The 57,671-nt window shown below is 62.7% G+C and carries 49 protein-coding genes and 1 pseudogene (1 of these 50 running past the window's edge); 35 read left to right on the top strand and 15 right to left on the bottom strand.

Annotated elements, in window-relative coordinates; all coding sequences use genetic code 11:
* On the bottom strand, positions 1-862 hold the 5' portion of the coding sequence (locus tag NKJ28_RS24625; RefSeq protein WP_352637283.1) for an alpha-2-macroglobulin family protein. 4,619 nt of this gene lie to the left of the window's left edge; only the first 862 of its 5,481 coding nucleotides appear in the window; it begins with the start codon at positions 860-862; its stop codon lies off the left edge, out of view.
* A 273-nt stretch (positions 863-1,135) separates the two neighbouring features.
* On the opposite strand from NKJ28_RS24625, the gene NKJ28_RS24620 reads away from it, so the two are divergent.
* The 6 genes from NKJ28_RS24620 to NKJ28_RS24595 all read left to right on the top strand — a co-directional run bounded on the left by NKJ28_RS24620 (position 1,136) and on the right by NKJ28_RS24595 (position 15,934).
* Positions 1,136-3,061, top strand: a complete 1,926-nt coding sequence (locus NKJ28_RS24620; RefSeq protein ID WP_352637282.1) for an autotransporter assembly complex protein TamA — start codon at positions 1,136-1,138, stop codon at positions 3,059-3,061.
* A complete protein-coding gene (locus tag NKJ28_RS24615) occupies positions 3,061-9,111 on the top strand; it encodes a translocation/assembly module TamB domain-containing protein (protein WP_352637280.1) in 6,051 nt (2,016 codons plus the stop codon). Before NKJ28_RS24620 ends, NKJ28_RS24615 begins: the two co-directional genes overlap by 1 nt.
* 261 nt (positions 9,112-9,372) lie before the next feature.
* The gene (locus NKJ28_RS24610) at positions 9,373-11,025 is read left to right on the top strand and encodes an ABC transporter substrate-binding protein (protein WP_352637279.1); all 1,653 of its coding nucleotides are present in this window, start codon (positions 9,373-9,375) and stop codon (positions 11,023-11,025) included.
* 221 nt (positions 11,026-11,246) lie between these two features.
* Entirely contained in the window at positions 11,247-12,281 is a 1,035-nt protein-coding gene (locus NKJ28_RS24605) for an ABC transporter permease (RefSeq protein WP_023675847.1), read from the top strand.
* A gap of 11 nt (positions 12,282-12,292) precedes the next feature.
* Positions 12,293-13,450: an ABC transporter permease gene (locus tag NKJ28_RS24600; protein WP_023675848.1), complete on the top strand. Its 1,158-nt coding sequence runs from the start codon at positions 12,293-12,295 to the stop codon at positions 13,448-13,450.
* A 63-nt stretch (positions 13,451-13,513) separates the two neighbouring features.
* A complete protein-coding gene (locus tag NKJ28_RS24595) occupies positions 13,514-15,934 on the top strand; it encodes a dipeptide ABC transporter ATP-binding protein (protein WP_023675849.1) in 2,421 nt (806 codons plus the stop codon).
* Positions 15,935-15,948: 14 nt separating this feature from the next.
* On the opposite strand, the gene NKJ28_RS24590 is transcribed toward NKJ28_RS24595, so the two are convergent.
* From NKJ28_RS24590 to NKJ28_RS24580, 3 genes are all read right to left on the bottom strand, one after another.
* Positions 15,949-16,539, bottom strand: coding sequence for a transglycosylase SLT domain-containing protein (locus NKJ28_RS24590; RefSeq protein WP_352637278.1), 591 nt, complete (start codon positions 16,537-16,539; stop codon positions 15,949-15,951).
* A gap of 444 nt (positions 16,540-16,983) precedes the next feature.
* A complete protein-coding gene (locus tag NKJ28_RS24585; protein ID WP_352637277.1) occupies positions 16,984-18,036 on the bottom strand; it encodes a serine/threonine-protein kinase in 1,053 nt (350 codons plus the stop codon).
* Positions 18,033-18,488 (bottom strand): hypothetical protein, encoded by a 456-nt coding sequence (locus NKJ28_RS24580; protein WP_352637276.1) that lies wholly within the window; start codon positions 18,486-18,488, stop codon positions 18,033-18,035. Before NKJ28_RS24580 ends, NKJ28_RS24585 begins: the two co-directional genes overlap by 4 nt.
* A 235-nt stretch (positions 18,489-18,723) precedes the next feature.
* Here NKJ28_RS24580 and NKJ28_RS24575 point away from each other — a divergent pair, with 235 nt between their 5' ends.
* The 3 genes from NKJ28_RS24575 (at position 18,724) to NKJ28_RS24565 (ending at position 23,213) form a co-directional block, all read left to right on the top strand.
* Positions 18,724-18,864: a hypothetical protein gene (locus NKJ28_RS24575; protein ID WP_352637275.1), complete on the top strand. Its 141-nt coding sequence runs from the start codon at positions 18,724-18,726 to the stop codon at positions 18,862-18,864.
* 289 nt (positions 18,865-19,153) lie between these two features.
* Positions 19,154-20,692 carry a trimethylamine methyltransferase family protein gene (locus NKJ28_RS24570; protein ID WP_352637274.1) on the top strand — a complete coding sequence of 513 codons (1,539 nt, stop codon included), beginning with the start codon at positions 19,154-19,156 and terminating at the stop codon, positions 20,690-20,692.
* A 79-nt stretch (positions 20,693-20,771) separates the two neighbouring features.
* Complete coding sequence (locus NKJ28_RS24565; RefSeq protein ID WP_352637273.1) at positions 20,772-23,213, top strand: GcvT family protein; 2,442 nt, start codon at positions 20,772-20,774, stop codon at positions 23,211-23,213.
* 4 nt (positions 23,214-23,217) lie between these two features.
* On the opposite strand, the gene NKJ28_RS24560 is transcribed toward NKJ28_RS24565, so the two are convergent.
* Positions 23,218-23,610: a DoxX family protein gene (locus NKJ28_RS24560; protein ID WP_352637271.1), complete on the bottom strand. Its 393-nt coding sequence runs from the start codon at positions 23,608-23,610 to the stop codon at positions 23,218-23,220.
* Positions 23,611-23,765: 155 nt separating this feature from the next.
* A complete protein-coding gene (locus tag NKJ28_RS24555) occupies positions 23,766-24,542 on the bottom strand; it encodes a VOC family protein (protein WP_352456224.1) in 777 nt (258 codons plus the stop codon).
* Between the two features lie 205 nt (positions 24,543-24,747).
* Between NKJ28_RS24555 and NKJ28_RS24550 the strand changes: the two are divergent.
* A pseudogene (locus NKJ28_RS24550) lies at positions 24,748-24,872 on the top strand (gamma-glutamylcyclotransferase); the annotation flags it as partial.
* Positions 24,873-24,976: 104 nt separating this feature from the next.
* On the opposite strand, the gene NKJ28_RS24545 reads toward NKJ28_RS24550, so the two are convergent.
* Positions 24,977-25,426 (bottom strand): hypothetical protein, encoded by a 450-nt coding sequence (locus NKJ28_RS24545; protein ID WP_352637270.1) that lies wholly within the window; start codon positions 25,424-25,426, stop codon positions 24,977-24,979.
* A gap of 220 nt (positions 25,427-25,646) precedes the next feature.
* On the opposite strand from NKJ28_RS24545, the gene NKJ28_RS24540 reads away from it, so the two are divergent.
* From NKJ28_RS24540 to NKJ28_RS24520, 5 genes are all read left to right on the top strand, one after another.
* Positions 25,647-27,011, top strand: a complete 1,365-nt coding sequence (locus NKJ28_RS24540; protein ID WP_352621224.1) for an NAD(P)-dependent oxidoreductase — start codon at positions 25,647-25,649, stop codon at positions 27,009-27,011.
* Between the two features lie 2 nt (positions 27,012-27,013).
* A complete protein-coding gene (preA, locus tag NKJ28_RS24535; RefSeq protein ID WP_352578713.1) occupies positions 27,014-28,327 on the top strand; it encodes an NAD-dependent dihydropyrimidine dehydrogenase subunit PreA in 1,314 nt (437 codons plus the stop codon).
* Between the two features lie 112 nt (positions 28,328-28,439).
* Positions 28,440-28,958: an RrF2 family transcriptional regulator gene (locus tag NKJ28_RS24530; protein WP_352453193.1), complete on the top strand. Its 519-nt coding sequence runs from the start codon at positions 28,440-28,442 to the stop codon at positions 28,956-28,958.
* A 13-nt stretch (positions 28,959-28,971) separates the two neighbouring features.
* Positions 28,972-29,430, top strand: coding sequence for a carboxymuconolactone decarboxylase family protein (locus NKJ28_RS24525; RefSeq protein ID WP_352505556.1), 459 nt, complete (start codon positions 28,972-28,974; stop codon positions 29,428-29,430).
* Positions 29,431-29,489: 59 nt separating this feature from the next.
* A complete protein-coding gene (locus tag NKJ28_RS24520; protein WP_352571805.1) occupies positions 29,490-29,867 on the top strand; it encodes a DoxX family protein in 378 nt (125 codons plus the stop codon).
* Positions 29,868-29,897: 30 nt separating this feature from the next.
* Here the strand turns inward: NKJ28_RS24520 and NKJ28_RS24515 are convergent, their stop codons facing one another.
* Positions 29,898-30,620: an SDR family oxidoreductase gene (locus NKJ28_RS24515; RefSeq protein ID WP_352637269.1), complete on the bottom strand. Its 723-nt coding sequence runs from the start codon at positions 30,618-30,620 to the stop codon at positions 29,898-29,900.
* Positions 30,617-31,468 (bottom strand): SDR family NAD(P)-dependent oxidoreductase, encoded by an 852-nt coding sequence (locus NKJ28_RS24510; protein WP_352637267.1) that lies wholly within the window; start codon positions 31,466-31,468, stop codon positions 30,617-30,619. The genes NKJ28_RS24515 and NKJ28_RS24510 overlap by 4 nt, the downstream gene beginning before the upstream one ends.
* Before the next feature lie 105 nt (positions 31,469-31,573).
* On the opposite strand from NKJ28_RS24510, the gene NKJ28_RS24505 reads away from it, so the two are divergent.
* Positions 31,574-32,446: a helix-turn-helix transcriptional regulator gene (locus NKJ28_RS24505; protein ID WP_352637266.1), complete on the top strand. Its 873-nt coding sequence runs from the start codon at positions 31,574-31,576 to the stop codon at positions 32,444-32,446.
* A 226-nt stretch (positions 32,447-32,672) separates the two neighbouring features.
* Here the strand turns inward: NKJ28_RS24505 and NKJ28_RS24500 are convergent, their stop codons facing one another.
* Positions 32,673-33,314 carry a TetR family transcriptional regulator C-terminal domain-containing protein gene (locus tag NKJ28_RS24500; protein ID WP_254819042.1) on the bottom strand — a complete coding sequence of 214 codons (642 nt, stop codon included), beginning with the start codon at positions 33,312-33,314 and terminating at the stop codon, positions 32,673-32,675.
* Between the two features lie 243 nt (positions 33,315-33,557).
* Between NKJ28_RS24500 and aptA the strand changes: the two genes are divergently transcribed.
* The 5 genes from aptA to NKJ28_RS24475 all read left to right on the top strand — a co-directional run bounded on the left by aptA (position 33,558) and on the right by NKJ28_RS24475 (position 38,578).
* Positions 33,558-34,886: an omega-aminotransferase AptA gene (aptA, locus tag NKJ28_RS24495; RefSeq protein ID WP_352637265.1), complete on the top strand. Its 1,329-nt coding sequence runs from the start codon at positions 33,558-33,560 to the stop codon at positions 34,884-34,886.
* Between the two features lie 109 nt (positions 34,887-34,995).
* Positions 34,996-35,442 (top strand): endonuclease domain-containing protein, encoded by a 447-nt coding sequence (locus NKJ28_RS24490; protein WP_352637264.1) that lies wholly within the window; start codon positions 34,996-34,998, stop codon positions 35,440-35,442.
* 3 nt (positions 35,443-35,445) lie between these two features.
* On the top strand, positions 35,446-36,696 hold the full coding sequence (locus NKJ28_RS24485; RefSeq protein WP_352637263.1) for a Zn-dependent hydrolase: 1,251 nt from the start codon (positions 35,446-35,448) through the stop codon (positions 36,694-36,696).
* 59 nt (positions 36,697-36,755) lie between these two features.
* Positions 36,756-38,207: a dihydropyrimidinase gene (hydA, locus tag NKJ28_RS24480; RefSeq protein WP_352637262.1), complete on the top strand. Its 1,452-nt coding sequence runs from the start codon at positions 36,756-36,758 to the stop codon at positions 38,205-38,207.
* A gap of 29 nt (positions 38,208-38,236) precedes the next feature.
* The gene (locus NKJ28_RS24475) at positions 38,237-38,578 is read left to right on the top strand and encodes a hypothetical protein (protein ID WP_031211553.1); all 342 of its coding nucleotides are present in this window, start codon (positions 38,237-38,239) and stop codon (positions 38,576-38,578) included.
* A gap of 35 nt (positions 38,579-38,613) precedes the next feature.
* Here the strand turns inward: NKJ28_RS24475 and NKJ28_RS24470 are convergent, their stop codons facing one another.
* Positions 38,614-39,018 carry a cupin domain-containing protein gene (locus tag NKJ28_RS24470; protein WP_023675871.1) on the bottom strand — a complete coding sequence of 135 codons (405 nt, stop codon included), beginning with the start codon at positions 39,016-39,018 and terminating at the stop codon, positions 38,614-38,616.
* Between the two features lie 161 nt (positions 39,019-39,179).
* Between NKJ28_RS24470 and NKJ28_RS24465 the strand changes: the two genes are divergently transcribed.
* The 5 genes from NKJ28_RS24465 (at position 39,180) to NKJ28_RS24445 (ending at position 43,796) form a co-directional block, all read left to right on the top strand.
* Positions 39,180-39,971, top strand: coding sequence for an ABC transporter ATP-binding protein (locus tag NKJ28_RS24465; protein ID WP_352571793.1), 792 nt, complete (start codon positions 39,180-39,182; stop codon positions 39,969-39,971).
* Positions 39,972-40,182: 211 nt separating this feature from the next.
* A complete protein-coding gene (locus NKJ28_RS24460) occupies positions 40,183-41,061 on the top strand; it encodes an ABC transporter permease (protein ID WP_352637261.1) in 879 nt (292 codons plus the stop codon).
* Entirely contained in the window at positions 41,058-42,194 is a 1,137-nt protein-coding gene (locus NKJ28_RS24455; protein WP_352637260.1) for an ABC transporter permease, read from the top strand. The genes NKJ28_RS24460 and NKJ28_RS24455 overlap by 4 nt, the downstream gene beginning before the upstream one ends.
* A 40-nt stretch (positions 42,195-42,234) precedes the next feature.
* Positions 42,235-43,206 carry an ABC transporter substrate-binding protein gene (locus NKJ28_RS24450; RefSeq protein ID WP_023675876.1) on the top strand — a complete coding sequence of 324 codons (972 nt, stop codon included), beginning with the start codon at positions 42,235-42,237 and terminating at the stop codon, positions 43,204-43,206.
* Positions 43,207-43,352: 146 nt separating this feature from the next.
* The gene (locus NKJ28_RS24445; protein ID WP_352589394.1) at positions 43,353-43,796 is read left to right on the top strand and encodes a CHRD domain-containing protein; all 444 of its coding nucleotides are present in this window, start codon (positions 43,353-43,355) and stop codon (positions 43,794-43,796) included.
* 40 nt (positions 43,797-43,836) lie between these two features.
* Here the strand turns inward: NKJ28_RS24445 and NKJ28_RS24440 are convergent, their stop codons facing one another.
* From NKJ28_RS24440 to NKJ28_RS24430, 3 genes are all read right to left on the bottom strand, one after another.
* Positions 43,837-45,486, bottom strand: a complete 1,650-nt coding sequence (locus NKJ28_RS24440) for a thiamine pyrophosphate-binding protein (protein WP_352589397.1) — start codon at positions 45,484-45,486, stop codon at positions 43,837-43,839.
* A complete protein-coding gene (locus tag NKJ28_RS24435; RefSeq protein ID WP_352589400.1) occupies positions 45,483-46,658 on the bottom strand; it encodes a CaiB/BaiF CoA transferase family protein in 1,176 nt (391 codons plus the stop codon). Before NKJ28_RS24435 ends, NKJ28_RS24440 begins: the two co-directional genes overlap by 4 nt.
* A 78-nt stretch (positions 46,659-46,736) precedes the next feature.
* On the bottom strand, positions 46,737-47,672 hold the full coding sequence (locus NKJ28_RS24430) for an alpha/beta fold hydrolase (RefSeq protein WP_023675880.1): 936 nt from the start codon (positions 47,670-47,672) through the stop codon (positions 46,737-46,739).
* Positions 47,673-47,821: 149 nt separating this feature from the next.
* Between NKJ28_RS24430 and NKJ28_RS24425 the strand changes: the two genes are divergently transcribed.
* From NKJ28_RS24425 to NKJ28_RS24410, 4 genes are all read left to right on the top strand, one after another.
* Positions 47,822-48,724, top strand: a complete 903-nt coding sequence (locus NKJ28_RS24425) for an alpha/beta fold hydrolase (RefSeq protein ID WP_352589403.1) — start codon at positions 47,822-47,824, stop codon at positions 48,722-48,724.
* Positions 48,721-49,170 carry a MarR family winged helix-turn-helix transcriptional regulator gene (locus tag NKJ28_RS24420; RefSeq protein ID WP_023675882.1) on the top strand — a complete coding sequence of 150 codons (450 nt, stop codon included), beginning with the start codon at positions 48,721-48,723 and terminating at the stop codon, positions 49,168-49,170. Before NKJ28_RS24425 ends, NKJ28_RS24420 begins: the two co-directional genes overlap by 4 nt.
* A gap of 120 nt (positions 49,171-49,290) precedes the next feature.
* Entirely contained in the window at positions 49,291-50,304 is a 1,014-nt protein-coding gene (locus NKJ28_RS24415; RefSeq protein WP_352589406.1) for a ribonuclease T2 family protein, read from the top strand.
* Positions 50,305-50,377: 73 nt separating this feature from the next.
* Positions 50,378-50,992 (top strand): hypothetical protein, encoded by a 615-nt coding sequence (locus NKJ28_RS24410; RefSeq protein ID WP_156937311.1) that lies wholly within the window; start codon positions 50,378-50,380, stop codon positions 50,990-50,992.
* A 27-nt stretch (positions 50,993-51,019) separates the two neighbouring features.
* Here the strand turns inward: NKJ28_RS24410 and NKJ28_RS24405 are convergent, their stop codons facing one another.
* Entirely contained in the window at positions 51,020-52,315 is a 1,296-nt protein-coding gene (locus NKJ28_RS24405; protein WP_352571800.1) for a GGDEF domain-containing protein, read from the bottom strand.
* A 241-nt stretch (positions 52,316-52,556) separates the two neighbouring features.
* Between NKJ28_RS24405 and ettA the strand changes: the two genes are divergently transcribed.
* The 5 genes from ettA to NKJ28_RS24380 all read left to right on the top strand — a co-directional run bounded on the left by ettA (position 52,557) and on the right by NKJ28_RS24380 (position 57,533).
* Positions 52,557-54,206 carry an energy-dependent translational throttle protein EttA gene (gene ettA / locus NKJ28_RS24400; RefSeq protein WP_292659428.1) on the top strand — a complete coding sequence of 550 codons (1,650 nt, stop codon included), beginning with the start codon at positions 52,557-52,559 and terminating at the stop codon, positions 54,204-54,206.
* Positions 54,207-54,251: 45 nt separating this feature from the next.
* Positions 54,252-55,022 (top strand): trans-aconitate 2-methyltransferase, encoded by a 771-nt coding sequence (gene tam, locus NKJ28_RS24395; protein ID WP_352637259.1) that lies wholly within the window; start codon positions 54,252-54,254, stop codon positions 55,020-55,022.
* 114 nt (positions 55,023-55,136) lie between these two features.
* Positions 55,137-55,472 carry a hypothetical protein gene (locus tag NKJ28_RS24390; RefSeq protein WP_352637257.1) on the top strand — a complete coding sequence of 112 codons (336 nt, stop codon included), beginning with the start codon at positions 55,137-55,139 and terminating at the stop codon, positions 55,470-55,472.
* Between the two features lie 123 nt (positions 55,473-55,595).
* The gene (locus NKJ28_RS24385; RefSeq protein ID WP_352637302.1) at positions 55,596-56,717 is read left to right on the top strand and encodes a beta-ketoacyl-ACP synthase III; all 1,122 of its coding nucleotides are present in this window, start codon (positions 55,596-55,598) and stop codon (positions 56,715-56,717) included.
* 198 nt (positions 56,718-56,915) lie between these two features.
* Positions 56,916-57,533 (top strand): MOSC domain-containing protein, encoded by a 618-nt coding sequence (locus tag NKJ28_RS24380; protein ID WP_352637255.1) that lies wholly within the window; start codon positions 56,916-56,918, stop codon positions 57,531-57,533.
* Positions 57,534-57,671 lie beyond the last annotated feature (138 nt).

Below are 57,671 nucleotides of genomic sequence, written 5' to 3'. Positions count from 1 at the left end.
AGATGCGTGGCGCGCTGGTGTCGGCATCGACGGTATGATCGATGACGCGGAAGCCCTTGCGGGCCTTGAGATCCTGATAGGCGGCCCTGACTGCCGGCGAATTGACGAGAGCGAGGCTCGCCTCGTAGGCCTGCAGGGCCGGCCTGTAGAGATCGCGGCGATCAAGGCCGTCCCCGAGCAGCGCCAGCACGTCGGCGCGCGTCTTGGTGGTGCGCAGCAATTTGTAGGCGTTGAAGGCGGCGGAAGTGGCGTTCGCCGGTAGGGTCGACGGCTCCGAGCTGTTGGCGGTCGGATGGACGGCAAGCGTTTCGCGCGCCAGCTCGAGCCAGAGCTGGCCATCATAAGGCAACACCGAAACCGCCGCTTCGTATTTGTGCATGGCCGAGCGATGATCGCCCGTCAACGCCGACTGTTCGGCGCCGGCTCTCAGCGCCGTCAGCCCTTCTGTCGGCTTGGTGTAGGTCGGGCCAGTGAGCTTGTTGCGGTATTGCTGGGCCTGGTCGGCCATCCAGTTGGGGAAGAAGGCGAGTTCGGGTGGCGCGCCGATGTCGGGATCGCCATCGATGTTGACGATCTTGCCGGCGACGGCGCCGCCGAAGGGTTTCAACGAATTGTAATCGGATTTAAGGAAGCACCATTTGGCCTTGAGGTTGTAGGTGAAGGCGCGGCAGGCCGGGTCGCCGAGGCAGGTGGTCTTGCACTGGTCGAGGCTGACATTCTGGTCGGATCTGAGATCGAAACCGAAATAGTCGGAATTGTCCGATGTCACCACCCGCCGGGCTTCGGCCGCTTGCGCGACACCGCTCCAGGCAAAAAAGAGAAGGAAAAGAATCGATAGACCACGAGCCGCGCGCATTGCCATAAACCCCTCCAGACAAGTGCTTACGTCCAGAAATCTTCAAGCTTCAGTCGCGCTTGTCAACATCGGGACGCGGCAGGATCCGCCTGCCAACGGTTTGCTTTCCGGCCGGTGACCGGTAGTAGCTCCATAGGACAGGGGATCACGCTTTCTTGCGGCGACGCAGAAGGTGTGAGTTCCAAGCCCTGTCTATTTCAGCAATTGGATTGTGGCCCCTTTACGAGTGCTTCAGAACTTCATTCCAATTTTAGGTTTGCGAGCTAGGCTAGGAGCGTAATGCCGGCGTATGAAAGGCAGATGTCGGGAGGAACCGCGCCACGGCGCGCGCTTTCGCGCGCCCTGCTTTTCGCATTGTTGTGCTCTACGGCACTTGTTGCCGAAACCGGAAGTGCGGCAGCCTTCGAGATTTTCGGCATCAAGCTGTGGGGATCCAAAGACGAAGATGCCGATATCGTCGACCCGCTGCGCTATGCGGTGACGATCGAGGCGCCGGACGCCGACAAGGATCTCGCCGAGAAGCTCGAAAACGCCTCGGCGCTGAAGGCCGACGAGGAACACCCGGTATCCGGTTCTCTCGGCCTGCTGGCCAAGGCGCGCAGTGACCGTGAGCAACTTGTTGCCGCACTCTACACTGACGCCCGCTACGAGGGTGTCGTCACCATCACTATTCAGGGCAAGCCGCTCGACGATCTGCCGCCCGATGCCGAGTTTTCGGGTCCGCAGCCGATACCGGTGGTGATACGCATAGCAGCCGGGCCGAAATTCACGCTTGGCAACATCAGACTGGAAGGCGATGCGGCGGGGCTGGCAAGTGCCGATTTCGGCCTGATCGCCGGCGGTGACGCCAGTTCGGGCGCCGTGCTCAAGGCCGAGGCGGCGATCGTGCGGGCACTCAAGCAAGAAGGCAGGCCGCTGGCCAAGGTGACGGGCCGCGAGATCGTCGCCGAGCACGCCGGTTCGACGCTCGACGTGACGCTTGCCGTCGCGGCCGGCCCGGTCGCCGGCTATGGCGACACCACTGTCGAGGGCACGGAAAACGTCGACCGCGACTTCACTGAATATATGACCGGCCTTAAGCGCGGGCGCCAATATTCGCCCGATGAGATCGACGATGCGCGCGACCGGCTGCTCGGGCTCGAGGTCTTCAACAGCGTGACGGTGAAGGAAGCCGACGCCCTCGACGCCGAGGGCAACATCCCGATCGGTGTCCAGGTAAGCGAACGCAAGCCGCGCTATTTCGGCATTGGCGGCAGCTTCTCAAACACCGAAGGGCTGGGCCTCGAAGGCTATTGGGGGCATCGCAATCTGTTTGGCCGCGCCGAAAAGCTGCGCATCGACGGCAAGATCAGCGGCATCGGCAGCAACGACTTGACCCAGCTCAATTACAATGCCGGCGTCATGTTCGAAAAGCCGGGCGTGATCGGGCCGGCGTCGAAATTCATTGCCAGCGTCAATACCGTGCTGGAGCACCCCGACGCCTACGACCATTTCTCGGTCAAGGGCAGCACCGGCCTATCCTACGAACTCGACAAGAAGCAGACGGTTTCCGCGCAAGTCGCGCTGGATTATTCGAGGATCCACGACGCTTTCGGCAAGCACACCTATCTGATCGCCAGCATTCCACTGCAATATGTCTACGACAATCGCGACAGCAAGCTCAATCCGACCCGGGGCTTCAGGGTGCTGGCCTATGGCGAGCCGAGCTACGACATTTTGAGCGGGGCTGCGTTTGTCAAGCTGAAGGGCGAGGGGTCGGCCTACCAGTCACTCGATTCGGCCTCGAAATTCGTTTTCGCCGAACGTGTCGCCATCGGCTCTATCATCGGCGCCAGTCTTCAAGATGTTCCGGCAGATCGACGCTTCTACTCAGGCGGCGGCGGTTCGGTGCGCGGCTATGCCTATCAAGGCATCGGCCCGAAGGACAGCAATGGAGAGCCGATCGGCGGGCTTTCGTTCTTCGAGACCTCGGTCGAGATGCGCATCGCCGTCACCGACAAGATCGGCGTCGTGCCGTTCGTCGATGCCGGCACGGTGTCGACCAGGCAGGTCCCCGATTTTTCGGACATGAAGGTCGGCGCGGGTGTAGGCTTGCGCTATCTGACGGCGTTCGGGCCGCTGCGCGTCGACGCGGCGGTGCCGCTCAACCGCGGCCCCGACGATCCTCATTTCGGCATTTATGCCGGCATCGGCCAGGCATTCTGATGGCAATATTCAGGCGCATCCTCCGTATCCTTTTCTACACGCTGCTCATCGTCGTGGCAGCGGCGGTGGGGGCGCTCGTCGTGCTGACCAAAACCGAGCGCGGCCGCGAAAACCTTGCCGGCATCATCTCGACCATGGCCTCGACCGGTGATCGCAAGGTCACTGTCGTCGGCATCGACGGTATCTGGTCGGGCGCGCTGAGGCTCGATCATGTCGTTCTGGAGGATCGCGAAGGCGCCTGGATGGTGGCGCGCAACGTGGCCGTCGACTGGTCGCCGCTGGCACTCCTGTCGAAGAGCTTCAGCGCCGATCGCATTGGGGCCGAGCGTATCGAGTTGGCAAGGCTGCCGGTGGCCAATACACAGTCGAGCCAAAGCGGAGCGACGACGCTGCCGGTTTCCATCGACGTCAGGCAACTCGACCTTCCCGAAATCGCGCTCGGGCAGGCTCTGGCCGGCAGCGGTGTCGCCGAACTTGCAGCCAAGGGAGCGCTCAAGGCGGACGCCTCACCATTGGCGATCGAGACCAACCTCAACATCGTTCGCCACGACGGCAAGCAAGGCACGGTCGACGCCAAAGCCCATTTCGCGCCGGCCGACAACAAGCTCGACCTCGACCTTAAGGCATCCGAGCCGGCCGGCGGCATCATCGCCAACCTGCTCAACCTGCCGGGCGCGCCGCCGGTCAACATTGTCGTTTCCGGCACTGGACCGCTCGCCAACTGGAATGGCATCGGGACCTTCGTTGTCGACGGCCGGATCGTCACCCAGCTTACCGGTCGCCATCAGCTCACCGACAAGGGTCATTATGTCGAGGCCAACGGCGATGGCGAATTCGAGCGCTTCCTGCCCGAAACCCTGAAACCGCTGTTTGTCGGCAAGACCAGCTTCGACCTCGCCGGCACGGCGACCGCGGCCGGCGGCGTCGATGTCGAGCGCGCCAATATCGACAGCGGCGCCTTGCACGCGACCGCCGCCGGCATTGTCGATCCGAACGGCGCCAGCGACCTTTCGGTGAAGCTCGCCGCAAAGGGGCCGCCGATCGTGCTCAGCCTCGGCAGCGAGGCGCAACCGATAACCGTGGCAATCAAGGATGCCACGGCCCGCGCTTTCGGCGATGGCAAGGCGCCGATGGTGGATATCGGCGCGTCGCTGGTCTCGGTGGTGGCGGGCGGCACGCGGGTGGACGACCTGATCGGGCAAGTGCATTCCGATGGTTTCGACATCCAGAACCGTAGCGGGCCGGTCACCATCAAGCTGACGGCGGCCGGCCTGAACACCGACGTCGCGACTTTGGCGCCGCTGATAACGGGCAGGGTCAGCGCCGGTCTCGCCGGCTCCGTCAGCAAGGAACAGATTGTCGTCAACGAAGGCACGCTACGCAGCGACGCGCTCAATGCATCCGTAACAGCCACAGTGGCGCTTGCCGATCTGTCGATGACGCTCAAGATGAATGCCGACGCGGCTTCGACGGCTCTGCCGCCGCAAATCAGCTCGGTTCTCGGCGAGCGCGTGCAGTTTTCCGCAACCGCGACACGCGACCCGGACGGTGCGTTCGCCGCCAACGCATTGCAACTCACCTCCGGCACACTTAGCGCCAGCGGCACCGCCAGTGCGCAAGGCACCGATATCCGGGCCGATATCAAGGGTACGCTGGGCGACGTGTCGGTGCTGTCGCCGCTGGTCGGCGCCAAGGTCGGCGGCGCCGTCGGTTTCGGGCTTACCGCAAGCGGCGCGCGCAGCGCACCGGATTTCTCGGTTTCGGCCAACAGCGACAGCCTGACGGCGTCCGGCCATGCGGTGAAGCAGATCAAGCTGAGCGCGAGCGGCAAGGCCGATATCGCCAGTCCCGCCGCCGATGTCTCGCTGACCGGCTCGGTCGACGACCAGCCGCTCGACCTCAAGGCATCGCTGGTCACAACCGACGGCAAGCGCTCCATCAATGGACTTGCCGTCTCGTTAGCCGACAACAAGGTCTCCGGCGACCTCGGGCTCGACGACAACCTGCTGCCGCTCGGCACGTTGACCCTCGATGCCGCCGATATTGCTCCGCTGGCCGCACTCGCAGGCCAGTCGGTCGCCGGCGACGTGCGTGGCACCATCCGCTTTGCGAACGACAACGGAGCGCCGACGGTCGCGATCGATGCGACGAGCGCCGTGATTTCGCGCGGCGAACTGGCGGCGAAGACAATCGCCGTCAACGCGCTGGTCGCCAATTATCTCAAAGCACCGGCAATCGCCGGCAAGATCAAGGCCGACACGATCACCTCCGGAACCACGATGATCAGCGGCATCGATGTCGACCTGAAACGCGATGGCGACTGGACCGGCTTTAGCGGCGCCGCCACGGTCGCCGGCATTCCGGCCAGCGCGGCCGGGCGGGTCAGGGTTGCGAACGGCATCACCAGCATCGAGCTTGCCTCGGGCGAGGCAACCATCCGCGGCATCAAGGCAGCTGTCGCGCAGCCATCAGCGCTGACAATCGCCAATGGCAGGGTGAGCATAGAGAAATTGGCGCTCGGTGTCGGCGGTGGTTCGGTTGCCGTGTCGGGTACGGCTGGCCAGACGCTCGATCTCGCTGCCACCTTGTCGGCGGTGCCGGCAGCGCTTGCCAATGATTTTTCACCGGGTCTCGATGCCGTGGGCGCGCTCAGCGGCACCGCGCAGGTCACCGGATCGTCGGCTGCCCCAGATATTCGCTTCACCGCCCGGCTCAGCGGCGCCGAAACCAGCCAGACCCGGCAGGCTGGGCTCGGGCCGGTGGATCTCGACGCGGCAGGCCGTTTCTCGTCGGCCAGCGGCCTGGCCATCGAGCAGGCGACGCTTGCCGGCGAGAAAATCTCCGGCAAGGCAGCCGGCACCATCAATCCGAACGGTGCCAGCGATTTTTCGCTCGACCTGGCCTCTACCGGTCCGAGCCTGCCGTTGTCGCTCGGCAGCAAGGCGAGCCCGATCAAGCTCGAGCTGCAGGCGATATCGCTAAAGGCGGCCGGGCAGGGCACCCAGCCGAAGCTCGACATCTCCGCGACGCTGCCATCGGCCGCCACCAATCTAGCTAAGATAGAGGGCATCACGCTTGCGCTGCACTCCGATCGCTTCGACGTGAAAGCCCGGACCGGGCCGATCTCCGGCTTGGTGACCGCCGAAAAACTCGGAATCGACAATCCGACCGTCGCGCCGCTGATTGCAGGGAAAATCACTGCCAAGGTCGCCGGTAGCCTGGCCGCCGACGCTGTCATCATCGATAGCGGCACGGTGATCAGCGACGCTTTGAACAGCGGCTTCAACGGGCGGGTCTCGCTGGCCGACGGCGCCATCGATCTAAATCTCAAGGCGGATGCCGCGTCGGCGGCGCTGCCGGCGGCGGTGCATGGCGTGCTCGCCGAGCGAACGCAACTCAGTGCCGCGCTGAAGCGGGATGCCAACGGCAATGTCACCGCCAACGCGATCAGGCTGTCATCAGGCGCGCTGACCGCAGACGGGCAGGCGAGCCTTGCCGATAACAAGCTGAGCGCCGACGTCAAAGGCGCGCTAGGCGACGTCTCGCTGCTATCCAAGGACGCCAAAGGCGCCATCTCTTTCGCGCTGAATGCGCAAGGCGCCAGCACCGCGCCGGATCTGTCGCTGAGTGTCAACAGCGACAGGCTTTCGGTCGCGGCGCGCGAGATCACCGGTCTGAAGCTCACTGCCACCGGCAAGGCTGATGCCGCCAACCCGGCTGCGAATGTGCAACTCACCGGAAATGTCGGCGGCCAACCGCTGCAGGGTAGTGCCGTGCTGGCGACATCGGACGGCAAACGCGCCATCAACGGGCTTTTGCTGTCGCTCGGCAAGAACCGTATTTCCGGCGACCTGGCGCTTGACGATGCCTTCCTGCCGGCCGGCACCGTGGCGCTCGACCTGCCCGATATCGGTCCGCTTGCGGCCCTGGCACTGGAAAAGGCCGATGGCGATGTGCGCGGCACGATCGCCTTCTCCAAGGCGGGTACAGTGCCGCAAGTCGCCGTCAAGGCGACGACGGCCTCGATCTCGCGCGGCGATGTCTCGGCCAAGGCCGTGAGCATCGATGCGCTGATCGCCAACTATCTGGCGGCACCGGTGATCTCGGGCAAAATCCGTGCCGACAGCGTAACTTCCGGCGGCACGGCTATTCGGGGCGTCAACGTCGATCTCAAGCGCGACGGCGAATGGACCGGCTTTTCCGGTGGCGCCACCGTCAAGGATATTCCGCTGAGGGCGGCCGGCCGGGTCAAGGCGGTCAAGGGCACGACGACGGTCGAACTTGCCTCCGGCGAGGCGACCATCCGCGGCGTCAAGGCGGCCATCGCCCAGGCCTCGACCATCAACATCGCCAATGGAGTGACCAGCCTCGACAGGCTGGTGCTCAACCTCGGCGGCGGCACGGCGACGGTCACGGGCAAGGCTGGGCAGGCGTTCGACCTCAACGCGACGCTGGCCCGCGTCCCGATCTCGATAGCCAACAGTTTTTCGCCGGGCCTCGATGCCGCCGGTTCCATCTCGGGCACGGTGAAGGTGACGGGCGCGCCGGCCAATCCGGCCGTTGCCTTCAAGATCGACGCCGCAGGCGTTCAGACGTCGCAGACCCGTGGTGCAGGTTTCGGCGGCATGGGCGTTTCATCCTCAGGTACGTATTCGGGCAACAGACTGACCTTCGACGCCAACATGAGCGATGCCGCCGGCCTCGGCCTCAAGGGCGGCGGCACGATGACGACATCAGGCGCGCCCACCCTTGATCTCAACTTTTCCGGCAAGGTGCCGTTCGCCTTCCTCACCAGGACACTCGCCGCGCAAGGCCTGTCCCTGAGCGGCACGGCCGACGTCGATGTGCAGGTGCGCGGCCCGGCGACGTCGCCGGTGATCTCAGGCACGGTCCGCACGTCAGGCGCCCGCCTGCTCGACGCGCGCTCGGGGCTTGCGATCAACGATATCACTGCCGATGTCGCCGTCGGTGGCGGCGTGGCAAGGATCAATCGCCTGACCGGCACGCTGTCGACGCGCGGCAGCCTTTCGGCCAGCGGCACCGTCGGCATCGATCCGGCTAAGGGTTTTCCGGCCGATCTGTCGATCAAGCTCGTCGACGGCCGCTATACCGACGGCAAGGTGGTCACCGCCAATCTCGGCGGCGACCTGACCGTCAAGGGACCGCTCACCTCCGCGCCGGTGATTTCCGGTACCGTCAACCTGGCCAAGACCGTCATCACCGTACCCGAAAAGCTGCCCGGCTCGCTGGCCGAGCTCAACGTCAAGCACAAGAATGCGCCGGCCGCCGTACGTGCGCAGGACAAGGCGTTGCGCCCGGCCGCTGCAAGCAGCGGTGGCGGCGGCAGCGGCCTCAATCTCGACGTCATGGTCAATGCGCCGAGCCAGATCTTCATCCAGGGCAGGGGTGTCGACGCCGAGCTCGGCGGTTCGCTGCGGCTGACCGGCCCGGCATCGTCACCCCAGGCGGTCGGCACCTTCACCTTGCGGCGCGGGCGGTTGACGATCCTTGCCAAGCGGCTGACCTTCACGGAAGGCACCGTCGGCTTTTCCGGCTCTCTGGTGCCCTACCTCAATCTCACGGCGCAGTCGAAGACGACCAGCGCCACCGTGACCATCGTGGTGTCGGGCGAGGCGACCAACCCGAAATTCACCTTCTCCTCGGTACCCGCGTTGCCGGAGGATGAGGTGCTGGCGCAGCTGATCTTCGGCCGTTCGATGTCGAACCTGTCGCCGCTGCAGATCGCGCAGCTTGCCGAGGCTGCCGGACAACTGGCCGGCGTCGGCGGCTCGACCTCCCTGCTGCAGAACCTGCGCAGCGCGATCGGCGTCGACGACCTCGACGTGATCACCGACGAAGAGGGCGGTACCGCCGTCTCGGCGGGCAAGTATCTCAACGACCGCACCTATGTGACGATCCAGAAGGGCGACAGGCCGGGCTCGGGCAAGGCAACCGTCGATCTCGACGTCGGGCGCGGCGTCAAGCTGCGTGGCGAGGCAACCGACGCCGGCGAAGCCAAAGGCGGTGTTTTCTACGAACGGGAATATTGAAACCGGCCGTTCGCGCGGAACAGTTGGTTGTCCGAAGAACGAACGGCGCAGCGGCGAATGTCCCAGTTTAATTGCCCGTGGGGATTTCGGACGAAATCCCTGGCGCAGTAGCAAATTTGCGCCAAGACTGTCGTTATCGCGCGAACCGCCCTGCTTTCAAAGTTGCACATTCCTTGGCATGTTCCCAATCCCTGCCGTCTTTGACATCATGGCGCGGATGCGGAATGTTAAAAGGCAGAAAGCCAACAATGGGAGTTAGTCATGACGATCTACAAGAGTAACGGCGACCGCGTTCCCGATCACATCCTGGCCATGGCCGAAGATGCCAAGGCAGGCAAGATGGATCGTCGCGAATTTCTGGCTCTCGCCAGCGTCTTCGGCGCGTCGACGGCGATGGCTTATGGCATGCTTGGCCTCGCAGACCCCACGCCGGCCAAGGCGGAAGAGGTGAAGGGCAAGAAAGGCGGCATACTGAAGGTCGCGCAATGGATCAAGGATCCGAAGGATCCGCGCAAGTCCGACTGGTCGGAAATCGCCAATGCCGAGCGCCAGGCGCTCGAGCCGCTGGTCAAATACACCACCGAATACACGTTCCGCCCCTATCTGCTGGAGAGCTGGGACGTGAATGACGACGCCACCGAATACACGCTGCATGTGCGCAAAGGCGTCACCTGGAACAACGGCGATCCGTTCACCGCAGACGACGTCATCTTCAACCTCAAGCGTTGGGCCGACAAGAAGGCCGAAGGCAATTCCATGCCGGGTCGCCTCGGTTCGCTGGTCAAGGACGACAAGCTGGATGAGAGCGCGGTGACCAAGGTCGATGACCACACGATCAAGCTGACGCTCAGCAAGCCGGATATCGCCCTCATTCCCAACGTGTGCGATTATCCCGGCCTCATCGTCCACAAGACGTTCGACGAAAAAGGCGGCGACTTCAAGTCCTGCCCGATCGGCACTGGGCCGTTCGAGCTGGTCTCCTACGATGTCGGCCAGAAAGTGGTCTACAAGCGCCGCGAAGACAACAAATGGTGGGATGGTGACGTCTTCCTCGACGGCATCGAGTTCATCGACTACGGCACCGATCCGGCGGCGATGGTCAGCGCTTTCGAAGCAGGCGAAGTGCACACCAATTTCGAAACCTCGGCCGACTATGTGTCGATCCTCGACGGCATGGACTTGGCGAAGTCCGAGGTCGTCACCGCCTCGACGATCGTCTGCCGCACCAATGTGGCCAACAAGCCTTACGGCGACCAGAAGGTTCGCAACGCCCTGCAGCTCGCGGTCGACAACGCTGTCGTCCTCCAGCTCGGCTACGGCAATGCCGGCACGGTTGCCGAGAACCACCATGTCGCCCCGATCCATCCGGAATACTACGAATTGCCGAAGGTTGCTCGCGACCCGGCGAAGGCAAAGGCGCTGATGGCGGAAGCCGGCCAGGCCGATTTCGAGCACGAGCTGATCACGGTCGACGAGGACTGGCACAAGAACACAGGCGATGCGATCGCCGCGCAGATGCGCGACGCCGGCATCAAGGTCAAACGTACGGTGCTGCCGGGTTCGACCTTCTGGAACGACTGGACGAAGTATCCGCTGTCGATGACCAACTGGAACATGCGGCCGCTCGGCGTCCAGGTTCTGGCGATCGGCTATCGCACAGGTGAGGCCTGGAACGAGACGGCCTGGTCGAATCCGGAGTGGGATGCCAAGCTCAACGCTGCGCTGGCAGTTGCCGATGCCGCCAAGCGCAAGGAAATGATGAAGGATATCGAGCAGATCCTGCAGGATTCCGGCATTATCATCCAGCCTTATTGGCGCAAGCTCTACAGCCATTCGGTCAAGGCGGTGCAGAACTACAAGATGCACCCGACCTTCGAGCGCGACTACGGCAAGGTCTGGCTCGACCAGGCCTGACCGGACGATCCGGAAAGGGGCGTCTCGCCCCTTTCCCTCGCTCTTTGCATGGTCCTTGGACCGGAAGTCGGCGCAGCAAAAAGTTGCGGACTCTTCGGCCTGGGTCTGCAATAAAAAGGGTATTGCATCTGGGACTGGTCTGAAGGCTTGTTCTGCCGCTGGCGGCAGCGCACGGCTTGCAAACCGGTTCCACCCCCCAACCCGACCGGCAGGGGACCGCCATGCTTTCTTTCGTTATCAGGCGTCTCGGCACCATGGCATTGACGATGCTGTGCCTGACGATGATCGTCTTCTTCCTGGTCAATCTCGGGCCTAATCTGAAGAAGCTCGCGATCAGCCAGACCGAAATGCACACATCCGCCGAGCAGCTTGAGGCTTGGCTGGTCAACCATGGCTATCGGCAGAATTTCTTTATCCGCTACGGCCAATGGCTGGGCATCATGCCCAAGCAGCCGGTGACCGACCCGGCGACCGGCAAGCCCGCACAGCGTTTCTCCTTCTGCAACGATCCTGTCGTGCCGACATTCTCCGGCATCCTGCAAGGCGATTTCGGTTGCTCGACCAAGTTCAAGACGACGGTTGCCTCGAAACTCTTTCCGGCGCTCAGCGCCACCGGCATCCTGATGCTCTGCGTGCTGGCCGTAATGGTGCCGATCTCGCTTTTGATCGGTATTCTCGCCGGCATGCGCGAGGGTTCACGCACCGACCGCACATTGTCGGTGGCTTCGATCGCCTCGACGGCGACGCCCGAATATGTTTCGGGCGTTATCTTCACCGTGATCTTTGCCTCCTGGCTCGGCGTGCTGAACGGTTCGGCGGCCTCGGCCAGCCAGGGCATCACCTTCTATAATTTCACCTTACCGGTGATGACGCTGGCGATATACGGCATCGGCTACATCGCTCGCATGACCCGCGCCTCGATGGTGGAGGTGATGACACAGCAATATATCCGAACCGCCCGGCTGAAGGGCCTCTCCTTCGGCAGCGTGGTGATAAAGCACGCTCTGCGCAACGCGCTGATCGCGCCATTCACGGTCATCATGCTGCAGTTCCCCTGGCTGCTCACCGGCGTCGTCATCGTCGAGGTGATGTTCCGCTACCAGGGGTTCGGCTACACCCTGGTCGAGGCCGCCGGCAACAACGACATCGATCTTCTGCTCGGCTGCTCGCTGGTCTCGGTGTTTATCGTCCTGATCACACAGCTCATCTCCGATGTCGGCTACGCGTTCCTCAATCCGCGCATCAGAGTTCAATAGGAGACCGGCGGATGCAGGTCGAATATCTCAGCGCCTTCAACGTCGTACTCGGCGTGCTTACCCGCTTCTGGCCGGTCTGGATCGCTCTCGCCCTGGTGATGGGGGCGAGCTTCGGCTACAAGAAGAAGCTAGGCCTTTACGGCCAGCTTTTCGACAGCGGCGTCGGCATCGTCGGCGTCGGCATCTGCCTGTTCTGGCTGTTTACGGCGATCTTCGCGTCGACCATCTCGCCCTTCGATCCGCTTGCCCAAGTGCCGATCATGAAGGACGCGCTGCCGGGCGCAATCGAGCCGGCGTCGAAACTTGTATACTATTTCGGCGGCGACAAGCTCGCCCGCGACGTGTTCTCCCGCATGGTCTATGGCAGCCAGATCGTGCTGATCATCGCGCCGGCGGCGACCGGTTTTGCGCTGATGGTCGGCATTACGCTCGGCCTGCCGGCCGGCTATTATGGCGGCAAGATCGATACGGTGCTGTCCTTCCTCGCCAACCTTGTGCTGGCCTTCCCGGTGATCCTCCTGTTCTACCTGCTGGTGACGCCGGGCATCATGGACACGCCGATCCCCTACGCGATGGCAGGGCTGTTCTTCCTGTTTCCCATCATCTTCTTCAGTGTGCTGTTCTGGACGCGCTACAAGAACCGCCCCGACCGCCTCTATATCCTGCTTGGCCTGACGTTGGTACTTGGCGGCTGGATCTATGCAGGCCTTGTCTTCGATGCCGATCCGTTCAAGATCATCCACATCGATCCCAACCAGCTCAACATCTTCGTGGCGGTGGTGTTCGCCTCCAGCCCCGGCGTGTTCCGCATCGTGCGCGGCCTGGTCATGGATATCAAAACGCGCGACTATGTTGCGGCGGCACAAACGCGCGGTGAATCGCCCTGGTACATCATGCTGTGGGAGATATTGCCCAATGCGCGCGGGCCGCTGATCGTCGACGCCTGCCTGCGCATCGGCTACACCACGATCCTGCTCGGCACGCTCGGCTATTTCGGGCTGGGACTGGCGCCGGAAAGCCCGGACTGGGGCACGGCGATCAAGGATGCCAGCCGGCTGCTGCGCTCCTTCATCCACCCGGCGCTGCCGCCGACGATCGCATTGATGTCGTTCGTGCTCGGCCTCAACCTCCTGGCGGATTCGTTGCGCGAACAGTCTATGAAGGATTGATGCCGGGAAGATCGATGCCGGGTTCGGCCCGACATGCCTGAAGAACAAGGATTGGAGCGACCCATGAATGAGGCAGTTCGAAATCCCGCCAAGCCGACCAATGGGCCGACCAATGGGCCGATCATCGAGATCGAGAACCTGTCGATCTCCTTCTTCACCCGCAAGGGCGAAATCCCGGCGGTCATGGATTTTTCCTGCACGGTCATGCCTGGCGAGGCGATGGGTATTGTCGGCGAATCCGGCTGCGGCAAGTCGACCGTGTCGCTGGGCATCATGCGCGACCTCTCCAACATCGGAAAGATCGTCGGCGGAAAGATCAAATTCCAGGGCAAGGACATGGGAGAACTGTCCGACGAAGAACTGCGAGCTATCCGCGGCAACAAGATCGCGATGATCTACCAGGAGCCGATGGCCAGTCTTAACCCGGCGATGAAGGTCGGCCAGCAGCTGATGGAAGTGCCACTGATCCACGACAAGGTGTCGAAGGACGAAGCTTACAAACGCGCCTTGGAAATGGTGCGCGCGGTGAAGCTGCCGGATCCCGAGCGCATGATGCGTTCCTACCCGCACCAGCTTTCCGGCGGCCAGCAGCAGCGCATCGTCATTGCCATGGCGCTGCTGTCGAAGCCGGCGCTGCTTCTGCTCGACGAGCCGACGACAGCGCTCGACGTGACGGTGGAGGCCGGCATCGTCGACCTGGTCAAGGGGCTGGGCGAGAAGTTCGGCACCTCGATGATCTTCGTGTCGCACAATCTCGGCCTGATCCTGGAGACCTGCGACCGCATCACGGTGATGTATTCGGGCGAAGCGGTGGAGACCGGGAAGATCAAGGACGTCTTCGACCGGATGCGCCATCCCTACACGCAAGGCCTGTTCCGCTCGATCCCGCTGCCGGGCGCCGACAAAAATTCGCGGCCGCTGATCTCCATCCCGGGGCAGTTGCCGCTACCGCACGAGCGGCCGAAGGGCTGCAATTTCGGCCCGCGCTGCCACCATTTCGTCGAGGGCGTCTGCAACGCCGCCGAAATTCCGATGATCGCGGTCGAAGGCCATGACGGGCATTTCTCGCGCTGTGTGCGCTTCAACGAGATCGACTGGGAGGCGCTGCCACCCGGCGCCAAGAAGGTCAACGAGCGGGTGGTGCCCGGTGCGCCGGTGCTCCAGATCGAAGACCTCCGGAAGTACTACAAGGTCGGCGGCAGCGAAGTGTTCGGCTCGAGCGAGGGCCGTGTCGTCAAGGCCAATGAGACGATCTCGTTCATGGCGCGCGAATCCGAGACCGTCGCTATCGTCGGCGAATCCGGCTGCGGAAAATCGACCCTGGCCAAGGTGCTGCTCGGCCTCGAAACGGCAAGCTCCGGCCGCGTCAAGCTCGGCAACAAGGAGATCCAGTCGACCGGGATCGAGAAGCGCAGCGTCGACACGGTGTCATCGATCCAGATGGTGTTCCAAAATCCGTTCGACACGCTCAATCCCAGCCATTCGGTCGGTTCGCAGATCATCCGTACGCTGGAAAAGTTCAATGTCGGCGACTCGGTGGCCGACCGCCGCAAGCGGATGCTGGAATTGCTCGACCTGGTGAAGCTGCCGAGGGCATTCGAGACACGCAAGCCGCGCCAGCTTTCAGGCGGCCAGAAACAGCGCATCGGCGTTGCGCGTGCCTTTGCCGGCGACGCCAAGGTGGTGGTGGCCGACGAGCCGGTCTCGGCACTGGATGTGTCGGTCCAGGCCGCGGTGACCGAGCTCTTGATGGACATCCAGCGCAAGAACAAGACGACGATGCTGTTCATCAGCCACGATCTGTCGGTTGTGCGCTACATCGCCGACCGCGTCGTCGTCATGTATCTCGGCTATATCGTTGAGCAAGGCACGACCGACCAGATATTCGCGCCGCCCTATCACCCCTATACCGAGGCATTGCTGTCGGCGATCCCGATCGCCGACACAAGCGTGGTCAAGAAGCACGTCGTGCTGGAGGGCGACATCCCTTCGGCGATGAACCCGCCGTCCGGCTGTCCGTTCCAGACGCGCTGCGGCTACAAGAAACTGGTGCCGGACAACCTTTGCGAAACCAAGGTGCCGCCAGTCAAAAATCTCGGCGACGGCCATATGAGCTTGTGCTGGCTGTCCGACGACGTGCTGGCGAAAATGGAGCCGGTGATCAAATTCGACAAGGAGCACGCCGCAAATGAGGGCGTGCCGGATGATGCAAACCACGGTGTTGGCCCGGGCTTTGCCGGAGATCCGCCCAAGCGCCCGCATGGCAAGACTGGCAGCGTTGAAGCCGATGCCGAGGGTCAGGCAGTGGAGAATGCCGAAGCGGTCGCCAAAGCCCGCCGTCACGAGGTTCGCGACGAGGTTTCAGAGACCGGCACCTCAAGCTCTGCCGACAGCCAGGTGGCACCAATCATGCCGCCGACTGTCGGCGACGGCCGACAGGCCGAGGACGCCACGCGCAAGCCGCGCAAACCCAAGGGCGGCTGAGAGCCGTTAATAGGCTAGGGCGCGCATTGCCGTAGCTGCGCGGCGTAGTCCTGCGCCATCTGTTCGGTGGCACGCGCATAGCGCTGCACGTCGGCGTCGCCGCGATTGCCGCGCTTATAGGCATTCCAGCCGAGATAGTAGGCGAGATACAGATTGTAGGTGTCGTTGCGGGCGACGCCGAGGGTCTCGGCGGTCTTGGAATGATACCAGCCGACGAAATCGACGGCATCGGCAAAGCGAGTGCGGCGCGCCGCCCAGCTGCCGGTCTCGCTCTGATATTGCGCCCAGGTGCCGTCGAGCGCCTGCGAGAAGCCGGTGGCGCTGGAGATATGTTTCCAGGGAATGAAGCCCAGCAGCTTGGTGCGCGGCGGCCTGGCGTTGCTCTTGAAGCCGGATTCCTTGCGCACCGTCGCCATCAGTACTGGGACCGGCACGCCGTATTTCTGCTCGGTGCGTTGTGCCGCCGCCTGCCAATTGTCGAACCAGCTGTCATTCTGGTCGAAAACGGCGCAGACATCGTTGATGTGGTTCGGCGGCGTCGCGCAGGCCGAGAGCGCCAGCGGCGCGGCAATCGCTATAATTTTACTAAAACTCGACCTACGCATTGGAAGAGCATTAGGCCGAAAACATAAAAGGAATCTTGCGGCGTCCGTTAACGCTTCGTCGGGGGCGTAGAGTTGAAGGATCAGGAATGGCGCAAACGCCATCGCGTCGCCACCGATTCGGCGAGTTAGTGAGGCTACGTTAACCCATCAGTCGGTATCATCAGTCGAGAGGTTTACAATCTTTTGTTCACGGTATATTCCGCAAGAGGGCTGGGCGAGGATTCGGTAATGGCACAAAGGCAATTGCGGCTGGCGCAACCGAAATGCCGTTATTGTGGTCGCGACTGGACACCGCCGAGATACGTGTCAGCCAAGGATAGCTTTTGCTCCGAGTGTCGAGAACAACGGGTAGCACTGGTCCGCTCCAAGACATCCGGATTCCGGCTGGTGACAGGCAGAACCGGAGAACAGGCGATAGTCCCAATCAAAAGCTGAACGAAGCCCTTAGGGCGTTCGTCCTTCAAAAAAAAGCTGGAGGGCGCGATACTTTTGCTTCCAGTTGTCAGAAGCAATGCTCTTAGCCAGCGTTCGTTTTGTTTCGCCCTTGAGACCTTCGGAATAAGCGACCCATGCCTCGCCTGTTCTGAAATAGTTCTCCCATCTTACGAAAAGGCGTCTTTTTCCGTCGGTCATTGACCAACTTATCTCGTCATCTGCGACGTCGCACACCCAGTCTTCGACGGTAGGTAGTCGCGAAATAAGGTTGACGGCTTTGGACATGGAGTCACAGCGCCTGTCCGGTGCCGATCGCAAGAGGCTATTGATTGTGGTCCTCCAGGAGAGGGTAACATGCGGCAAGTAGCGCAGGTCATCTGTGATTATGGGATGCCCAGCAGGGCCGTCTAGCAGGATCTGACCGCGACCCTCTCGGAAGAACCAATGGTCACCAGAAACCAAGTTCAGGAACGTGGCACCGAGCGAATAAATGTCCGAAGCCGCTGAGCAGGTCTTGTCGACGAGAACTTCCGGTGCCCAATACACCGGAGTGCCGTAGGGCGTAGCGAAACCGAACTGCAATTCATCGGTTACTAACCCGAAATCCCCTACCTTAACAGCGCCATTCGATTTAAGGAACACATTCTCCGGCTTAACGTCGCGGTGGAGGTAGCCTTGACTATGGATGTAATTCAGTCCGATGGCGGCTTCGCGGACGATGTGCTTAACGTCTTTCAGCACTATTCGATTGCTCTCCGCCACGGCGCGTGCGGATCCTTTGTCGCAGAACTCCGTCACAATCAGGAATTCCGAGCCCTGGTGGGTCACCAGAACATGGTGCACCCTCAAAATGTTTACATGCTCGAGGGCTTTAAGCGTCTGAGCCTCGGCGAGAGCCTTCTGGCAAGCGATTTGCCAAGCTTGCGGGGATGGAAATTTGGCCGCGTAAAAATACTTCCCCGCCACGGGTCCCTGAACCGGATCGGTACACTTGAACACCGCGCCGAATGCACCGTCACCGAGGTGTACACCTTGCTGAAGGCCTGCAAGATAGTTGGTCATTCGTCGCCTTCGTTCAGAATCAGAAAAGCAGCTTCTCGACTTCCCTTGCGGAGGTTCACGCCTCCGAACTTCTCATCAAAATAGTCGTCGTCTTTGACGTACTCGTCCACCTTCCGAGACCGCCCCCTGCTAACGGTCTTTATTTGTTTTTGTACGACTTCGACGTGGGTGGGTATGGCGCTGAGGAATACTCCACGCAGTTCGGCAGCATGGAGAACCACCGTCTTAGCCGCGAACTGGCCTCCAGAACTTGCTTTGACAAGGACAGTGTCTACGTCGGAGGTGAGACGATCCCTAATGCGTGTCGCCATTATCGCGTACGCCTTGTGGCGATCACCGCTCTCAATGTTGAGCGTCTCGTCCTTAATGATCGTTACTGTCCCGTCTGCGTTATATTCGCCTTCGACAAGGATGATGGAACTCGAACTGACGACCGCTGCAACTGATGCCATTTTCCCCATCCCAAATTGTGTTCAAATGCAACTAAAGACAGCGCAACTCAATGCGAGCTGTTCGACTTCGTATTGCCAGATTGTAAAGCGAATCGCTAGTGCGTCGGTATGCGTTAATTTTTCGACGATGCAAAACACACGGTGAAATTCTTCCGCCGAGCACTCTGGTCTGTTGATGGGTGGCAAGGCTTAAGGTTTTATCGGAAAGTTAGGTCCAAAGAACGTCTGTGCGCTGATGGGTGAAGATGTCGAGAAGCCTTCGGACTTTGATGGCATCGGTTATGTGCAGTCCGGCGATGGCAAGAATTGGGAGCGCGAACTAGCGAAGGAGCTTCGGGTGGCTGGAGTGCCATTTGATCCGGGCGACGTTCTTTAGCGGCCAGAGGGCAGGCTGAACCCGATCCCACGAACTAAAGAGGTTGCACGGACAATCAGCTGCGTTCGGCGACGACGGTTTTAGCGACGTATCGGGCGCAAGGGAATCTAGCTGCGTCCGTCAACGCTTCGTCGGCACATTTGCCCGAGAGGTGGCGTATTTATAATACGACTCATTTGGTCGCTATGTCTAAACAGATATTCTCGGAATGCCGCCTTGGCTAAAATCACGCCCGCAGGTGGCGGATTCTTGACAGCTCGATCCTTGTGCCGGCGCTTTGATGCGCGGCATGAGCGAACCAAGACGCAAGCGCGGCGCCGAGCGAACCAGCAACAGGGGACCGACCGCCATCCCGCAACTGCCGTTGCGCCGCGTCACCAATCCCTATCCGCCAATGGCGATGCTCTCGGCCGACCAGATCGAGGCGATCCACCAGGCGTCGATGCATATCTTGGAGAATTTCGGCATCGAGGTGATGAGCCCGCGGGCGCTGTCGCTGTTCGAGAAGGCCGGGGCCAAGGTCGATCATGCCACGATGAACGTCCGCATCGATCGCGGCATGATCGAGGAAGCGCTGAAGACGACGCAGTCCAGCTATACGCTGACGCCGCGCAATCCCGCCCATGCCGTCCACCTCGGCGGCAATACCATCAACTTCACGCTCGTCGCCGGGCCGCCGAATGTGCACGACATGGAGCGCGGCCGCCGTGCCGGCAATTTGCGCGATTATTCCGATCTCGTCCGGCTGGCGCAGCATTTCAACTGCATCCACATGCTAGGCAACCAGGTCTGCGCGCCGGTAGAATTGCCGGCGAATTCCCGTCATCTCGACACCTATTTCGCCAATCTGACACTGACCGACAAAAGCTTTCACGTCTCGGCCATCGGCCGCGGCAGGGCGCTCGACGGCATCGAAATGATGGCAATCGCGCGCGGACTGACGCTTGACGAGATGCGCGACGATCCCGGCGTCACCACGATCATTTCGGTCAATTCGCCGCGCCGCTTCGACGAGATGATGGCCGAGGGGCTGATGACGATGGCCGAGTTCGGCCAGTCGGCGGCGGTAACGCCATTCACGCTGATGGGGGCGATGAGCCCGGTGACGCTTGCCGGCGCGCTCGCCCAGCAGAATGCCGAGGCGCTGTTCGGCGTGGTGCTGACGCAACTCGTCCGCCCCGGCGCGCCGGTGATGTATGGCGCCTTCACCTCCAATGTCGATATGAAATCGGGAGCGCCGGCGTTCGGCACGCCTGAAAACACCAAGGCGAATATCGCGTCCGGACAGTTGGCGCGGCGTTACAACCTGCCTTATCGCACAACGCCGGGCTCGGCTTCCAATGCCGCCGACGCGCAAGGCGCCTATGAGACGCTGATGGCGCTGTGGGGCGCGGTGCTCGGCCATGGCAACCTCGTCTACCATGCCGCCGGCTGGCAAGAGGGCGGACTGACAGCGTCGTTCGAAAAGTTCATCATCGACGTCGAGATGATCCAGCACATGATGGAGTTTTTGCGCCCGATCGAGGTCAACGAGGCCGAGCTTGCTGTCGAGGCTCTGGGTGCGGTTCCGACCGGCGGCCATTTCTTCGGCGAGCCGCACACTCTGGAGCGCTACGCCACAGCCTTCTACCAGCCGATGCTGTCCAACTGGCAAAATTTCGAGGCCTGGCAGGAGGCTGGCGGGCTCGATGCCACGGCGCGGGCGACGAGGCTTTGGAAGAAGGCGCTGGAGGACTATGTCGAGCCGGTGATGGAAGTCTCCAGGCGCGAGGCGCTTGAGACGTACGTGGCCAAGCGCAAGGAAGCGATCGGGCAAAGCGAGCCGTGATGATCGAAGGCTTGCGCTCGTGGGGCTCCTCCCCGAATTCATCGTTCCCATCCAACTCGTTGACGTCAGAGAGAATCCCATGAAATCGCATGCAAAGGTCGTGGTTATCGGCGGTGGCGTTGTCGGGTGCTCCGTGCTGTTCCATCTGGCCCGTCACGGCTGGACCGACATCGTGCTCCTGGAGCGCAATGAATTGACCTCCGGCTCGACCTGGCACGCCGCCGGCGGCATGCACACCATCAATGGCGATCCCAATGTCGCCAAGCTGCAGAAATACACAATCTCGCTCTACAAGGAGATCGAGGAACTGTCCGGCCAGGCGACCGGCGTGCATTTGACTGGCGGCGTCTTGCTGGCAGCGACGGAGGCGCGGCTCGACTGGCTGCGCGGCGTCGTCGCCAAGGGCCGCTATCTCGGCATCGAGCTCGAGGAGATATCGCCTGACGAGGCGGCCGAGCTGATGCCGTTGCTCGATCCCAAGCAGTTCGTCGGTGCCGTCCGCAACAAGGAGGACGGTCATCTCGATCCGTCCGGCGTTACTCATGCCTACGCCAAGGCGGCGAGGAAGCTTGGTGCCGAGGTCGAGCGTTTCACCAAGGTCGAGGACATCGTGCGGCGCGCCGACGGGCTGTGGCGCGTCATCACCAACAAGGGCGAGGTTGTGGCCGAACATGTCGTCAATGCCGGCGGCCTGTGGGCGCGTGAGGTCGGCCGCATGGTCGGGCTGGAGCTGCCGGTGCTGGCGATGGAGCACATGTACCTGATCACCGAGGACATGCCGGAGGTCGCCGCCTGGAACCAGAAGACCGGCACGGAGATCATCCATGCGGTCGACTTCGACGGCGAGCTCTATCTGCGCCAGGAACGCGGCGGCATGCTGATGGGCACTTACGAAAAGGCCAACAAGCCATGGTCCGAGTTCCAGACGCCATGGAATTTCGGCCACGAGCTGCTCGAACCCGACATCGACCGCATCGCACCGTCGCTGGAGGTTGGCTTCCGGCATTTCCCGGCGTTCCAGAACACCGGCATCAAGCAGATCATCAACGGACCCTTCACCTTCGCGCCGGACGGCAATCCGCTGGTCGGGCCCGTGCGCGGCCTGCCGGGGTTCTGGGTGGCCTGTGGTGTCATGGCCGGGTTCTCGCAGGGCGGCGGCGTCGGCCTGGCGCTGTCGAACTGGATGATCGAGGGCGATCCCGGCGCCGACATCTGGGCGATGGACGTTTCGCGCTACGGCGACTGGGCCACGATGGCCTATACCAACGCCAAGGTGCGCGAGAACTATTCGCGGCGGTTTTCGATCCGCTTCCCGAACGAGGAACTGCCGGCTGGGCGACCGCTCAAGACGACGCCGGTCTATGATCTGTTGTCGGCCGAGGGCGCGCAATGGGGCGTCGCCTATGGGCTGGAAGTGCCGCTGTGGTATGCGCCCGAAGGGGTCAAGGACGAATTCTCCTGGCGCCGCTCGAGCGACTTCGAGCATGTCGCGAAAGAAGTGGAGACGGTTCGGCAACGCGTTGGTCTGTCGGAAATCTCGTCATTTGCCAAATACAGAGTGACCGGCGCGGGTGCAGCAACCTGGCTCGACCGCTTGCTGGCCTGCAAGCTGCCAAGGCCCGGCCGCATGACGCTGGCGCCGATGCTGAAGGAAGACGGCAGGCTAATCGGCGATTTCACGCTGGCCAATCTCGGCGGTCCAAATTCTGCATGTAAGGATTGGTTCCTGGCCGGCAGCGGTGTCGCCGAGCAGTACCACATGCGCTGGTTCGAAGCGCACCTGCCGAAGGACGACTCTGTTAGCATCGAGGCGCTGGGAGCAAAACTCACCGGCTTATCGATCGCCGGGCCGAGCGCGCGGAACCTTCTTGAAAAGGTCACACGATCTGACGTGTCGAATACGGCCTTTCCGTTCATGGCCATCAGCAGGATGGATATCGGCATGGCGCCGTGCCTGGTCGGGCGCGTCAGCTACACCGGCGACCTCGGCTACGAGATCTGGGTGGCGCCGGAATATCAGCGTGCCGCCTGTCAGGCGCTGATGGCGGCGGGCGAGGAATTCGGCATCGGCCTGTTCGGCTCGCGCGCGCTCAATGCGCTGCGGCTCGAGAAGAATTACGGCTCATGGGCGCGCGAATACCGGCCGATCTATGGGCCGCTGGAGGCCGGCCTCGACCGCTTCGTCACCTACGGCAAAGAGGCCGATTTCATCGGCAAGCAGATGGCGCTGGCCGAGCGCAAGCAAGGCGGCAGACTGCGGCTGCGGGCCTTTGTCGTCGATGCTGCCGATGCCGACGTCATCGGCGACGAGCCAATCTGGTACGGCGGTGCCGTGCGCGGTTGGGTCACGTCGGGCGGCTACGCGCATCATTCGAAAAAGTCCGTCGCCATCGGCTATGTGCCGAAAGAGATTGCCGACGAAGCCGACGGCTTCGAGATTGAGCTTCTGGGCAAACGCCACGCTGCGCGCATGCAGCCGATCCCGCTGTTCGACGCGAATTTCGAGCGGATGCGTGGGTGACGTTTCAGGCACCGCGGCGGTTGTCCAGCGCCAGGGCTCCGGCGCCGGCAAACACCAGATAGAGGAAGATGAAGCAGAACGAGATCGCGGCATCGCCGCCGTTGTTGACCGGGAAGAAGTCGCGCGGCATGTGCGCCATGAAATAGGCGATCGCCATCTCGCCGCTGAGAAGGAATGCCACCGGTCTGGTGAAAAGCCCCAATACCAGCAGGATGCCGCCTCCGAATTCCAGGATGGCCGCGGTCAGCGATAGCCCGCTCATGGTGCCGGCATGGTCGCCGACGGGGAAATTGAACAGTTTCTGGGTGCCGTGCTCAATGAACTGCAGCGCCGTCACGATGCGCAAGGCGGCAAGGGCGAACGGTTGATATCCGGCGAGGCCTTCGAAAAGCTTCATCTACGACTCCATTTTCACCTAGCCCGGCCATAGGTCATCGCCAAAGGCCGGACCATTCACATAGTCCGGCCTGCATTCAACTGTCGGTGAGTGAGTCGTGAGGCGTGCTGTAGCCTTGGGGTCGCACGATGGCGGCCCCGCGATCAGCGCGGCCGTTAATGCCCGGGCGCTGTCAGAGCAAAGTGCGCGCCTTGCGGGTCTGTGCACTGTACGATCCAGCTGCCGCCGGGGACCTCCATCGGACCCATCAGGATCTTGCCGCCATTGTCGGTGACGCGCTTGGCTGCCGCGTCGATGCCGGGCACGTTGAAATAGAACTGCCAGACCGGCGCCGGGATCTGCTCGGGCTTGTTCATCATGCCGCCAACGGGCTCGCCGCCGAAGGCGAAAAGCTGGTAGACGCCCATCGGACCCATATCCATGGCGTCGCCCTTCTCCCAGCCGAACTGGCTGGAATAGAAATCGAACGCCGCCTTCCAGTCTGACGTGTAGAGCTCATGCCAGCCGATGTTGCCGGGGGTCGCCAACGGTAGCGGCGGCTGGTCGGGGCCGCTGGGCTGCAGGAAGTTGAACATCGCGCCTTGCGGGTCTGCAACGACGGCGAAGCGGCCGACGCCAGGAATGTCGTCGGGCTCGCGGTGAACCGCGCCACCAGCCTTCTTGAGGGAGGCCGTTGCGGCATCGACGTCCCTGGTGAGGATATAACCGACCCAGGCCGGCGGCATGCCCATCTTGCGCGCGTCATCGGGCAGCGTCATCAACCCGCCGACGCCGCGCTCGCCGACATTCATGACGATATAGCGCGGCATGCCCTGGGCCCCTTCGAAAGGCTGCCCCCTCCAGCCCACCACGGAGGTGTAAAACGCCTCGGCGGCGTCGAGATCGGTGGTCATCAGCTCGTACCAGAAGAAGGGCATGGGGGACTGTGGCATTGTCGTGCTCCTTGCGGTTTGTACATCGATCATGCGCGATCCATTCTAGGACGATCTTCACGACGAAAATCCGACAGCCAACCAAAAAAGATGACGGCAAATTGGAAATGTTACCGGGTTGCGCGCCCTGCGGTTTTCGACTTTGCTCGCAGTCAACGAGGGGTTGTTGATCCATGCGCCGGATGTCGCTCACTTCCGAACTTGTCGCGAATATCTCTTCAGCACCGTCCATCATCTGGAAGAGTTCGGCATTCTCGCGACCGCAATCTGTGGCGGCTGCAGGAAGTCGTCGCGGACGAGATCAGGTCGATGCATGGCCGCAAGCCCTGAAGCCGGCTCCCAGACGGCGCCCTGACCAGAGCGGACCATCACCAGTCTAAGGGCTATCCCGCTGCCCGGAATGGTTGTGGAAGGCGTGGTGCGCAACGCAGTGATCAGATCCAAGCGGCCATGGCTTCACGAGCAATCACCTCTTCCGTGCATTCGAGACTGAGCAATAGGAAATGCGAACAGTCGTCTGTCGGCCCGGGTATTGATCGCAACCAGTGCGAGTTCTCGACTCGTAGGAGGGGCCATCTATAGGAGGCTTGCCTGCCAGAGCCAATCAACGGGATTGAGCTGCTAGCGCTGACATGGGTCACTCCCAACATGTCGTCATGAGCCGAAAGTGCTAGCACTCCGTGGAAGTTGATCTTGAGGGTTCGTTCGGATGCCCCGACGAAGAAGTCGCCTTCGACGGCCAATTCAAAGTAGTTGTCGGATTTCAGACGCCACACCTGACAGGCAGCCAGCGGTAAATCTTCCACAGGCTCCCACCGCTGAACCGCCTCCTGAACAATGTCCATTACCTTCTCCAATGTTTGAAAATCGCGCACGATGCTCAAGCGCCTACCGCCTGGTAACGCTTTCGAACAGCTTGTCGCCACTTGGTAGCCAATTCTGGGCGCCGCATCCATTGAGGCGCAACGGACAGTGCTCAAAAACATGAGTGCGTTTATCATGTTTTTATCGAGCGGTTTCAGCGGTTTGCGCCGAAAATTGACCAATTGATAAAAAAATAAAACGTGCTAGCCTTCCCCAAAACAAGAACATGGGGAACTGACGATGCCAGAAGGCCAGTTCAAGCAAGGCATTGCCGGCGGGCGGCTTTCGCCGGAACAATATGCCGATAATTTTGCCGACCTGCACCCGCCGCTCGATCATCACGAGGCGCTGGTCGAGTCCGACCGCTGCTATTTCTGCTATGACGCGCCGTGCATGAATGCGTGTCCGACCTCGATCGACATCCCGCTGTTCATCCGCCAGATTTCGACGGGCAATCCGATCGGCTCAGCCAGGACTATTTTTGACCAGAACATTTTGGGCGGCATGTGCGCCCGCGTCTGCCCGACCGAGACGCTGTGCGAAGAAGTCTGCGTGCGCGAGGTGGCCGAAGGCAAGCCGGTGCAGATCGGTCGCCTTCAGCGCTACGCCACCGATGTCGCCATGGCCGAAAACAAGCAGTTCTACAAGCGCTCCGAACCGACCGGCAAGACGGTCGCCGTGGTCGGCGCCGGACCGGCCGGGCTTGCCGCCGCGCATCGGCTCGCCCGCTACGGCCACGACGTGACCATCCTGGAAGCCCGCCCGAAGCCCGGCGGCCTCAATGAGTACGGTATCGCCGCCTATAAAAGCGTCGACAATTTTGCCCAGGCCGAAGTCGACTATGTCACGTCGATCGGCGGCATCGACATCCAGAACGGCAAGGCGCTCGGCCGTGATTACCAGCTGTCGGACCTGACCAGGAATTACGATGCGGTGTTCCTCGGCATGGGGCTTGCCGGCGTCAATGCCTTGCGAGCGGATGGCGAGGAAGCGCAAGGCGTCACCAATGCCGTCGAGTTCATTGCCGAGCTTCGCCAAGCCAGCGATCTGGCCAGCCTGCCGGTCGGCCGGCGCGTCGTCGTCATCGGCGGCGGCATGACGGCGATCGATGCGGCGGTGCAGTCGAAGCTGCTCGGAGCCGAAGAGGTGACGATCTGCTATCGGCGCGGCCCGGAGCACATGAACGCCTCCGAATTCGAGCAGGACCTGGCCGCTGCCAACGGCGTCATCATCCGGCACTGGTTGCAGCCGAAGCGGGTCATTGCCGACGGCGGCAAGGTGTCGGCGATCGAGCTCGAATACACCGCGATGGACGGCGACCGGCTCGTCGGCACCGGCGAGCGGCTGACGTTGACCGCCGACCAGGTGTTCAAGGCGATCGGCCAGAGTTTTGTCCCGGCTGCGCTCAACGGCAGCGGGGCTTTGCTTGACCTGGAAGCCGGCCGTATCAAGGTCGACGCCGAAGGCCGCACCTCGCTGCCAAACGTCTGGGCCGGCGGCGACTGCATCTTTGGCGGCGACGACCTGACAGTCTCGGCCGTCGCACAAGGCCGCGACGCGGCGGAAAGCATTCATCGGGCACTGACCTCGAACGGGAGGGCATGAGCATGGCAGACATCCGCAACAATTTCGTCGGCATCAAATCGCCGAACCCGTTCTGGCTAGCCTCGGCGCCGCCGACCGACAAGGCCTATAACGTCATTCGCGCCTTCAAGGCTGGCTGGGGCGGCGTTGTCTGGAAGACGCTCGGCGAAGAAGGGCCGCCGGTGGTCAACGTCAACGGGCCGCGCTACGGCGCCATCTGGGGCGCCGATCGTCGCCTGCTTGGCCTGAACAATATAGAGCTGATCACCGACCGCGACCTGCAGGTCAATCTGCGCGAGATCAAGCAGGTCAAGATGGACTGGCCCGACCGGGCGATCGTCGTCTCGCTGATGGTGCCTTGCGAGGAGCATGCCTGGAAGGCGATCCTGCCGGTGGTCGAGGAGACCGGCGCCGACGGCATCGAGCTCAATTTCGGCTGCCCGCACGGCATGTCGGAACGCGGCATGGGTGCGGCAGTCGGCCAGGTGCCGGAATACATCGAAATGGTGGTGCGTTGGTGCAAGGCCAATACGCGCATGCCGGTCATCACCAAGCTGACGCCCAACATCACCGACATACGCAAGCCGGCACGCGCTGCCCTTGCCGGCGGCACCGACGCGGTGTCGCTGATCAACACCATCAATTCGATCACCGGCGTCAACCTCGACAATTTCGCGCCGGAGCCGACGATCGACGGCAAGGGTTCGCATGGCGGCTATTGCGGTCCGGCGGTGAAGCCGATCGCCATGAACATGGTGGCCGAGATCGCGCGCGATCCGGAAACGCATGGCCTGCCGATCTCCGGTATCGGCGGCATCACCACCTGGCGCGACGCCGCCGAATTCATGGCGCTCGGCGCCGGCAATGTGCAGGTGTGCACGGCGGCGATGACCTACGGCTTCAAGATCGTGCAGGAGATGATCGCCGGCCTGGAAAACTGGATGGACGAGAAGGGCCATGCCACGCTCGACGACATCGTCGGCCGTGCCACGCCCAACGTCACCGACTGGCAGTATCTCAATCTCAACTACGTCGCCAAGGCGCATATCGACCAGGATGCCTGCATCAAATGCGGCCGCTGCCACATCGCCTGCGAGGACACTTCGCACCAGGCGATCACCGCAATCGTCGACGGCGTCAGGCATTTCGAGGTGATCGAGGCCGAATGCGTCGGCTGCAATCTCTGCGTCAATGTCTGTCCGGTCGAGAACTGCATCACCATGGAGGCGTTGGCGGTCGGCGTGATGGACCAGCGCACCGGCAGGCCGGTGTCGCCGATCTATGCCAACTGGACGACGCATCCGAACAATCCGATGGCCAAGGTGGCGGCGGAGTAGCGCACAGCCCGTTGTGGAAAAGCGGCACCTGCGGGCGCCGCTTTTTTCAAATGGCTATTGCGGACATAAATTATCCAGGATAGTATATCTCCATGAATTGGAGATCAGAACAATGAAGCTGGGCGAAGGCGTCGAAGCGGCCATCCACTGCGCCGCGATGCTCGCCGGCGTTGACGGCGCCGCGACCTTGCCAGGTGCTGCCATGGCCGAAGCGTTCGGGCTGTCGCCGAGCTATCTGCTTAAGCATCTCAACGCGCTGACTGCGTCCGGCATTCTGGAATCAGTGCCGGGGCCGTCCGGCGGCTACCGGCTGGCGCGGCCGGCGGAACGCATAACGCTGCTCGATATCGTGCTGGCCGTCGAGGGGCGTGAACCGGCGTTCCGCTGCGCCGAAATCCGCCAGCGCGGCCCAGCGAAGCTCGATGCCTCGGTCTATGTCAAACCCTGCGGCATCAACGTAGCCATGCTGAAGGCCGAGCGTGCCTATCGCGCCGCGCTCGCCGACGCCCGGCTGTCCGACATCGTTGCAGAATACACGGCCGATGCCGATCCCCGTTCGGTCGCCGCGAACTGCGCCTTCGTCGAGCGCCATCGGCGGCCGCAGAAATCAAGTTCAACCAAGCAAGCATGAAAGGCTACAGACGATGAAACAGAGGCTGCAATTTTTCGGCGCGGCGCCGGAGATCATGAAGGCGGTGTCGGCGCTCAACAAGGCAGTCGACGAATGCGGGCTCGAAAAAAGCCTGTTGCATCTGATCAAGCTCAGGGCGTCGCAGATCAACGGCTGCTCGTATTGCGTCGAGATGCATAGCCGCGAAGCGCGCCGCGACGGCGAAAGCGAGCAGCGGCTCTATCTCGTCTCCGCCTGGAAGGAATCGCCGCTGTTTTCAGAGCGCGAACGCGCGGCCTTGGCCTGGACCGACGCGCTGACCAGGATTGCCGACAACGGTGTGTCGGACGAACTCTATGCAAGGACGCTCGAATATTTCTCGGAAGAGGAGCTGGTCAAGCTCTCGGTGGCGCTCGGCATGATCAACACCTGGAACCGGCTTTGCGTTCCGTTCCATGCAATCCATCCGATGCCAGCGGTCTTGGCCGCCTGAGGACCAGGTGCGCGGCCTTGCGCCGCGCGCCTCTTTTCTGCCCAAGGACACCCGACAGCATGTTTTTAAACTTTGATAGTGAGATCCTATTCGCCGCCCGCCTGCTGCTTGGCGGCGCCTTTGTCTTTGCCGGCCTGCGCAACATTCAGAACGCGGCGTTGGTAAGCCAATTGATGACGACGCGCGGCATGCCGCAGGCACGGCTGGTGCTGTGGCTGGGGATCGTCCTGCAGATCATCGCCGGAGCACTGGTGATCGCGGGCATCTGGACCGCTCCGGCAGCGGCATGCCTGATCCTGTTCCTGATCGTCGCCACGCCGATGTTCCATAACTTCTGGGATCATCAGGGCCCGGAGCGCGCGTCCCGCATCAACGGCTTTGTCGGCAACGTCGCGCTGGCCGGAGGATTTCTGGCGCTGATCGCGCAGTCGCTTTGACAACGACTGATGCCTCTTGGAGGCAGCCGCTCACGCCGCATACCGCAAGCCGCCATCACAGGTCAGGGCCTGGCCGGTGACGAAGCTGTTCGAAACCAGGAACGCAATTGCCTCGGCGACGTCCTCGGCGCGGCCGATACGGCCGACCGGCGTCTTGCCGGCGTACTCGGCAAACACCGCATGGCGCTGTTCATCGGGCAGGAAATCCCACCACGGCGTGTCGATGACGCCCGGCGCCACGGCATTGACGCGTAACGGCTTCAGCTCCATCGCCAGGATCGGCACCACGGTCAGCAGCATGCCGTTGACGGCGGCGATGCCGGCGACACCCGGCGCCGACAATTGCGCCGACACCGCCGAGATGAAAGTCACCGAGCCGCTCTTGTTCAGCGTCGGCAAGGCGGCCTGCAGGCAGGAGAGCGGTGGCCGGACCTTCTCGTCGACGCCACCGCCGATGTCGGTCAGGTCAAGTGTTTCGAACGGGCCGAGCCCCTTGCCGCCGCTGGCGGCCAGCACCAGGTGATCGAAAGGGCCGAGATCGCTGAAGAACCGGCGAACCTCGTCCGGCTTCGCGGCATCGAAGGCAGCTTTTTCGACCGCGCCGCCAAGGCTTTGCCATGCATTGTCGAGCCTTTCCCTGCTGCGCCCGGTGATCGTCACCTTCATCCCCGGGCCGAGCAGCTTTTTCGCGGTGGCGAGGCCGATGCCGGAGGAGCCGCCGACGATCACGGCGTGCTGCGTTTTCTCGATCATGAATTTTCTTTCTTCGATGTTGCGGAGACGGGTGCGAGCCCGACAAGGCCGAGGCTCAATTCGCGCAACTGCTGCCTCGCCTTAGCGTCATAGGCTTGCGCATCGGCGCGGGATTCTCTTTGGCCGTCGAAATAGAGGCCGCTTCGCCCTTCGAGCGCCGGCGATGTGGCGAGATTGGTGATGGCCTCGGCGCCGGTTTCGACCGAGCTCCACGGCGTGATGCCCGCCTGCCGCACCATCGTAGTGTTCATGTAGCTTGCCGGATGCAGGCTGTTGACCGTGACGCCGGTGCTCTTCAGCTGCTCCGCCAGATCGATGGTGAACATGATCTGCGCCAGCTTGCTCTGGCAGTAGGCACGGACGCCGTCATAGGAGCGGGTCAGCATGACATCACTGAAGTCGATCGCCCGTTGCCCGGCCGAGGCGACGTTGACGATGCGCGCCGGCGCGCTGGACTTGAGCAGTGGCAGCAGCTCCGTGGTGAGCAGGAAACCGGCGAGATAGTTGACGGCAAAGCGCAGCTCGTAGCCGTCGGCGCTGACCTGCCGTTTCGCGTTGGGGCCGGCGGTGCCGACGCCGGCATTGTTGATGAGGATATCGAGCCGCTTGGTCCTAGCGCGGACGGCTTCGGCGAGGCGGCGGACCTCGGCCAGGGAGGAGAGATCGGCGACAAGCAGCTCGGCGTTGCCGCCGGCGGCTTCGATCTCGGTCACGATCGCCTTGCCCCTTGTCGCGTCGCGGCCATGCACCAGGATGCGGGCGCCGCCGGCGCCGAGCCGTTGCGCGACAACGCGGCCGACGCCGTCGGTAGACCCTGTGATGAGGATTGTCTTGTCTTTCAGTTCCATGTTCGGAGCCTCCATCTTATCGCTCTGAGCGGAAAGATGGGGCACCAGACGCATGCCAAACAGTTCAAACTTTATCCTGGTATCGGTACTGCTATAATAGCGCCGATGGATTCCACCACGCACTCCGCCGAAGGCAGCCGTCGCCGCGAGCTTGGCGCATTTCTGCGCTCGCGGCGCGAAAGGCTGACGCCTTCGGCCACCGGCATCTCGACCGGCTTGCGCCGGCGCACGCCCGGGCTGCGGCGCGAGGAGGTGGCGATGATCGCCGGCGTCGGCACGACCTGGTACACCTGGCTGGAGCAGGGGCGCGACGTCAGGCCATCGGTGGAGGTGCTGACGGCGCTCAGTCAGGCGTTGCGTCTGGATGCGGCCGAGCAACGGCATCTGTTCATCCTTGCCGGCCGTCCGCAGCCGGAGCGTCGCGTCGACGCCCCGGAAAGGGTCGACGGTCCCTTGCTGCACATGCTGCAAAGCCTGGTCCTGCAGCCGGCCTATGTCGTTGGGCGTCGCTGGGACGTGCTGGCCTGGAACTCTGCCGCGGCAGCCGTATTCGGCGACTATGGCCTGCTGGAGGGCGATGCCCGCAACATCGTCCATATGGTTTTCACCAGCCCGCAGCATCGGCGCCTGCTCGTTGACTGGGAGGAACTGGCGCGTGCCGTGCTGGCGTCATTCCGGGCAGAAAGCGCCAGATATGTCGGCGACCCGGATTTCGAGCGGCTGATCGCGCTGATGACACGTTCAAGCCCGGAGTTTCGGGCATGGTGGCCGCTGCGCGATGTGGCCCGCAACCTGTCGGGTGTGAAGCATGTCAGGCATCCGACGGCAGGCGCCATGGCGTTCGAGCATATGAGCCTGTCGATCGACGACGGCTCGGACATGAAGCTGATCGTCTACACGCCGCTCGCCGAGCAGAACTCGATCGCCAAGCTCGAACAGCTGCTGGAGACGCTTCCGGCCGAGCGGCGCAGCGCGTGAACCCAGCTTCGTCATCCCAGGGCGTAGCAGCCGCGAAGCGGCGTCGCGGAGACCCTGGGATCCATGCCGTGACATCTGCCGAAGAATGCAGCGGAGCAGAATACTGCACTGCAGCAACGCTCTGAGGTCACGGCATGGATCCTGGGGTCTGCGCTGCGTCGCTCCGCTCCTTGCTGCGCCCCAGGATGACGAAGCAATGGGGGAGGTTTGCGACAGCCGAGCTGCCTCAGCCCTTCGGCTTCAGCCCGTCGATGAACAGCTGCTCGAGAAACCTTGCTGCATCCTCGAAGCGGCCGTCGCCGCCGCGGTCGGGGCCGAGCACGGCGCGGACCTGGACGTCGAAATCGGCGTAATGCTGCGTTGTCGCCCAGATCGAAAAGATCAGGTGCCAGGGGTCGGTGCGGGCGATCTTGCCGGCGCGCATCCAGCCCTTGATGACGTTGGCTTTCTCGTCGACCAGCGTCTTCAACTCCCCTTCCAGCATCGGCATGATGCGCGGCGCGCCCTGCAGGATCTCATTGGCGAACAGGCGGCTCTCGCGCGGGAAATCGCGCGCCATTTCCAGCTTGCGCCTGATGTAGCTGCGCAGTTCGGTTAGCGGATCGCCGATGTCGTCGAGTTCGCGCAGCGGCGCCAGCCAGGTGTCGAGAAGCCGCTGCATCAGCGTCTCGTGGATGTCCTCCTTGCGGCGGAAATAATAGAGCAGGTTCGGCTTCGACATGCCGGCGGCTTCGGCGATCTGGTCGATGGTCGAGCCGCGAAAACCGTTGGTGGAGAAGACTTCTAGCGCCGCCTCCAGGATGAGCTCGCGCTTTTCCAGCTGAATGCGGGTGCGGCGAGGAGCGGAGCTTTCGACCGCCCCCGTCACCCCGCAAAACCTTCGCCGTGAGGAGTGTCTGGACCAATTCTCTGGACCAGTTTTTCCTCGCCCTGTGGAGCGCACTTCGAAAGCCGCATTTCCGCTAGTAATCCCTTGACCGCTGATAAGGCGGTGCTAACGTTTGTCCAACCGGTCAAAAATTTGCGTAGCACGAAAACGTCGCGAAGACCAAGCGTTGGAAAGACCAAGCGTTAGCCGCACCGAAACAGGTTACAAGGGGAAGTCTTGGTCATGTCCAACCGGCTGAAAGTCACGCCGAACGATCTCAGCGCATTCTGGATGCCGTTCACGGCAAACCGGCAGTTCAAGCAGGCGCCGCGCATGATGGTGTCGGCCAAGGATATGCACTACACGACCAGCGACGGGCGCAAGGTGCTCGACGGCACCGCCGGCCTGTGGTGCGTCAATGCCGGCCACTGCCGCCCGAAGATCACCGAGGCGATCCAGAGCCAGGCGGCCGAGCTCGACTACGCTCCCGCGTTCCAGATGGGCCATCCGATCGTGTTCGAGCTGGCGAACCGGCTGGTCGACATCGCGCCGAAGGGCATGGACCATGTGTTCTTCACGAATTCCGGATCGGAATCGGTCGAGACCGCGCTGAAGATGGCGATCGCCTATCACCGCGTAAAAGGCGAGGGCTCGCGTACCCGCCTGATCGGCCGCGAACGCGGCTATCACGGCGTCAATTTCGGCGGCATCTCCGTCGGCGGCATTGTCACCAACCGCAAGATGTTCGGCACGCTGCTCGGCGGCGTCGATCACATGCCACACACGCATCTGCCGGAAAAGAACTCTTTCACCAAGGGCGTGCCGGAGCATGGCGCGGAACTGGCGAACGAGCTGGAGCGCATCGTCGCCTTGCACGACGCCTCGACCATCGCCGCCGTCATCGTCGAGCCGGTGGCCGGTTCCACCGGCGTCATCCTGCCGCCGAAAGGCTATCTCGAGAGGCTGCGCGAGATCTGCACCAAGCACGGCATCTTGCTGATCTTCGACGAAGTCATCACCGGTTTCGGCCGTCTCGGCACGCCGTTCGCCGCCGACTATTTCGGTATCACGCCGGATATCATGACCACCGCCAAAGGCGTCTCCAACGGCGTCATCCCGATGGGCGCGGTGTTCGTGAAGAAGGAAATCCACGACGCCTTCATGACCGGCCCCGAGCACATGATCGAGTTCTTCCACGGCTACACCTATTCGGGCAATCCGATCGCCTGCGCGGCGGCGTTGGGCACGCTCGACACCTACAAGGAAGAGGGGCTGCTGACGCGCGGCGAGGAACTGGCGCCGTACTGGGAGGACGCGCTGCACTCGCTGAAGGGCGAGCCGAACGTCATCGATATCAGAAACATCGGCCTGATCGGCGCGATCGAGCTGGCGCCGATCGCCGGCCAGCCGACGAAGCGGGCCTTCTCGGCTTTCGTCAAGGCATTCGAGCGCGGTGCATTGATCCGCACCACCGGCGACATCATCGCGCTATCGCCGCCGCTGATCATCACCAAGGGTCAGATCAACGAATTGATCGACCATGTGCGCGAAGTGCTGAGGGCCGTGGATTGAACCAGGTGCAGCTTTCCCTCCCCCTCGAGGGGAGGGTGGCCGCGAAGCGGCCGGGTGGGGTCGGTGCGGCAGTGCGCCAGCCTGACCTTCGGCCGCATAGGTGCCTGTGATGCCCCGGACCCGCGTGAGCTTCGAAATGCGCCAAAAGGCGCGCGCGCTTCGAGTACATGCGACCAAAGGCGAATCGCTGCTTTGGTATGAACTGCGCGAATTGAAATCGGCTGCGATGAAATTCCGGCGCCAGTGTCCGATCGGGCCTTATATCGTCGACTTTGCCTGCCTTGCGGTAAAGCTGGTCGTTGAAGTCGATGGTGATCTGCACGAACAGGAGAAGGGCAAACGGCACGACGCCGTCCGTGATGCCTATCTGCGGTCGCTCGGGTTCGATATCTTTCGCGTCGATGAGCCCGATGTCATAAACAGCGCTTGGCATGTCGCACAGGTGGTCAAGGAGAAGGTCGCGCGCATGTCAGCCGACCCCACCCGACCGCTTCGCGGCCACCCTCCCCTCGAGGGGGAGGGGGACGCTGGCGTGCCACAACCAATGAGGTTTTAGAATATGGCCGCCCCCGGCGAGAATCTGCGAATCAATTCAGACCGTTTGTGGGATTCGATAATGGAGATGGCGAAGATCGGCCCCGGCATTGCCGGCGGCAACAATCGCCAGACCGTGACCGATGAGGACGGCGAAGGGCGGCGTCTGTTCAAGCGCTGGTGCGATGAGGCGGGGCTCGAAATGGGCGTCGACGAGATGGGCACGATGTTTGCCCGTCGCGAAGGCACCGATGCCAGCCTGCCGCCGGTCTATGTCGGCAGCCATCTCGACACCCAGCCGACCGGCGGCAAGTATGATGGTGTGCTCGGCGTGCTCGGCGGGCTGGAGGTCGTGCGCTCGCTCAACGATCTCGGCATCAAGACAAAGCATCCGATCGTCGTCACCAACTGGACCAACGAGGAAGGCGCGCGCTTTGCGCCGGCGATGATGGCGTCCGGGGTATTCGCCGGCGTGCTCGATCAGGCCGACGTTTATTCGCATGTCGACAAGGATGGCAAGAAATTCGGCGAGGAGCTCGAACGGATCGGCTGGAAGGGCACCGAGAAAGTCGGCGAGCGCAAGATCCACGCCTTCTTCGAATTGCATATCGAGCAGGGCCCGATCCTCGAGGACGAGGGCATCGACATTGGTGTCGTCACCCATGGCCAGGGACTGAAATGGCTGCAGGTGACGTTGACCGGCAAGGAGGCGCATACCGGCTCGACGCCGATGCCGAAGCGGCGCAATGCCGGGCTCGGCATGGCGCGGGTGATCGAATTGGTGCACGAGATCGCCATGGACTACCAACCCGACGCCGTCGGCGCGGTCGGCCATATGGAGGTCTATCCGAACTCGCGTAACATCATTGCCGGGCGCACCGTCTTCACCATAGACATCCGCTCGCCGGAAAAGGAGGTGCTGGACGCCATGGACGAACGCATCCGCGAAGGCATCGACACAATCTGCGACGCGCTCGACATCAAATATCAAATCGATCAGGTCGGCCATTTCGATCCGGTCACTTTCGACGCGGGCTGCGTCAAGGCTGTGCGGGATGCGGCGGAGCGCCTGGGATATACGCATCGCAACATCGTCTCCGGCGCCGGCCATGACGCCTGCTGGATCAACCGCGTCGCACCCACCGCAATGGTGATGTGCCCCTGCGTCGACGGTCTCAGCCACAACGAGGCCGAGGAAATCACCAAGGAATGGGCAGCGGCCGGCGCCGACGTGCTGTTCCATGCGGTCGTCGACACGGCGGTGATTGTCGAATGATGGGATAGCCTCGCAACGCCGCTCACAAGAAGCGCGAAGAGAACAAAGGGAACATGAAAATGTCCAAAGTCATCAAGAATGGCACCATCGTCACCGCCGACCGCACGTGGAAGGCCGACGTGCTGTTCAAGCACGGCAAGATCATCGGCATCGGCTCGGATTTGCATGGCGACCATGAGTTCGACGCCAGCGGCTGCTATGTGATGCCGGGCGGCATCGACCCGCATACCCATCTCGAAATGCCGTTCATGGGCACCTATTCGGCCGACGATTTCGAATCCGGCACGCGAGCGGCCCTTGCCGGCGGCACGACCATGGTCGTCGATTTCTGCCTGCCGGCGCCGCAGCAATCGCTGCTCGAGGCCCTGCAGATGTGGGACAACAAGACCTCGAAGGCGTCCTGCGACTATTCCTTCCACATGGCGATCACCTGGTGGGGCAAGCAGGTGTTCGACGAGATGGCCACTGTCGTCGACAGGGGCATTACCTCGTTCAAGCATTTCATGGCCTACAAGGGCGCGCTGATGGTCGATGACGACGAGCTCTATTCGTCGTTCCAGCGCTGTGCCGATCTCGGCGCGCTGCCGCTGGTCCATGCCGAGAATGGCGACGTGGTGGCGGCGCTGTCGCAGAAGCTGCTGGCGGCGGGCAATAGTGGCCCCGAAGGGCACGCCTATTCGCGTCCGCCGGAAGTGGAAGGCGAGGCGACCAACCGCGCCATCATGATCGCCGACATGGCCGGCGTGCCGCTCTATGTCGTGCATGTCTCCTGCGAGCAGGCGCACGAAGCCATCCGCCGCGCGCGCCAGAAAGGCATGCGGGTATTCGGCGAGCCGCTGATCCAGCACCTGACGCTGGACGAGAGCGAATATTTCAACAAGGACTGGGACCATGCGGCGCGGCGCGTCATGAGCCCGCCCTTCCGCAACAAATGGCACCAGGATTCGCTGTGGGCGGGCCTGCAGGCCGGATCACTGCAAGTGGTGGCGACCGACCATTGTGCCTTCACCACCAAACAAAAGCGCAACGGCGTCGGCGACTTCACCAAGATCCCGAACGGCACGGGCGGGCTCGAGGATCGTTTGCCGGTGCTGTGGACGACCGGCGTCAACACCGGCCGGCTGACGATGAATGAGTTCGTCGCGGTGACCTCGACCAACATCGCCAAGATCCTCAACATGTATCCGAAGAAGGGCGCCATCGTCGAAGGCGCGGATGCCGACATCGTCGTCTGGGATCCGAAGCGCAAGAAGAAGATCACGGCCAAGAAGCAGCAATCGGTGATCGACTACAATGTCTTCGAAGGTTTTGAGGTAACCGGCCTGCCGCGCTTCGTCTTCTCGCGCGGCGAACTGTCGATCGAGGAAAACGAGGTCAAGGCGAAGCCCGGCCATGGCGAGTTCGTCGCTCGCGAGCCGAACGCGGCGGTCAACCGGGCCCTGTCGACCTGGAAGGAGATTTCCGCGCCGCGCAAGGTGGAACGTACAGGCATCCCGGCGACGGGCGTTTGAGCTTGGGGAGCCACGGAGCGATTATCTCAATGGCCGCGGTGATCCTTGCCGCCGGGCCGGCGGCGGCTGACGTCCTTGCCGGCTCCTTTGGCAATGAGGTCGGTTGCGCTGGTGTACGGCTCGGTTATCAGGACAGCGACGATTATGTCGTGCTGACCGCCGACGGCGTCGAAACCTATGGCAGCGGCTGCCAGTTCGCACAGCGACTGACGACAGCGCCTGGCACCTTGTTGTTGAGCTCCACCTGTTTCGCCGAGGGCGAGGAGGGCACGACCACGGATGTCGTCAAGGTCATCAACAGAGGAGGGGACGGTTTCTTCGTGACCATTCCCGGCCTTGAGGAGATAGGGCCGCTGAAATCATGTTCGTGACGGTGCCGATGGCGACCGCTGCCTCGATGCCGGCGTCAGGCGACCAACCCGTCCAGTTCCGGCAGCAGGACGACGCTTTCCTGTTCGTTGGGATCGGTGCGGGCAATGACGGCCGAGGCGGGGCCGTCGCTCAGATTGGCCGGCAGATGCGGCACGCCGGGGGGAATATAGAAAAGATCGCCGGCCTTGACCACGATATGCTGTTCGAGCCGGTCGCCATACCAGGTATGGACTTCGCCGGAGAGCACATAGATCGCGGTTTCATGGTTTTCGTGCATATGCGCCTTGGCGCGGGCACCCGGCGGCATGGTCAGCAGATGCATGCAGATGCCGGACGAGCCGACTGTTTCGGCGGCGATACCGGCGAAATAACTCAGGCCCTGCTTGCCTTCATAAGAGCTTTCAGGGCGGATAAGATGGCAAGTCGGTTTGGGCGACATCGGGGCAACTCCGGGCGTCTATCTGATGGGACAAGGGCGCGTAGAACTGGGGCGCGTAGAACTGGGGCGAGTAGGACTGGGCGAGTGGAAAGCAACATCGGGGTAAAATCAATGGGATTCCGGCCGGCGCCGCAGTGGCCGGAAGCGACAGGCTACGGCCGATGACGGGAGTATCGCCAGCCGTTGTTTCGGCAAGCAAGCTTGGCCTGACCTTCCAGACCAATGATGGTCCGGTGCAGGCGCTGTCGAACGTCGACCTGACGATCGGCAAGGGTGAATTCGTGTCCTTCATCGGGCCCTCCGGCTGCGGCAAGACGACCTTGCTGCGCGTCATCGCCGATCTGGAGAAGCCGACATCGGGAGCCATCTCCGTCAACGGCATGACGCCCGAGCAGGCGCGCCAGAGCCGCGCCTATGGCTATGTCTTCCAGGCGGCCGCACTTTATCCGTGGCGCACGATCGAGCGCAATGTGGCACTGCCGCTGGAGATCATGGGCCTGTCCAGGGCGGAGCAGGCGGCGCGCATCAAGCGAACCCTCGACCTTGTCAACCTCGGCGGCTTCGAGAAGAAATACCCCTGGCAGCTTTCGGGCGGCATGCAGCAGCGCGCCTCGATCGCACGGGCGCTGGCTTTCGATGCCGATCTTTTGTTGATGGACGAGCCGTTCGGCGCGCTGGACGAGATCGTGCGCGACCATCTCAACGAACAGCTGCTGGAGCTTTGGGAGCGGACCAACAAGACCATCTGCTTCGTCACCCATTCGATCCCTGAGGCGGTCTATCTGTCGACGCGCATCATCGTCATGTCGCCGCGCCCGGGGCGTGTCAGCGACGTCATAGAATCGACGCTGCCGAAAAAGCGGCCGCTCGATATCCGCGAGACGCCGGAGTTCCTGGCCATCGCGGCACGCGTGCGCGACGGGCTGAGGGCGGGGCACAGCTATGATGATTGAGCGGGATGAGCTCCCTCCTCTCCCCGTCGGGGCTAGCGGGGCCATCCATACCTTCGTCATCCTAGGGCGGAGCAGCCGCGAAGCGGCCTGCGCAGACCCTAGGATGACGAAAGAGACGATTGCCGTAACAAAAGTACCCGGCCTCCGCTTCGCTCCAGCCACCCTCTCCCCGTCGGGGAGAGGAGGGCGTTTACCCGGCGAGGCCTGCTAGATGGACTCGTTTCGCGACAAGATCGTTCCGGTGACCTCGATCCTCCTGGGCGTCGTCGTCGTCTGGTACGTCATGGCTGTCATCCTCAACGCGCCGTTCCAGCGCGATCTCGACCGCCGCGCCAATCAGACGCCGGGTATTGTGGAATTCATCGGCAAGACGCTGGTACAGCCGAAGCCGACGCTGCCGGCGCCGCATCAGGTGGCGGTGAATTTTTTCGAAAACACCTTTCTGCGCAGCATCACCTCGAACCGCAGCCTTGTCTACAATGCCTGGGTGACGCTGTCGTCGACGCTGCTCGGCTTTGCTTTCGGCACGGCGCTCGGCATCGTCATCGCCGTCGGCATCGTGCATGTGGCGACGCTCGACCGCAGCCTGATGCCGTGGATCATCGCCTCGCAGACCATTCCGATCCTGGCGGTGGCGCCGATGATCATCGTCGTGCTGGCGGCGGTCGGCATCACCGGGCTTATCCCGAAGGCGCTGATCTCGACCTATCTGTCGTTCTTCCCGGTGGCGGTCGGCATGGTGAAGGGACTGCGCTCGCCCGAGCTCACCCATCTCGACCTGATGCACACCTATAATGCCAGTGCCTCGCAGGCCTTCTGGAAATTGCGTGTGCCGGCTTCGGTGCCGTTCCTGTTCACCTCGATGAAGGTGGCGGTGGCCGCCAGCCTGGTCGGCGCGATCGTCGGCGAGTTGCCGACCGGCGCCGTCGCCGGCATCGGCGCCAAATTGCTCGCCGGCGCCTACTACAGCCAGACCATCGACATCTGGTCGGCTCTGGTTGCCGGGTCGGTGGTCGCGGCGCTGCTGGTGATGGTCGTCGGCATCGCCGGGCGCCTCGTCGACCGCGCCATGGGCGGGAGGCCGGCATGAGCTCCATCCTGAGCCTTTCCTCAATCACGCCTCGATCCTGGCAGGGGTATGCCGCGCTTGTCCTGCTTGTCGGCGCGCTGCTTCTTTGGCCGCTCGTCAGTGCTACGCCCGGTTACGGCATGGCGACTACGGTTTTGATTTTCATTTTGCTGCTCGTGGCAATCGAGGCCGACAACTTTCCACCGATGATCGGGGTGGTGTTGCTGTTCCTTGGCGCGCATGGCGCAGCGTGGATGCTGCTCGCCGGCATAACCGGCAATGAGGGCAGCGCTCGCGCATCCTTCTATCTGCTGCTCGTCGCGGCGTGGTTTCTGGCCTGGCGCTGCGTAACGGTCCTGTCGTCGTTTCGCCCGACATCGCGCTGGGCGTCAACCGCCCTGCGCCTGATCATTCCGGCCATCTTCGGCGCCTGGATCCTGATCATCTGGGAGGCGGTGACGCGTGGTGCCGGCATTCCCTTCATCCTGTTGCCGCCGCCAAGCGCCGTCGGTGCACGCATCGTCGGGTCGCTGCCGGTGCTGGGGGCCGATGTCAGGCAGACCATCTTCAAGGCGGTTATCTTCGGCTATGTGGTGGGGAGCAGCGCCGGCTTCCTCGTTGCCATCGCCGCCGACCGCGTGCCGTTCCTGCGGCGCGGGCTTTTGCCGATCGGCAATATGGTGTCGGCGCTGCCGATCATCGGCGTCGCGCCGATCATGGTCATGTGGTTCGGCTTCGACTGGCAGTCGAAGGCAGCGGTGGTCATCATCATGACCTTCTTCCCGATGCTGGTGAACACCGTCGCCGGGCTTGCCGCCTCCGGCCATATGGAGCGCGACCTGATGCGCACCTATGCCTCGAGCTACTGGCAGACGCTGTTCAAGCTGCGGCTGCCGGCGGCGGCACCCTTCATCTTCAATGCGTTGAAGATCAATTCGACGCTGGCGCTGATCGGCGCCATCGTCGCCGAGTTCTTCGGCACGCCGGTGGTCGGCATGGGATTCCGCATTTCGACGGAAGTCGGGCGGATGAACATCGACATGGTGTGGGCGGAAATCGCAGTTGCAGCACTTGCGGGTTCGGTCTTTTATGGCGTGGTCGCTCTTTTCGAGAGAGCAGTCACGTTTTGGCATCCCTCTGTCCGTGGTGGATAGGGGCGGTGGGTTTAGGGCGCTAACTTCAGAGGGTAAAAACATGAAAAGACTTGTTGTTTCGATGCTGGCCGGCGCGATGTCGCTTGCCGCGTTCCAGGCGATGGCCGCGGACAAGGTGACGCTGCAGCTGAAATGGGTCACCCAGGCACAGTTCGCCGGCTATTATGTCGCCAAGGCCAAGGGCTTCTATGACGCCGAGGGCCTCGACGTCGATATCAAGCCCGGCGGACCGGACATTGCACCGGAGCAGGTTATTGCCGGCGGCGGCGCCGACGTCATCGTCGACTGGATGGGCGGTGCGCTGGCTGCGCGCGAGAAGGGCGTGCCGCTGGTCAACATCGCCCAGCCGTTCAAGAAGGCCGGCATGGAGCTGGTCTGCCCGAAGGACGGTCCGATCAAGACGGAAGCCGACTTCAAGGGCCACACGCTCGGCGTCTGGTTCTTCGGCAACGAGTATCCGTTCTATGCCTGGATGAACAAGCTTGGCCTCAAGACCGATGGCGGGCCGGACGGCGTCACCGTGCTCAAGCAGAGCTTTGACGTGCAGCCGCTGATCCAGAAGCAGGCGGATTGCATTTCGGTCATGACCTATAACGAGTACTGGCAGCTCATCGACGCCGGCTACAAGCCGGAAGAGCTGACCGTCTTCAACTATTCCGCCATGGGCAATGATCTGCTCGAAGACGGGCTCTATGCCCTGGAGGACAAGCTCAAGGATCCGGCCTTCGAGGATAAGATGGTGCGTTTCGTGCGCGCTTCGATGAAGGGTTGGAAATACGCCGTCGACAATTCCGACGAAGCGGCCGGCATCGTCATGGACAATGGCGGCCAGGACGAGAATCACCAGAAGCGCATGATGGGCGAAGTCGCCAAGCTGATCGACAATGCCGATGGCAAGCTCGATCCGGCGACCTACGAGCGCACCGCCAAGGCGCTGCTCGACCAGAAGATCATCAGCAAGGAGCCTACCGGCGCCTACACGACGGCGATCACCGACAAGGCCATCAAATAGGGCTGTCAAACTGGCTTGTAGCGGAAAAGGGGCGGGCGACCGCCCCTTTTTAGTGGGAGGTAAAATGAACGTTACCGGCGGAAACATCCGCTCGCAAAATCGTTGTGCCGGTGCACCCGCCCAAGGGTGTCACAACGGAGGTTTCCATGCGCATCCAGTCCTTCACGCCGATGCTTTCGGCGCTGGCCATTTCTGCAGCCATCTTCTCTGCTTCACCGGCCTTGGCCGAAACCATAAAGATGGCGGCGACGCTCGATGGTGCTCAGCAGAACCCGCCCGTCACCACGAAGGGCAAGGGCACCGCCACGCTCAGGTTCAACACCGCCACCAAGAAACTCAGCTGGACCGTGAGATATTCCGGCCTCAGCGGGCCGGCGAAGGCCGCACACATTCACGGCCCAGCGGAAAAGGGTCAAAACGCCGATCCAGTGGTGCCGTTCGAAGGCAAGCTGAAGAGCCCGATCAAGGGTTCGGCGACATTGACTGATGCCCAGGCCACCGATCTTGAGGCTGGCAAATATTACGTCAACATCCACACCGCGGCCCACGCGGACGGCGAGATCCGCGGCCAGATCGAGAAGGCCAAATAGGCAGATCACGACGACAAAACAGGGCAATCATCCTGTTTTGTCAGGCCTTGTCGCGAATCTGGGTCATCGTGCGGGTCGGCGTGATGGCTTCAGGGTCGAGCCTGATCTCTACGATCGACGGCTTGCCGCTGGCCCGCGCTCGCTCGAAGGCCGCGGCGAAGTCGGCGGTCTTTTCCACCGTCTCGCCATGGCCGCCATAGGCACGGGCCAAAGCAGCAAAGTCGGGATTCTTCAAGTCCGTGGCGACGACACGGCCGGGATATTCGCGCTCCTGATGCATGCGGATGGTGCCGTAGATGCCATTGTTGACGACGATGACGATGATCGGCAGCCCGTATTGCACGGCGGTGGCGAATTCCTGGCCGTTCATCAGGAAACAGCCGTCGCCGGCGAAGGCGATCACGTCGCGGTCGGGGAAAAGCTGCTTGGCGGCGACCGCCGCCGGCGTGCCGTAGCCCATCGAGCCGGATGTGGGTGCTGCCTGCGTGCCGAAACGCCGGAAGCGATGGTAGCGATGCACCCAGGTGGCGTAGTTGCCGGCGCCGTTGGTGAGGATGGCGTCGTCCGGCAGCATCGTTTCGAGATAATTCATGATCGGCCCCATCTGGACGGCGCCGGGGCCGCTCTCCGGAGGCGTCGACCAGTCGAGATAGGCGGCGTGCAGCTTCGCTGCCTCAGCCGCCCACACCGGCGTTGCGGCCGGCTTGCGTCTGGCAAAGGCTTCGACGAAAGCGGCAGGCGAGGCATTGATCGCCAGCGCCGGCCGGTAGACGCGGCCGAGTTCGCCGGCGTCGGCATGGATATGGACCAGCGTCTGGTCGGGGTAGGGACTCTTCAGCAGCGTGTAGTCGGATGACGGCATCTCGCCCATGCGGCCGCCGATCAGCAGCACAAGGTCGGCCTGCTTGATGGCGGTTGCTACCTTGGGATTGATGCCGATGCCGACATCGCCGGCATAGTTCGGGTGGAGATGGTCGAACAGCATCTGGCGGCGGAAGGAGCAGCCGACCGGCAGCGACCAGGCTTCGGCTATCGTCCGCATCCGTGCAACGGCCTGCGCGTCCCAGCGCGTACCGCCGAGGATGACGAAGGGCCGCTTTGCCTTGTTGAGCAACACTTCCAGTGCGTCGAGCTCGACTTCGCCAGGCCGCGTCTCGACAGGGGTATAATGCCGGGCGTCCGGTGCCTCGGCGAGGCTGGTCAGCATGTCCTCGGGCAGCGAGATGACGACCGGGCCCGGGCGACCGGACGTCGCCACCGCAAAGGCGCGTGTGACGAATTCGGGTATGCGTGCGGCGTCGTCGATCTCGACCACCCATTTGGCGATATCGCCGAAGAACCTGACGTAGTCGACCTCCTGGAAGGCCTCGCGCCCCTTGGCGTGGCTGGCGACCTGGCCGATGAACAGGATGAGGGGGACTGAATCCTGCATCGCGATGTGGATGCCGGCCGAGGCATTGGTGGCGCCTGGGCCGCGGGTGACAAAGCAGATGCCGGGCCTGCCGGTCAGGCGGCCGTGGCAGTCGGCCATCATTGCGGCACCGCCCTCCTGGCGGCAGACGATTGTGCGGATCGGTGAATCATGCAGCGCGTCGAGCACCGCCAGATAGGATTCGCCAGGTACGCAATAGATACGGTCCGTTCCGTTGGCTTCGAGCGCATCGACGATGAGTTGTCCGCCGGTCTTCATTTTCCTGACCTCTCCAGTTCGGCAAGGATTTCTTGGGTGTGTTCGCCGAGACGCGGCGACGGGCGCTCATAGACCAGCGGCGTGCCGGACATGACCATCGGCGCCCGCACCGAGGGCAAGAGATTGCCATGGCCGTCATCGAGGTCGAGCCGCATGCCGCGCGCTATGGTCTGCGGGTCGGCAAACATCTGGCCGATGTTGTTGATCGGGCTGGCCGGCACTCCGGCAGTCTCAAGTCTGGCCAGCAACGGGTCGCGATCGAAGGCTTTCAGCGCCTCGATCATATGCTCGCGCAGCTTCGCCCGGTTGGCGACGCGGGCGGGATTGGTGGCGAAGTCAGGGTTCGACGCCAGCTCATCGAGGCCGACGGCAGCGCAGAACTTTGCGAACTGGCCGTCATTGCCGACCGCCAGGATGATGTGGCCATTTTTCACCGGCACCACTTCGTAGGGCGCGATGTTCATATGCGCATTGCCCATCTGCACCGGCGACTGTCCGGAGACGAGATAGTTGAGGTTCTGGTTGCCGAGCGTCGAGATCTGGGTGTCGTAGAGCGCCATGTCGATATGCTGGCCTTCGCCGGTCTTCTCGGCATGGCGAAGCGCCGCCTGGATGGCGATGACCGAATAAAGCCCGGTGAAAACATCTGAAATAGCGACGCCCGCCTTTTGCGGTTCGCGGCCGGCTTCGCCGGTGATCGACATCATGCCGGCCATGCCCTGGATGATGAAATCATAGCCGGCACGCGGCGCATACGGTCCCGACTGGCCAAAACCGGTGATCGAGCAATAGATCAGCCGCGAGTTGATTTTCCTCAGGCTGTCATAGTCGAGGCCGTATTTCTTCAGTCCGCCGACTTTGAAGTTTTCGATCAGCACATCCGATGTCGCGACCAGCCGGCGCACCGTCTCGGCACCCTCGGGCGTCGAGAAGTCGATGGCGATGGAGCGCTTGCCGCGGTTGCAGGAATGGTAATAAGCGGCCGAAAGGTTCTCGCCGTCATGGCCGATGACGAAGGGCGGTCCCCATTTGCGGGTGTCGTCGCCGCCGTCCGGGCTCTCGACCTTGATCACGTCGGCGCCGAGGTCGGCAAGCAGCTGTCCGGCCCATGGCCCGGCGAGGATGCGTGCGAGTTCGATGACGCGGATGCCTTTGAGCGGAGGCTCAGTCATGGATCACCGTGGTTGATCGAAAGCGCAGCCTCTATCAATCCCGCGCGCCGCTGTCACGGCCCTTGCAATGGGCCAGTATCACTGTGCCCTCAGCACGCGGTCGGCCCAGGCGGCAAAATCCTCCATGATGATGTCTCGGTTGATCTCGTTCAGGCTTTCGTGGCGGGTTTTGGCGTAAACCTTTGAAACGAGATTCGAAAAACCCATCATGTGCATCCGGCCGGCAAGATGGCTGACCGCCTTGCCGCCGTCCGAGGCCGGATCTTGCTCGCCTCCGACCAGATTGACGAACAGGTCGCGCCGCACGCCGGAAAAATTGCGGTCGCTGCCGCAATGCAGCGTCATCATGACGATGTCCTGCCACATCGACACCGATGCGTCCCAGCCGCAAAGCGGGTCGGCGATGTATTTCTCGACTTCAACGGCATCGCGCGACAGCCAGTCGAACGGCGTCCGGTGATTGGGCACCGCCTTGCCCCAGGCCCGGAACGTCAGCCGGGGCAGCAGGCGCGACGGCACGTCTGAGCCAAGCCGGAACTTTTCCCAACCAAGCATGGCCAGCGCGATTTGGCCGAGCAGTCCGGCCGAGAAATTGCCGTTCCAGATCGCGGCGGCATGGATGCGCGCCGAGTGGCGGAGGACAAAGTTCAGCGCGACCGACGCGCCCAAGGAGTGACCGAAGACGATGACCGGCAGGCCCGGCTGTTCCCTGGCGATGAGATCATGGACGGCGGCGACATCGGCGATGACCTTGGCACCGCCATCCACATCGGCGAACCTGCCAGGTGGCGCGTCGGGCGCCTTGGTGGCGCCGTGGCCACGGTGGTCGTGCGCGTAGACCTGGTAGCCGCGCTCGCCAAGGAAATCGGCGAAACGGGCATAGCGCGCCGCGTGCTCGGCCAACCCGTGATTGACCTGGACAATGGCGCGCGGTTGGCCGATGGCGTGTTTCACATAAAGGTTGAGCTCGGCGCCGGTCGGCGATGCCAGCATCCTCTGCTTGTCAAATGGCATGTCTCGCTCCCGTCGGCGACTGTTGGGCGACGCAGCGATCGACGTCAAGGGACGTAGGTACCCATTCGACGGTAGTTGACAGCATGCTGTCAATGTGATTACATGACAGCATACTGTCAAATGGTCAGCGGCAGATTGGGGGTATGACTATGAAAACCACCGGGGCCATTTCGCGGCGTGCAATCTTGCTGGCGGGCTTCGCCTTCACGACGATCACCCTGTTGTCAGGGATTGCTGCGTTCAGTCAGGAAACCAGGGAGATGACCATGATGACGTCCACTGTTCCAGGCCCGCAAGGCCAGCTTGCCACTTATAGGATCAACGCCGGCAATGGCCTGCCGATCATGTTCCTGCATGGAGATTGCAGCCGCGCTTCCCACTGGGACCGGGTGATGCAGCTCTCCGTCGAAGGCCGCGAGGCGGTAGCCTTCGATTTTCGCGGTCATGGCGCCTCCGCGCCGGCGCAGGACGGTGACTATGGTTATGACGGTCGTGCAATGGATGTCGGTGCCGTGGCCGACGCGTTTGGCCTGAAGCGGTTTCTCATTGTCGCGCACAGCGGCGGCGGTGGCGTGGCGCTCGCTTATGCCGCCAGCCATGCCGACCGGGTCGCCGGTGTCTTGCTCGTCGACCCGGCGACCGATCCTCGTGCGCTGCCGCAGGCGATTCGTGACGGCTTTGTCCGCGATCTGGCCGGTCCGCAAGGCCGTGATGTCCTGAACGCCTATTACACGTCGATTGCCGGCCCTAACGCGGCTGTTCGCCAGCGTGTTCTGGCCGATGCGGCAGTGGTCGATCCGGCGGCGAGGGCAAGTGTCGGCAAGGCACTGGCCGAATGGAACCCGGAGCCGGCACTCGATGCGTATCGCGGGCCTATGTTCGTATTGGCTACCGAGGCCAGTGACACTCCAGCCGCGCTCTACCGGCTGCGCACGGACATTCCGCGCCAGATCGTGGCGGGCAGCGGCCATTGGGTGATGCTTGACAAGCCCGAGGTCGTAGCCGAAGCCGTTAATAATTTCGTCGCGACCATCGAGGCCGGCCAGAAATGACGACCAGGACCGAAGCGGCAAATGTGCTCACCGAACTGGTGCTTGCCGTGTTCAGGATGAACGGCAGTTTTCTGGATGCGGCCGACCGGCTGGCCGCTCCAACCGGGCTGACGGCAGCGCGCTGGCAGGTTTTGGGTGCAGTTTTGAAGGAGCCGAAATCTGTGGCCGACATCGCCCGCGACATGGGTCTCGCCCGTCAGAGTGTACAGCGGCTGGCCGACATACTGGCTGCGGAGGGGCTTGCCGCCTACGCCGACAACCCGGCGCATCGCCGCGCCAAGCTGTTGTCGATAACCGATGCCGGCCGGGCAGCGGTCAAGAATATCGGCACACGCCAGCATGTTTGGGCGAACCGCGTTTCGGAGGGTATGGACGCCGACGCGCTGAAAGCCTCGCTTGATCTGCTGCGCACCCTGACGGAACGGGTGGAGGCGGGCGGATCCTGATCGACCGCGCGGGAGCCGTCTCAATGCGCTGGCGATTGTTTTTACGGCCGGCGAAAGAAATCGTAATTCTGACATGTCGCAAGTTTCTAGCTTGCGGCGTGAATCACGAGGAGTGCCGGAATGCGGATTTGGGCGATATGGGGGGCGGTGTTTGTTGCGTTTGCTGGCGCAAGCGCGGCGCGGGCCGATGTGAAGATGACCGGCTCTTTCGTCGCCGATGCCGCCTGTCCGGCAACGCAGGCGATCAAGAGCAGCAAGAATCCCGGCAATGTCTCGACCGCGGCTGGTCAGAGTTATGATCTGCTGGCCGGCAACAAGGACGCGCCCACGCACTATCTCATTCGCGTGCCGGGCGCCGATCCGGAGCGCCGCTGGGTTAAGATCAGCTGCGGTCGTGTTTCGGGCGGCAGCGCGTCGACGATGCCGGCTGCACCGGCGCCTGCCGAGCCGAACAAGCCATCGGCGTCCGGAAAGCCGGAATATGTCTTCGCGCTGAGCTGGCAGCCGGCTTTCTGCGAGACCAAATCCAGCAAGGCCGAATGCCGTGCGCAGACCGCCGCCGGTTTCGAGGCGACCCACTTCACCTTGCATGGGTTGTGGCCGCAGCCGAACGGAAATTTCTATTGCCAGGTCGCCGCAAGCGACAAGGCGAACGACGATCCGGCGCACTGGCGAGACTTGCCGCCGGTCACCCTTGACCCGAAAACGCGAGCGGAACTCGACCAGGTGATGCCGGGCACCGCATCCGCCCTCGAAAGGCATGAATGGATCAAGCACGGCACCTGCTACGGCAAGAGCCAGCAGGAGTATTTCGCCGTCGCTTTGAACCTGATGCGCGCGATGAATGCGTCGCCGGTGCGCGATCTCTTCATCAAGAACATCGGCAAGCAACTGACATCCGATCAGATCCGCAGCACCTTCGACAGTGCCTTCGGCAAAGGCGCGGGCGACCGGGTCCGCGTGTCCTGCGTGGTCGATCCTTCGAACGGCAGGCGGCTGATCGGCGAACTGACGCTCGGCCTGACCGGCCCGATCGCTTCGAACGCTTCGCTCGGTGCCCTGCTGCTTGCCTCGGCGCCGACAGCCAAGGCTGGCTGCCCGAAGGGCGCGGTCGATGCCGTCGGGTTCCAGTAAACAGGCCGTACGCGACTGTCGCTTTGCACCGGGGATGGTATGATCCCGGGGGCATCATTCATAGGGGGTGGCGATGAGTGGTATGACGGGCGGCGCGCTGGCGCGGCTGGCGTTCTGGGCCAAGGGCATGACGGCGATCCGCGACGGCCATATGGAGTGGCCGGGCTTTTCCTACACCGAAGTGGAGTGGGCGCGCATGACCACGCTCGCCAAACCCGTCGGCGGCGGCACCTACCAATTGTTCACGCTGGTCAACGCGGCGATCTTCATCGCCATTGCCGCGCTCGGGATATTCTGTGTCTTCCTGCCGCTGGCGGCGCTGCTGTTCCCGGTACCGGCCGAAACCAGTGCGATCAAGTTTTCGCTGCTCCTGGCGGCATGCGCCTTCCTGATCATCGGCATCGGCCTGCCGATTTCGCTGCGTCTTTCGACCACGCTGGTGGCGCCGAAGGCAATGCGGGCCGCGCTTGTCGCCGTGCCCGGCGACCAGGCGCTTGCGGCAAAAGTGTCATGGCAGATCAACCGGATCACGCTCGTGCTCTGCGGCCTGCTGGTACCGGGCATTCTTCTGTTCATTGCCTACGACATCGAAGCCGGCCCGATTATTACCGCGTTGAAATGGCTGGCGATCGCGCTGATGGCGGTTTCGGTTGCGATCGGCGGATGGCAGCGGCGCAAACAATCCTGATTGAGCCAATCGCAGGCCTGGGCAGCGTTACGCGCCGGCGCTGCGCTCCGGCCTGGTCCATGTGTTGCGGGCGTCTGCTTCGTTGCCGCCCGGTTCGCCGACAACGCGATCGCGTCCCGTGGATTTGGCCTTGTAGAGACGCTGGTCGGCCAGCGCAAAGAGATCGGCAAGGCAACGGGTCGTCTCGCTGACCGTCGAGATGCCGGCGCTGACGGTAATGTCGAACCGGCTGGTGCTCGCGGACGTCTTGACCGCTTGCCTGACGGTTTCGCCCAGCAGTCTGGCGAGCGGCTGCGGACGCCAGCCGAGGATGGCGAATTCCTCACCGCCGATCCTGAACAATTGATCTTCGGTCCCGACAAGTTCGCCAAGCAAAATTGCCAGGGCTTTCAGCACCTTGTCTCCCTCGGCGTGGCCGAAGCGGTCGTTGATCGATTTGAAGTGGTCGACATCGATGATCAGCAGGCTGAGCGCCCTGGCGGTCCGCAGGCTGGCGGCGACGGCGGCCTCGCCATCGCTGTCGAAGCGCCCCCTGTGCAGGAGGCCGGTGAGGCCGTCGCGACCGACATGCTCGACCAGCGCCTCATAGCGCTCGCGATAGGTCAGCGTGTCGAAAATGTCGGAAAGCCCGCGCGCCGCCGGCACCTGCCGCGCCTCGAACCACCTGATATAGCCGACCAGCATGGTGCTGTAGACCAGGGCCGCTGCCATCTTGGCGAACCAGCCGCCGAAGAACACCGCGACCGGCGCGCCGGTGACGAAATGCAGCGCCGTGAAAAAGCCTGCCTGGTCGAAGGTGAGCACGCAGGCGACGGAGACCAGGATGCGGGTGAAAAGCGCCTTGCGCAGATATTTGCCGAGCTTTTCATAGAGCAGAATGATCAGGATGGCGTCGACGAACAGCAGCGTCGTGCCCCACACCATCAGCCAGCCCATCTCGTCGATGAAGCCGATGTCGGGAAGCTTGCCGTCGGGCAGCGGTGCGATGTCGTGCAGGCGCAGGATCAGCACGAGCCCGATCATCAGGGCATTGCCGAGCAGCAGGCCATAAATCGGCTGCCGGACAGTTGCCGCGTCCTCCTTGATGTAGAGCAGGAGCAGCATGACCAGCTTGCCGGAAAACAGCACGGCCGAACCCGGCGATACCATGCCGAACGGCAGCGCGACGTAGAAGACGCTGGCGAGATAGGTTTCCAGGAAATGCATGACGCCAAGGGCGCAAACAAAGACGCCGAGGCCGATGCGGCCCCTGAACCGGAAAAGCGTGACCATGATGCCGAAATAGAGAACCGCTTCGGCAAAAAGCAGGAAACTGTTCAACACGGCCCGATCTCTCTCCCCGAAATCGCGGCTGCCAGCGATTTCCCATCCAACATTGTTTGACGCGGAATGGTTAACCGGAGCTTTCGCCTGGGCGCCGGCACGAAATGAAGCGGCTAAGCGTTTGTGGGTGCGACCAAATCCGCTTGGGGCCAAAACTGTTTGCCGTTCGCGGCCGCATCGCTTACATAGCCCCCAACTTCCATTCAATCCGACATCAGTCGACTTTTCAGGGAAAGCGCGCGTGGCACGCCAGTTCATCTATCACATGGCCGGCCTCAACAAGGCCTACGGCACCAAGAAGGTGCTCGAGAACATTCATCTGTCCTTCTATCCGGACGCCAAGATCGGCATCCTCGGTCCCAACGGCGCCGGCAAGTCGACGATCCTCAAGATCATGGCCGGCATCGACAAGGAGTGGAGCGGCGAGGCCTGGCTGGCCGAGGGTGCTACCGTCGGTTACCTGGCGCAGGAGCCGGCGCTCGATCCGAACAAGAACGTGTTCGAAAACGTCATGGAAGGCGTCGCCGCCAAGACCGCCATCATCGAGCGCTACAACGAATTGATGATGAACTATTCCGACGAGACGGCGGACGAGTCGGCCAAGCTGCAGGACGAGATGGACCGGCTCAACCTCTGGGATCTCGAACAGCAGGTCGAGATGGCGATGGAGGCACTCGGCTGCCCGCCCAAGGAGGCCGATGTCACCAAGCTGTCGGGCGGCGAACGCCGTCGCGTCGCGCTTTGCCAGCTTTTGCTGCGCCAGCCCGACCTTCTGCTGCTCGACGAGCCGACCAACCATCTCGACGCCGAGACGACGGCGTGGCTGGAAAAGCATCTGCGGGCCTATCCGGGCGCGGTGATGATCATCACCCACGATCGCTACTTCCTCGACAATGTCACCGGCTGGATCCTCGAGCTCGATCGCGGCCGCGGTATCCCGTACGAAGGCAACTACACCAAATATCTCGAAGCCAAGGCCAAGCGGCTCAAGCAGGAAGGCCGCGAGGACGATGCGCGCCAGCGGGCGATCGGCCGCGAGCGCGAGTGGATCCAGTCCAGCCCGAAAGCCCGGCAGACCAAGTCGAAAGCCCGTATCCAGGCGTTCCAGGATCTGCTGGATGCAGCCGACAAGCGGCGTCCGAGCGACACCCAGATCGTCATTCCGCATGGCGAGCGGCTCGGCAATGTGGTGATCGAGGTCGAGGGCTTGTCGAAGGGCTTTGGCGACACGCTTTTGATCGACGATCTCGAATTCAAGCTGCCGCCCGGCGGCATCGTCGGCGTCATCGGCCCGAACGGCGCCGGCAAGACGACGCTGTTCCGCATGATCACCGGCCAGGAAAAGCCCGATGCCGGCACCATCCGCGTCGGCGAGACGGTCAAGCTCGGTTATGTCGACCAGAGCCGCGACGCGCTCGACCCGACCAAGACGGTCTGGGAAGAGATCTCGGGCGGCGCCGAAGTGGTCAAGCTCGGCAAGTTCGAAGCCAACACCCGCGCCTATTGCGCGTCGTTCAATTTCCGCGGCGGCGACCAGCAGCAGAAGGTCGGCAACCTGTCCGGCGGCCAGCGCAACCGCGTGCATCTGGCCAAGATGCTGAAGACCGGCGGCAATGTGCTGCTGCTCGACGAACCGACCAACGATCTCGATACCGAAACGCTGGCTGCACTTGAAGACGCGCTCGAGAGCTTCGCCGGCTGCGCCGTCATCATCTCGCACGATCGCATGTTCCTCGATCGCCTGGCGACGCACATCCTCGCCTTCGAGGGCGACAGCCACGTCGAATGGTTCGAAGGCAATTTCGAGGATTACGAGCAGGACAAGATCCGCCGCCTCGGCCCGGACGCGGTCAATCCGCACCGCATGACGTATAAGCGGCTGACGCGGTAAGACATTTACAGGGCGGCGAATTCTCAAATGATCTGAGGAACCAAGATGGCCGACTGGTCCGCCGCCCTCTACCTGAAATTCGAGGACGAGCGCACCCGCCCCGCGCGCGATCTCGTTGCGCAGGTGCCGGTGCCGGAACCACGCCGGGTGGTCGACATTGGCTGCGGGCCGGGCAATTCGACCGAATTGCTGGTCGAGCGCTGGCCGCAGGCGCAGATCAGCGGCTTCGATACCTCCCTCGACATGATCGAGAAGGCGAAGGCGCGCCTGCCCGGCGTCACCTTTGCCTTGGCGGATGCGGCGGCGTGGCAGCCGAACGAACCGGTCGACGTGATCTTTGCCAATGCGGTGTTTCAATGGCTGCCGGAGCATCCGGCGGTCTTCCAGCGGCTGATGGGATTTTTGGCGCCCGGCGGCGCGCTTGCCGTGCAGATGCCGGACAATATGGCCGAGCCTTCGCACCGGCTGATGCGGGAGACCGCGGCCGAGATGCCGTTTGCCGAAAAGCTCGAGCGCGCGGCCCGCGCGCCGCTGCCGCCGGTCGCGTTCTATTACGACCTTTTGTCGCCATTCTCGGATCGGCTCGATATCTGGCACACGATCTACAACCATCCGCTGGCCGATGCCGAGGCGATCGTCGAATGGGTGAAGTCGACGGGGCTGAAGCCGTTCCTCGATCCGCTCGACGAGAACGAGCGGCAGCTTTTCCTGAAGCGCTACACGGCCAGGATCAGCGAAGCCTATCCGAAAACGGCAAGCGGCAAGGTATTGCTGCGCTTTCCCCGTCTCTTCATCGTGGCGCGGCGTTCTGCTTAGAAGCTCTTAGCTACACCCAAAAACAGCCAGCAGCGGATGCTTGACCGGCTTTCGCCGTCATGCGCATCTCGCTGGGGCAGGGATAAGGCCCTTCATGGGCCATGGGGATGGATGATGACACTGAAAAAGATGGGTTTCGGCGGCAGCGTTTGTGCGGCCGCTGTGCTTGCCTTGTCTATATCGGCGGAGGCCAAGCGAGCGCGCTGCTTCACCAGCGACGACGGCTATTTCTCGTGCAGCTATCGGGCGCTGGACGATGGCGGCAGCTTTCGCATCTCGGCGCCGGGTTATCCGACCTACGTCCTGGAAATCGACGGACCGGGTTTTGCCTATGGCTATGTCAATCTCGGCCGCCGCAACGTGCCGCTGCCCGGGCAATTCGTGCGCAGCCGCGATGACGGTGCCTGCTGGAACAACCCGCAGACCTATACCAAGCTCTGCGCCTGGTAAAGACCCGTCCCAGGGACTTGATTTAAGCCGGCATAAACTGGCTAGGTGCAAAAGAGGTTGCGCCGAGCTTTTTGCGGCGTCGACATGAAGCCGCAACGCCTGCGCACACGGGACGAACTGGAAATGCATCGCGTCATCATCAGCGGCATCGGCGTTGAAATCCCCGAAGCTTCGATCACCAATGAGGAACTCGTCGCCAGCTTCAACGCCTGGGTGGACATGGAGAACGTCCGGCGCGAGGTGTCGGGCGAGCCGCTGGTACAGAAATCGGACAGTGCCTTCATCGTCCATGCCTCGGGCGTCCAGACCCGCCATGTCATCGAACGGGAAGGCATCCTCGACCCGACCCGCATGGCGCCGCGCTTCCCGGCGCGGCCCGACGATGCGCTGTCGCTGGAGGCCGAGTTCGGCATCGCCTCGGCCCGCAAGGCGCTCGATCATGCCGGGCTGAAGCCTGGCGACATCGACCTGGTGATCTGCTCGGCCTCGCACCATCAGCGGCCCTATCCGGCGATCGCCATCGAAATGCAGCAGGCGCTGGGGACGAAAGGCGCCGGCTTCGACATGGGGCTTGGCTGCTCGTCGGCGGCTGCCGCATTGCACATCGCGGTCAATCTGGTGCGGGCAGGGGCGCACAAGCGCGTACTGGTGTCGACGCCGGAGATCATCACCGGGCATCTCAATTTTCGCGACCGGCAGACGCATTTCATCTTCGGCGACGCTTCCGTGTCGATGATCGTCGAAGGGCTTGCCCAGGGCGAGAAGCGGCCGGGGCGCTTCGAGGTGCTCGACACGCGCGCCTGGACGCAGATGTCGAACAGCATCCGCACCAATCTCGGTTATTATACCCGCGCCACCCAGGACGATCCGTACATGATCGATCTGGAAGGCAATCTGATCAAGCAGATCGGCAACAAGGTGTTCAAGGAAGTCACCGTCGCCGGCCACAAGTTCATCGTCGAATTCCTGGCCGAGCACGGGCTGACGCCGCAAGCGATCCGGCGCTTCTGGCTGCATCAGGCCAATGCGCGGATGAACGCCATGATCCTGAAACTGTCGTTCGGCCATGACGTCGACCACGACCGCGCGCCGATGGTGCTGGAGCGCCTCGGCAACACCGCCGCCGCCGGTGCCATCATCGCCCTGTCGGAGAACCATGCCGACATGAAGGCCGGCGACTACGGCCTGCTCTGCGCCTTCGGCGCCGGCTACTCGATCGGCGGCGCGCTATTGCGCATGCTTTAGATTTTGTTTTACGCATGTCGTTGTCCCAAAACCGCTGCACACTTTTGGGCGACATGCATTAGCTCGGCGCGAACGGCACCGGCATCGGAGCGCGCCTGGCAAATCGCATCAGTCCGCTTGATCGGAGCATCAGCGCTTTCGACTGGACCTGATGAGCTGACCGCGGCTAATTGCGCGTATCACGCGAGGCACGAACCCATGCTGGATCTTTTTCCCGAAGCCGAAACTCCGGTCGAGATCGTCCCGTCGCGAAAACTCGCCGCCAGGGTGGCGGCGCTTTACCTCGCACCGTTCGATCATTTCGAGACACGGGCAGTGGATCAGTTGCAAGTCGGCTTCGACGGCATCGACGGCGATTTCCACGCCGGCACAACGCGGCGCTCTGGTGGGCGCGAGCCGTGGTATCCGCGCGGCACCGAGATGCGCAACGAACGGCAATTGTCGATCGTGGCGGAGGACGAGCTGGCGATCGTCGCCGAACGGATGGGCATTACCGAGATCAAGCCGGAATGGATCGGCGCCAATCTCCTGATCGAAGGCCTGCCGCGCCTCTCGATGCTGCCGTCCGGCACGCTGCTGTTCTTCAAAGGCGGCGCGACCGTCAAGATCGACGCGCAGAACGGGCCTTGCCGGATTGCGGGCAGGTCGGTCGCCGAGAATGCCGGTATGGCCGACGTCGAGGCCGGCGCGCTGCTGTTCCCGAAAGCGGCGAAACGGTTGCGCGGGCTCGTCGCCTGGGTCGAGAAGCCCGGCATGATCGCGGCCGGCGAGGAAATTTCGGTGCGCGTGCCGGAGCAGTGGGTTTACCGGGCCTAGTTGTTTTTCCCGCAAGGGCTTCGAGTGGGGGTCCTCCCCCCCCGCTTCGGGGGGGGTGTGGGGGCCGCTATGCGCCCGGAGAGGGGGCCTTCGTAGAGCGCGGTTCCCCCTCTCCGTCTCGGCTTCGCCGAGCCACCT

It is taken from the genome of Mesorhizobium sp. M0145 (assembly GCF_040322355.1).
GTDB lineage: Bacteria > Pseudomonadota > Alphaproteobacteria > Rhizobiales > Rhizobiaceae > Mesorhizobium.
The sequence above is the reverse complement of the archived record's forward strand: the minus strand, read 5'-3'. Positions and strand labels throughout refer to the sequence as shown.

Bases quoted from the DNA above. Each gene is read 5' to 3' on its own strand.
- tam (WP_352637259.1), top strand. From the start codon at position 54,252: ATGGCCGACTGGTCCGCCGCCCTCTACCTGAAATTCGAGGACGAGCGC.
- NKJ28_RS24590 (WP_352637278.1), bottom strand. From the start codon at position 16,539: ATGCGTAGGTCGAGTTTTAGTAAAATTATAGCGATTGCCGCGCCGCTG.
- NKJ28_RS24530 (WP_352453193.1), top strand. From the start codon at position 28,440: ATGAAGCTGGGCGAAGGCGTCGAAGCGGCCATCCACTGCGCCGCGATG.
- NKJ28_RS24470 (WP_023675871.1), bottom strand. From the start codon at position 39,018: ATGTCGCCCAAACCGACTTGCCATCTTATCCGCCCTGAAAGCTCTTAT.
- aptA (WP_352637265.1), top strand. From the start codon at position 33,558: ATGTCCAACCGGCTGAAAGTCACGCCGAACGATCTCAGCGCATTCTGG.
- NKJ28_RS24585 (WP_352637277.1), bottom strand. From the start codon at position 18,036: ATGACCAACTATCTTGCAGGCCTTCAGCAAGGTGTACACCTCGGTGAC.
- NKJ28_RS24420 (WP_023675882.1), top strand. From the start codon at position 48,721: ATGACGACCAGGACCGAAGCGGCAAATGTGCTCACCGAACTGGTGCTT.
- NKJ28_RS24600 (WP_023675848.1), top strand. From the start codon at position 12,293: ATGCAGGTCGAATATCTCAGCGCCTTCAACGTCGTACTCGGCGTGCTT.
- NKJ28_RS24595 (WP_023675849.1), top strand. From the start codon at position 13,514: ATGAATGAGGCAGTTCGAAATCCCGCCAAGCCGACCAATGGGCCGACC.
- NKJ28_RS24570 (WP_352637274.1), top strand. From the start codon at position 19,154: ATGAGCGAACCAAGACGCAAGCGCGGCGCCGAGCGAACCAGCAACAGG.
- NKJ28_RS24390 (WP_352637257.1), top strand. From the start codon at position 55,137: ATGACACTGAAAAAGATGGGTTTCGGCGGCAGCGTTTGTGCGGCCGCT.
- NKJ28_RS24540 (WP_352621224.1), top strand. From the start codon at position 25,647: ATGCCAGAAGGCCAGTTCAAGCAAGGCATTGCCGGCGGGCGGCTTTCG.
- NKJ28_RS24615 (WP_352637280.1), top strand. From the start codon at position 3,061: ATGGCAATATTCAGGCGCATCCTCCGTATCCTTTTCTACACGCTGCTC.
- NKJ28_RS24485 (WP_352637263.1), top strand. From the start codon at position 35,446: ATGGCCGCCCCCGGCGAGAATCTGCGAATCAATTCAGACCGTTTGTGG.
- NKJ28_RS24620 (WP_352637282.1), top strand. From the start codon at position 1,136: ATGCCGGCGTATGAAAGGCAGATGTCGGGAGGAACCGCGCCACGGCGC.
- NKJ28_RS24445 (WP_352589394.1), top strand. From the start codon at position 43,353: ATGCGCATCCAGTCCTTCACGCCGATGCTTTCGGCGCTGGCCATTTCT.
- NKJ28_RS24440 (WP_352589397.1), bottom strand. From the start codon at position 45,486: ATGAAGACCGGCGGACAACTCATCGTCGATGCGCTCGAAGCCAACGGA.
- NKJ28_RS24565 (WP_352637273.1), top strand. From the start codon at position 20,772: ATGAAATCGCATGCAAAGGTCGTGGTTATCGGCGGTGGCGTTGTCGGG.
- NKJ28_RS24435 (WP_352589400.1), bottom strand. From the start codon at position 46,658: ATGACTGAGCCTCCGCTCAAAGGCATCCGCGTCATCGAACTCGCACGC.
- NKJ28_RS24430 (WP_023675880.1), bottom strand. From the start codon at position 47,672: ATGCCATTTGACAAGCAGAGGATGCTGGCATCGCCGACCGGCGCCGAG.
- NKJ28_RS24575 (WP_352637275.1), top strand. From the start codon at position 18,724: ATGGGTGAAGATGTCGAGAAGCCTTCGGACTTTGATGGCATCGGTTAT.
- NKJ28_RS24410 (WP_156937311.1), top strand. From the start codon at position 50,378: ATGAGTGGTATGACGGGCGGCGCGCTGGCGCGGCTGGCGTTCTGGGCC.
- NKJ28_RS24460 (WP_352637261.1), top strand. From the start codon at position 40,183: ATGGACTCGTTTCGCGACAAGATCGTTCCGGTGACCTCGATCCTCCTG.
- NKJ28_RS24520 (WP_352571805.1), top strand. From the start codon at position 29,490: ATGTTTTTAAACTTTGATAGTGAGATCCTATTCGCCGCCCGCCTGCTG.
- NKJ28_RS24610 (WP_352637279.1), top strand. From the start codon at position 9,373: ATGACGATCTACAAGAGTAACGGCGACCGCGTTCCCGATCACATCCTG.
- NKJ28_RS24450 (WP_023675876.1), top strand. From the start codon at position 42,235: ATGAAAAGACTTGTTGTTTCGATGCTGGCCGGCGCGATGTCGCTTGCC.
- NKJ28_RS24490 (WP_352637264.1), top strand. From the start codon at position 34,996: ATGCCCCGGACCCGCGTGAGCTTCGAAATGCGCCAAAAGGCGCGCGCG.
- NKJ28_RS24605 (WP_023675847.1), top strand. From the start codon at position 11,247: ATGCTTTCTTTCGTTATCAGGCGTCTCGGCACCATGGCATTGACGATG.
- NKJ28_RS24455 (WP_352637260.1), top strand. From the start codon at position 41,058: ATGAGCTCCATCCTGAGCCTTTCCTCAATCACGCCTCGATCCTGGCAG.
- NKJ28_RS24505 (WP_352637266.1), top strand. From the start codon at position 31,574: ATGGATTCCACCACGCACTCCGCCGAAGGCAGCCGTCGCCGCGAGCTT.
- preA (WP_352578713.1), top strand. From the start codon at position 27,014: ATGGCAGACATCCGCAACAATTTCGTCGGCATCAAATCGCCGAACCCG.
- NKJ28_RS24465 (WP_352571793.1), top strand. From the start codon at position 39,180: ATGACGGGAGTATCGCCAGCCGTTGTTTCGGCAAGCAAGCTTGGCCTG.
- hydA (WP_352637262.1), top strand. From the start codon at position 36,756: ATGTCCAAAGTCATCAAGAATGGCACCATCGTCACCGCCGACCGCACG.
- NKJ28_RS24510 (WP_352637267.1), bottom strand. From the start codon at position 31,468: ATGGAACTGAAAGACAAGACAATCCTCATCACAGGGTCTACCGACGGC.
- NKJ28_RS24425 (WP_352589403.1), top strand. From the start codon at position 47,822: ATGAAAACCACCGGGGCCATTTCGCGGCGTGCAATCTTGCTGGCGGGC.
- NKJ28_RS24380 (WP_352637255.1), top strand. From the start codon at position 56,916: ATGCTGGATCTTTTTCCCGAAGCCGAAACTCCGGTCGAGATCGTCCCG.
- NKJ28_RS24475 (WP_031211553.1), top strand. From the start codon at position 38,237: ATGGCCGCGGTGATCCTTGCCGCCGGGCCGGCGGCGGCTGACGTCCTT.
- NKJ28_RS24385 (WP_352637302.1), top strand. From the start codon at position 55,596: ATGCATCGCGTCATCATCAGCGGCATCGGCGTTGAAATCCCCGAAGCT.
- NKJ28_RS24415 (WP_352589406.1), top strand. From the start codon at position 49,291: ATGCGGATTTGGGCGATATGGGGGGCGGTGTTTGTTGCGTTTGCTGGC.
- NKJ28_RS24580 (WP_352637276.1), bottom strand. From the start codon at position 18,488: ATGGCATCAGTTGCAGCGGTCGTCAGTTCGAGTTCCATCATCCTTGTC.
- NKJ28_RS24515 (WP_352637269.1), bottom strand. From the start codon at position 30,620: ATGATCGAGAAAACGCAGCACGCCGTGATCGTCGGCGGCTCCTCCGGC.
- NKJ28_RS24525 (WP_352505556.1), top strand. From the start codon at position 28,972: ATGAAACAGAGGCTGCAATTTTTCGGCGCGGCGCCGGAGATCATGAAG.
- NKJ28_RS24555 (WP_352456224.1), bottom strand. From the start codon at position 24,542: ATGCCACAGTCCCCCATGCCCTTCTTCTGGTACGAGCTGATGACCACC.
- NKJ28_RS24560 (WP_352637271.1), bottom strand. From the start codon at position 23,610: ATGAAGCTTTTCGAAGGCCTCGCCGGATATCAACCGTTCGCCCTTGCC.